The sequence below is a fragment of the Anaerobacillus sp. CMMVII genome, from assembly GCF_025377685.1.
Lineage (GTDB): Bacteria > Bacillota > Bacilli > Bacillales > Anaerobacillaceae > Anaerobacillus.
On sequence record NZ_JACEHK010000013.1, the window covers coordinates 1 to 57,671 of the forward strand.

Below are 57,671 nucleotides of genomic sequence, written 5' to 3' on the forward strand. Positions count from 1 at the left end.
AGGGTATGCTTGTTCATATGGGAAATTCTCGTGAACAATATGGCAAATATAAATCTTGCAATGGTCTACTCTTTTACTGGGAATATTGAAATGGCTAAAGAAGTTCTTGAACCTAGATGGATGCTTTTGTATATTCCAGTTTATATTTATGGGGTTTGGGACAGCTACCGTACGTCCGTTGATATGAATAAAGTTTTTTTATTAGCCGAACGCGAAAATGCCGATTTCAACTCATATACCATTGGTGCTTTAGAAATTAATTATTTAGATAAAAGAAGACCGATCATGGCAATCATTTGGTCTCTTTTTACACCTGGTCTAGGTCAGCTTTATATTCATCGAGTAATTACCGCAATCTTTACAATGGCTTTTATGATTATATTTGTTTACTTTTCAGGAATTTTAGTTGCGTTCCAATATCTTTTTTTAGGGGAAATAACTCAAGCAACCCAAGTATTGGACCCACAGTGGTTGTTGTTTATCCCTTCGCATGTATGTTTCAGTATATATGATTCCTATGTAAATACTGTCGAAAATAATAAATTGTATGAGAGTGAACAACGAAAATTTTTAAAAGAAAAATATCAACAATATCGTGTTAAAATTCCCATTACAGTAGATGAGGTGAAATAAATGCAAATCTTCTCTACATTTGAGCACTCAGCGTATTTGGAGTTAGCCATCACATCTTTAGAGAAAGTAGGCGTAAAAAAAGAGAATATACTTGCTGTACCGCTCGTTAACCGCGTTGAAGAAAGGAGATTGTTCGATACTCTTCACCGAGCAGATGGTATTAGCTTGTTTGATAAAGGTGCCGCTATTGGAACAGCCTTTGCTGTAATTGGAGCAAGTGTTGGGTTTGTTTTAGAGTGGGGTCCAATATTTTGGGGGTTAATTGGCGCAGCAGTTGGTTTTTTACTAGGGTTCATTATCGACTATATTATTTTTAAGGTCGTTCATAAAAGAAAAAGGGTTGTAAAAGGAAAAAAGGCAGACGTTGTTTTAGTCGTAGAGTGTCCAAAGGATTTAGTTGAGAAAGTTGAAGAGCTTCTTTGGGAACATCTAGCATTAGGTGTTGCAAAAGTTGAAGGATAATTTCTTTCGTATTTTTTGGTTGTTATATCCTGATTAAAATTGCTTAAACGATGCACCTTAAATAACTAGAGGAGGTGCTTCAAGGGAAGTAGTTTAGCACAATTAACTGTTAATATTCAAAGAAGGGAGAATGCTTCATGAGGGGAAATAAATTCGACAAGTTATTCTTACGAGTAACGACCGTTGTTACATCTATTGGTTTGTTGTATTTACTATTTAGGAAACCTCCGATTAAGGATTGGGTTTTGGCATATTTATTTAATGCAGTTACCAATATATTTATTGACAGTTTTCTTGCATCCTACAAAATAGTAAAATATCCAGTTCGATTTTTTCCAAAAGTATTTAAAAGTCATATACTATTTGACTTATTAATTTATCCAACATTTACAATCCTATATAATCAATTTACTGAAAAAGACAAGCCTTTCGCCATTTTTTATAAACTACTTTATTTTACAATCCCTATGTTTTTTATTGAATATTGGGCAGTGAGGAAGACAAATTTAATCAAATGGAATAAAGGGTGGGAATGGTATCACACGTTCATAAGTATTACCATAAAATCTTTAGTAACAAGAGGTGTAGTTGGATTTATAGGAGTAATTGATAAAGTTCAGCAGAAGGACAAAAGTGCATGAAGCATATTGCTATGGTAATGATATTATTACTTTTAAATATAAAATTTAAGACTTGGAAGAAGCTTCTTGAAAACGCCTCCCCGATTATTTATGTAACATTAATTAATTTTTCTTATTAACTTCCGGTGGCTGGCACTTCCCGAAAAGTCTCGTTTCACAATGAGTGCTTATGAAACAAGAAAATTCGGGGCGTCACTGTGATTAATATATATAAGTTCAGTCTTCTGCAAAGGGACCTTGAAAAACTACTGTATTCCGCAGTAGACTTTTAATGTTCATCAAGAAAAGCAACCAAAGCTGGTTACTTTCAGTTTTGATAGCTTTCTGCAAAGGGGAGATTTACTATTGTGTTACGTAGTAGACTTAAGTTACTATGCAATAAACTTCCTCATTTTTAACAGAACTTTGTAAAAGAATGTACATAACTAATGAGGCAGTAATATCCAAAAAAGGTGAGCACTTAAATGCTCACCTTCTCTATGCAACGTGAAATCGAATGTACTGATTGAATATTATGTTAAAGAAGGAACTCTTACCAATGAATTTAACCGAGTGATTAAATCACTTAATAAGAATGCTATCTTAAAACCCATTTTTATTAAATATAGGGCAAGGCTAATTAGAATATTCAAAGTACATCCCTCCACATTTAATTAGAGTGTTGATATAAACACTCGGTTTAGTATTTACTTTAAGAACCTTTATATTCAAATGTGAATTTCAGAAATATATTACTGAATAAAACATTTTACTATCAAATTTAGCACATAATATTTAAAAAGAATTTGTTGAATGGAGATTTTTAGATATGAATACAGATATATCAAATTTAACATCAGCGGAGATGGGAAAACTTTGGGCAACTTATACTGGGAATACAATGGCAAAATGTGTGCTTAGTTATTATCTGAACCATGTGGATGACAAGGATATTAAAAAGTTTTGGAATATGCTTTAAATTTGGCTAAAACTTATATACAAGAAATAAGAGATATTCTTGAAAGAGCAAATTTTCCTATACCAATAGGATTTACAGAGGAAGAAGTGAATTTAGATGCACCAAGACTGTATAGTGATGAATTCTATCTTTATTATTTACACTACGCAGGAAAAGCAGGAATGAGTATTTATTCTGCTGCAATCTCCATAGTAACCAGAAAAGATATAGAAAATTTCTTTGTTAAAAGTCTTAGCGATACAGTAAAATTGATGACCGAAACAAAAGATATTTTAAAGTCAAAAGGGTTGTTAATGAATGCACCAGCAGTACCGAACCCAAATGAAGTTGATTTTGTTAAGAAACAAAATTTTTTGAATGGTTATATAGGGGATGTTAGACCACTTCATGGACTGGAAATTGGACATTTATTTGATAATATTAACAACGACATTACAAGTAAGGCACTCATTGTTGGATTTAACCAAGTAGCAAAACATAAAAAAGTAAAAAAGTTCTTAGAACGTGGAAGAAATATAAATAAAAAACATGTAGAAATGTTGTCGAAAAAACTAAATGAGGATAATCTACCTTCACCTTCATTCTTAGACCACATGGTAACTGCATCTACAATACCTCCATTTTCCGATAAACTAATGGTTGCTCATAAATTTGATATGTTCTCGATGAAAATTAGAGAATATGCAAAAGGGGCTTCACTCAATGGAAGAAGGGATGTAGGGGCATTGTATGCACGTTGTTTATTAGATGTTTCATTATATGTTGAAGACGGTGCAAATATCATGATAGAACATGGTTGGATGGAACAACCGCCAATTACGGTTAATAGAAATAAATTATTTTCAAAAGAACAATAACTAATGATATACTAATCCGAAAAAAATACTACTCTACGGGACTTATATTGAAGAAGAACAACTAACAAAACAAAGTAAAAGTCTTTACAACGATACTATTCAATAGAAATTCCACCTTTTTGGTTCAGACTTAAACTTCAAGACCTTTTATTAGAGGAAAGGATTTCCACTAGTAAATAGAGAATTCTACTATTGTAATGAAGAATCAAGGAGTGTGGGTAATGAATCATTTACAAGAAAAGCTACAGCCTCTTTTAAGAAGCTTTGTTGAAAGAGGTCCTGTTGGATGTGCATTAGCAGTTCATCGTGAAGGAGAAAGACTGTTTGAGGATTATGTCGGATATGCAGATCTTGAAACGAAAAAGGAAATTACAAGCGATACGATTTACCGTATTTATTCGATGACAAAGGTTGTTACCTGTACAGCAGCACTCATGTTATATGAGAAAGGACTGTTTTTACTCAATGATCCATTAGAAGAATATTTGCCTGAATTCAAAAATCCACTTGTGTATCGGGAAACTGAGTCAGGAGAAATTTACACCACTAAAGCATCAAGGTCAATAACGGTAAAAGATTTATTTACAATGACTTCAGGGTTAACGTATCCTGGAGAAGGGAATGAAACCGAACGTCATGTGGCGAGAGTTCTAATGGAAATAGACCAAAGAGGGGAAAAAAGGACAACTCGTCAATTATCTCAGACTTTAGCTAGCATCCCATTAGCCTTTGATCCCGGAACGAGATGGCATTATGGATTAAGTCATGATGTGCTAGGAGCGTTAATTGAGGTGCTAACCGGTAAAAGATTTGGGGAATTTTTAAAGGAAGAGATTTTTGAACCTTTGAAAATGGAGGATACCTTTTTCCGCATTCCAGAATCAAAAAAGGATCGTCTTTGCTCCTTCTATAATCGTGATGATCAAGCGAAATTTATAAAGAACACAACAATGGATAGTAATATTCAAGCCGATGCGAAATTTGAGAGTGGCGGTGGTGGTTTACTGTCTACACTTCATGATTACAGTCGCTTTGCTCAAATGCTGGCAAATGGCGGGACACTTGATGGTGAGCGAATCATTGGAAGAAAGACAATCGATTTAATGGCAACGGATCATCTTCGCCCAGAAAATCGTGAAAACTATAATTGGAATTATCTCTCAGGGTACGGCTATGGCTTAGGTATAAGAGTCATGGTTGATCAGGCATTAGGCGGGGCGAATAGTTCACTTGGAGAATTTGGTTGGTCAGGTTTGTTAGGTACATGGGTGTCTATTGACCCAAAAGAAAAAGTCTCAGCTGTCTATATGCAGCAAATGTTACCTAACCTAGAAGGCTATCACCAACCGAGATTGCGTTCTGTCATCTATGGTGCACTTTAACATTTTTTAATGAAACTGATTAGTCGTTTTTTGGGACAAAACTGACTTCATATTGTCGTTCTTCCGGCACTCCCCGAAAAATCTTGTTCCACACCTATGTTTGACAATCATAACTATTTTTAGGAGGCGTTGGCAATATAACGCCTCTTTTAAATGTATAGGTAGTGATGCCCTTATCTAATAACTGATTTCTCTTTAACCACTACCTATACAACCAATGCCTCGTATTCAACTTATGCTCTACAATAATTTTCCTATTCTCCACCGCCAACATTCCAACACAATTCCGTAGTAATACTGAATAAAACCAGAGTTGATCTTGTTTCGTTTCCACTGGTAAACAGCCTCTTTAAAACCTTAATGATCGACGGCAAGAATCGTTCGATAGGGTCACTTAACCTTTGGCTTCGATAAGCAAACAATGCCCGAATCCACAACTGGCAAATATCCTTTGCTCGATCAAAAAATGGTTTGACCACTTTTACAAAGCTTTCTGGAACATAGCTTGGTACGTATGTATAGTCTAAATCTTCTAGTGTTATAGGACGAAGATCTTTTATTCTTTTTGTATTTGTTTCAAAAGAATTAGCTTCAGTAGGAATTTCTTGGCTTTGAACCGTTGGAGCTGTAGAGTTTGTCGGCTCTTCACGCTCTTTCAATTTTTCCATTTGTGCTCCGTCAAAACGGTGAGATATAGATGCTGTGAGAGAAGGCGCCTTTTTCAAGAGTTGTATGGTGGATGGAGAGGATCCGGAGTTGTTTTGTATTTCACAGCATTCTCTCAAAAGTAGAGCGGGAGATCCCGCCGTTTTTGTCCTGTGTTGCTTCAACTAATTTGCAAATTTGTAAGTTGCATTATTTTGACACTAAGACAAGTGTAATCAGTGCTTGAGTACTTTGAAAATGGAGAGGTAGAACCAGGGGAACTTTATAAAGTAGAGCCTTTAGTGAAGAACAGACGACAGTGGAATTTTGGGTGCAGCCATTAACTTCTTTAAAGGATGACAAGTGTATGGGGGAGGTTGTTGATCAGATTTTGGGGAAGTGTTGAAAAGCTTTATAGGACTCAGTTCTCAATAATTTTAGGGCTCTACACGGTGGGGAGGTCCAAGTGGAAATTTCAATAACACTAGTTTGTAATATCATTATCAAGTAAGTTCAAAAAAGGAAAAAGTGAACTTATTCTTAGTTCTTTTTAGAAGCTCGTCAAAAAAATACACAAATTTATTAGGTTAAATATACTTTACGATCGAACATACGTTTCGTATAATATAAGATAGGAAAAGCTGATTTGTAGGGGGAACTTTAATGTCGGATATTGAAAAATATAATAATGAAACGTTTGAATATTGGAAACAAATAAATGAGTTTGGTGACGACTTTTGGTATGCAAGAGATATACAAAAGATATTACAATATAAGGAATGGAGAAACTTTATAAAAGTTATAGAGAAAGCACAAGAAGCATGTGATGGCAGTGGGAATGATGTTTCTGATCATTTTGTTGAAGTCAACAAAATGATCGATTTGGGCAAAGGAGCAAAACGTGAGGTTAATGATATCATGTTATCTCGTTATGCTTGTTATCTAATCGTACAAAATGCTGATCCTAAGAAAGAGGTAATAGCGATAGGACAGACGTACTTTGCTGTACAAACACGTAAACAAGAATTACAAGAGCAATTCGAAACAATGAATGAAACTAAAAAACGTCTTGCAATTAGAAATGAGCTAAAAGAACACAATAAATCATTAGCAGAAGCGGCCAAAAGTGCAGGAGTAAATACACCAATAGATTATGCGGTTTTTCAAAATCACGGTTATAAAGGCCTTTATGGCGGGTTAGGTGCTAAGGAAATTCATGAGAGAAAAGAATTAAAGAAAAATCAACAAATTTTGGATCATATGGGGAGTACAGAGCTTGCAGCTAATCTTTTTCGAGCTACTCAAACGGATGAAAAATTGCGTAGGGATAACATAAAAGGAAAAATAAATGCTAACCAAACTCATTTTGAAGTTGGTGCAAAAGTGAGGCAGACAATACATGAACTTGGTGGGACGATGCCAGAAGATTTGCCAACACCTGAGAAAAGCATAAAACAAATTGAAAAGTTGGAACGAAAAACCAAGATAAGTGAAAAAGACTAATTTTGGAAAGAACTTCACTAACACTCCCCGAAAAGTCTTGTTTCACACGTAGGTTTCACAAACCTATCATATAGATATTTTTTCAAGAGGCGGCTTATTAATTTTTTCCGATTGGAGTATTGAAGCCATGATCAGAGGAGTCAATAGTTCTATGTATTCATTTGCGATTGATCTTTCCGTCGCCGTGATTGGAATTTGGATTCCGATTTTGAAAGAATAATTATATCTCTGAGCTGTTAGCAGTTCGGTTAAGCAGCCAACCTAAGACTACAAAGTTCGCGAAATAAAGGTGATACTGTATATAAAAAAGAGAAGAGTAGTATTTTACGTCAAAACGTTAAATACTACTCTTCTCATATATTGAATGTCAGGATCGTTCAATTAAAAATGCTTCAGCTTATGACTTATAGATAGGCCTTAATAAAATTTAATACATTGAAAAAAGAAGATATTATGGTACCTTTATATAGGTGTATATTATAGGGTGGTTAATTAAACTATATTACCCCTATTATAATTATATATTATAGTTGGTGCATTAGTCAACCCTTTTATCAAAAGTTTATGTAAGGAGTGTTTGGATGAATTCGGAACTTCAGCAGGAGCAAAAACGAGTAGACCGTGTAATGGAGACAATTACGGAGGAAATACACAGATTGGAAGACGAAACTGCCAAGAGTAAGAACGAAGTGGTTCAGATCCGCAAGCACTTTTGGGATGAAGTCAAGGTGAGTACGGATACCTTTGATGATTACCTTGAGACTATTATCGGCTTACGGCAAGAGGCACAAGCTCTGTCGGTTAGCCAAAGCACTCATAGGCATGCCTCAAAGCGTTTATCCACGCTGCGCCGAATGCAAGAGGTTCCCTATTTTGGAAGGATTGATTTTGTCGAAGAAGGAAATGCAACTGATGAAAAATTCTATATTGGTATCTCTTCCCTTCAGGATATTAATGGAGAAGATTTCCTGATCTACGACTGGAGGGCTCCTGTCTCAAGCGTCTACTACGATTACCAGCCTGGTCCGGCCAAATATGAAACACCTGGAGGCACAATTGAAGGTGTCTTGGAGAAAAAGTGGCAATACCTTATTCGTAGAGGTGTTCTTCAATCGCTGTTTGATACGAGTCTCACCATTGGAGACGAGATTTTACAACAGGTTTTGGGTAAAGGTACCGACAAACAAATGCACAATATCGTAGCGACCATTCAACAAGAGCAAAACCAGATCATCCGTCATGACCGCGGGAGGCTATTGATTGTACAAGGTGCAGCAGGAAGTGGGAAAACATCGGCTGCGATGCAGCGAATTGCTTATTTGCTCTACAAATATCGAGATCATCTGAATGCTGACCAAATCATTCTGTTTTCTCCTAATTCCTTGTTTAGTAGTTACGTGTCCAATGTACTGCCAGAACTTGGTGAAGAGAATATGCAACAGGTCACATTTCAGGAATACTTGAATCATCGTCTGGGTGAAGAGTTTCAAGTTGAAAATCCTTACGAGCAATTGGAATATGTTTTAACTGCGACGACTACGCCTTCGTACAGGTCAAGGCTTATCAGTATCCGATTTAAAGCATCTACTCGATTTTTTGAGGCGATCCAATCCTATAGACAGTCACTAGAATTATCAGGAATGCAATTTAAGGACATTACCTTCAGAGGGAAGCCGATTGTTACTGCACAACAAATAGCAGAACGTTTTTACAGTCATGATACCTTTCTCCGCTTTCATAATCGACTTGAAAAATTGAAGGATTGGCTACTTGGAAAAATAAGAGAAGTCCAAAAGGTGGAAAAAAATAAGTCATGGGTACAGGATGAAATCGAGCTGCTTAGCAACGAAGAATACCATAAGGCACATCGTTACTTAGCGGAAAAACGAGGCTTTAAACGAGAGGCGATTGCAGACTATGAGATGGAACCAACGGCGCTTGCCCAATTGATTGTTCGCCAAAAATTGAAGCCGTTACAAAAACGCGTCCGAGCATTTCGTTTCATTGATTTTAAGGGGATGTATAAGCAGCTCTTTTTTGATCCGCTCGAGATCGAACGTTTGATCGGGGAAACACCAGCAAGGTGGACGGAAATTTGTCAAACGACGCTAGAAATGCTAGATGAAGATAAACTATTTTACGAGGACGCTACGCCGTTTTTACTTTTGAAAGAGCTGATCCAAGGATTTCAAACGAACAGTTCGATCAAACACATTGTTGTTGATGAGGCCCAGGATTATTCCCCGTTTCAATTTGAGTTTTTAAGGCGTTTGTTTCCAGCGGCAAAGATGACAGTGCTTGGCGACTTTAATCAGGCGATATTCGCCCATGCTAATGAAATGGTCGATTTCAACACACTTAGCAGCCTTTACGGATTGGATGAAACGAAATTGATCAATATTACAAGAAGTTACCGATCTACCAAACCAATCATTGAATTTACACGAAGACTTGTTCCTAATGGAGATAAGATTGTTCCTTTTGAACGTGAAGGCGAGAAACCCGTGCTTAACCAAGTCGCCGATCACGTAGAATTGCACAGCAGCATTGCTTCCAAAGTCGCGGAATTACAAAATCTTGGGCTAAATAGTATTGCGATCATATGCAAATCTGCGGAGGAAAGTATGACTGCCTATGAAGCTTTGTCTGGCATTGATGAAATAAAACTCTTAAAGAGCAACTCGAGTGAATATGAGCAAGGAGTTGTAGTAGTACCAACGTATTTGTCCAAGGGGATCGAATTCGATGCCGTCATCATTTATGATGCATCTAAGCTTGCATACGGTGATGAGAGCTTACGCAGAGTTTTCTACACTGCCTGCACTAGAGCTATGCATTATTTGTTTCTTTACAGCGTAGGAGAACCGAGCCCATTTTTACAAAAGGGATTGCAGGAAGGTTTCATCAAAGCTTGACTTCCGGTGCCTGGCACTCCTCGAAAGATCTTGTTTCACACCTATGTTTCACAAAACAACCAAATTCAACAATAACTATTTCTTTAAGAGGCGATTTATTTTAACGCCTCTTAATTTTTATCCTACGAAGTTATTGGAGTAATTAGCAGCCAAACCAAAGCGAGCAAAGTGAAACAGACAAAGGAAAAGAGTAGAAGTAAAGAATTGGATAAATTCATCTTTTTAGCTAATATAGTTTATATTAAATGGATGGAGGGTGATAAATATGACCAATGAATACCAAACTTTACTCAATGGAATGTTTATATGCGGCTTAAAATCTGTAGAGTCTGTAATTGAAAATGAAGAAATAGACATTGTTTTGGATTTACGTGCAGAGGCTCAAGGAGATAGTGATTACGGTTCTGTCAAAAGACTTAGAGTTCCATTAGAAGACGGTATTTCGAACCAAACTCAACTTTTACAACAAGGAATACAACATGCAGTGAATGCTTATACAGAAGGGAAGAAAGTTGTCCTTCATTGAAAGGGTGGGAAAAGTCGCACAGGTAGTGTGGCAGTAGGCGTTTTAATAGAACTTGGTATCGCAAAAAATATAGAAGAAGCTATTAATATGGTTAAGAAGATCAGACCTGAGGTTGAAATTCATCCGCTTTTAATCAGTGATTTAAGGGAACTTTATCCGGACTACAGTTAAGGGAAAGCTGAATATCAAACGTTATTGTTGCTCGCGTTTATGAGCAACTTTAATGATGCTCTTTCCTCTTGTTTTTCAGGTTTCTTCGTACGGGGCTTTCAAGACATGAAGAAGTTTACTATGTAATTAAAAAACTATAGAGGATTGCAGGACATTCTTCATGGCTCTTCCTTGTATTGCTATACTAAAAAGAGTAGAAATGGATTTTATGCTTTTTGCAATCCAATAAGTTAGTCTACTGTAAAAGTAAGCTTTACGGACTGGAAATATAGATTAATAGAAACGGAGACAATGATGATGATCAGACAAGGGCTAAATCCTTACCTTCCTTCATGGGAGTATATCCCAGACGGAGAACCACATGTTTTTAACGACAGAGTCTATGTTTATGGCTCACATGACCGATTTAATGGTCATGTATATTGCTTAAATGATTATGTATGTTGGTCTGCACCTGTTGATGATTTGTCTGACTGGAAGTATGAAGGTGTCATTTATTTGAAAACAGATGATCCATTAAATCAGACTGGACATATGTGCTTGTATGCTCCTGATGTTACACTTGGTCCAGATGGAAGATATTACTTGTACTATGTATTAGACAAAGTATCAATTGTTTCAGTGGCCGTTTGTGATACGCCAGCAGGAAAGTATCAATTTTATGGATACGTAAAATATGCTGATGGTACTCGTCTAGGGGAAAGAGAGGGTGATGAACCACAGTTTGATCCTGGAGTATTGACTGAAGGGGAAAAAACATATCTATATACTGGATTTTGTGCGATTGGAGACCAGTCGAGAAAAGGGACTATGGCAACAGTACTTGGCCCGGATATGCTTACAATTCTAGAAGAGCCGGTGTTTATTGCTCCGAGTGAACCTTATAGTGAGGGAAGTAGTTTTGAAGGGCATGAGTTCTTTGAAGCGCCTTCTATGAGGAAGATCGGCGATACCTATTATTTTATTTATTCCTCTATCGTTTTCCATGAACTTTGTTATGCTACGAGCAAAAGCCCTACGGAAGGTTTTGTATATAAGGGGGTCATTGTGAGCAATAATGATCTTCACATTGACACATATAAACCTGCCGACAAACCGATGTTTTACGGCGGAAATAACCATGGTAGTATCGTCGAAATAAATAATAAATGGTATATCTTTTATCATCGACATACTAATGGATCTAACTTCTGCCGCCAAGGATGTATGGAACCAATTGAAATATTAAACGATGGGACAATTCCACAAGTAGAGATGACTTCATGTGGTCCGAACGGCGGAGCACTAATAGGCCGTGGAGAGTATCCAGCCTACCTGGCATGCAATTTGTTCTACCGTGTAGAGGAAAAGTACTCAGGAGATGTATGGATGGATAGTCATTTCCCTAAGATTACTCAGGATGGAAAAGATGGGGATGAGGAAATAGGCTATATTGCCAATATGCTAGATTCTGCTACAGTTGGATTTAAGTATTTCGACTGTAAGGATATAAAGACGATTAAAATTAAAGTTAGAGGATATTGCAATGGTGCTTTTGAGGTAAAGACTTCATGGGATGGTCAAGCACTGGCTAAAATCCCGGTTGAATTTACAAATGTATGGACGGAATATACTTCTGTGATTACAATTCCAGATGGAATACATGCTTTGTATTTTACGTATACCGGAAACGGTAGAGCTAGTTTAGCTTCTTTTTCATTGGAATAAATCGCTTGTGGTGCCAGTGCGTTGCGACCTCTAATGTAGACAAAATAAATTCGGAAATGAAGAAGGCGACTAGGGCTACTGAGCCCTGGTTCCCTTCTTCTTATCGTACTGAAGCTTTCTCCCAGAACGTCCTGTTGTGAATGCCAAAGGAAAAGAAATAAAAATCCGCTTTAATTACATAATTTAAGAAATATCGTTTATCTCTAACTATAGATTACAACATTATATTAAGTGGCAATCCATGGATTTAGTAACTGCAATAGCAATATTTACTAAAAAGAAAATAGATGTTACGGGTATCTTTCATTTTGATGAGACAGGAAAGTTTATTCGTCTTGAAACGGATGATTGTTACTATAATGAAAAAGGCTCACTTCCCCTTGTGTGAAATGAGCCTTCTATTATCAACCTAACAAAATAGCGATGAAACCAATGGTCGAAACGGCATTACATAGACAGTGAACTACGATGGCAATGTAAATATTCTTCTTTTTCCAAGCTAAATAGAATGCAGGGAAAAATGCAATAATCCTAAACAAATTATTAAAGGGAAGCCATAAATGGTACAAAGAAAACAATACTGTTACGATCAATGGTGTATAGTTTTTGAATCTACTCATTTTTGATGTAAGATAACCTCGAAAAAATAACTCTTCGACGATTGGGCCAATAAAGACATTTAGGATGAAAATAATAACACAAGTAAGCAGCAAAATGTTCCTTGAATAGTTTTGTCCATAATCGATATTTACCCAGTCAAAATACGGTGGTAAGATGTTGAACATTTGCTCTGAAATCGGCGCAAAAAGCATAACTTCCAATGGGGCAATGGTGACGCTCATAAGACCTGCAAACCCCCAAAGGAAAGAAGCGTATAGTAAGACCTTCCACCATTTTAGTTTTTGGTGATTGGAGAATGCGCTTTTTAATGAATAACTTCCATACTCTTTCTTACTTGACTGTACGACAACAAAAAGCTGGATGGGAAAGAGAATGATCATCGCTAAGAGTAGAAATATTAAAATGGTTGGAAGCGTATCGCCCATTACATGACCTACCAATAAATAAACTATAGTTAATATTGAAGTTGGTAGAAAAATAAGCAGAAGTACCTTGCGCATGCTTAATTGATCACGAACGTTATGACTTTCTGATTCTATTTGGCGTTGTACGGAACTATCCTGATGCTTCATATTTTCACCCAGTTGGAGCTGGATTCTAGTGTTGTTAAATCCACCACTTGTGTGTATTTGTATGTTTTTGGCCAGCTACAGAAGATTGATTTTTCTTTAAACAAAAGTTTTGTGAAAGGGGAATCAGGTTTCGGCTTCCATCCTCCATTAGGGAATAATTCAATAGTGACACGATTTTCATCACGTTTTACAGAGTAATCACCTGATACAACCCCCATCTCAATCTCTCCACTGATCTCAAAGGTATCCTTGTATACTTTATCTTCTGAAACACTCCGTACATCTGGAAAACCGTTGGTAAAAACTACCGTTAGAGGGTGATTTCCTTGGTTAAGAGCAATTTTATTCAAGCAGCCGCATTCAGAAAAATCATATTCCAAACCGTCGTCACGAACGACCTTTCCGTTATCATTGGGGATAAATTCCTCAAGAACACCAATTGTCTCATTCGCAAATTCAATGATTTGACAGTCATCACTGTAACGAGTATAAGAACGCCATTGAAAATCCTTAGGCATTGGTACAGGAAAATTAGCTGCCTTTATGGTATTTCCGTCAATGTGGATTTGAAAAGTTGTGTTATACTTTCGGACAAAATCAAAATTATATAGAAAGAATAAAGGTAAATAAGAAGGATTTTTCGTGCTTGAACCTACGGGAGCTAATAGATTCAACCCTTTTGTTTTTTTCGTTGAGTTCTCGACGATAGACACGTCAATGCTTCTTCTATACTTATCTGTAAACTGAAAGGAAATAAACACGCGGTTATCTACCTTTTCAAAACGAGTATTTTTAATCTCTACTTTAACCCGTTCACATAAGCCTTTGCCGGTTACATCAAAACTGTCGTCTTTATTATCATTCAAGCTCATATCGTCGTAAACATCGACATAGCCATCGTTACGATACGCAATCACCCTGTAGCCTTTGCCAATCACCTTGTCATCCAAGTACTGTGGTTCAAGACCAAGGTACTTGCTATCAGCGTTTTTCTTGAAGTTAATAAGGGCCAATTTTTTTAACGGGATATGAGTAAAACTAAAAGGAATGACCACAGTTTGTTTTTGAGAGCTGACTAACACTTGCTTTTCAACGGTTTCCATATCTTCCACTCCTTATTTTTAAAAGCAAAAATAAAACATCAGTAGTTCTGTAAGTGGGTACACATTGCCGAAAGTTAGCTGTATATTTTAATGTCAAATTTAGGATAAATTAATAAAGGCAGTCAAAGGTATAAGAAGTTTGACAATGTTGTGAATTAATGAAAACTTTGATTTATTTAGTTTTATTTAAGATTATCTATTAAGTTAATGTGTATCGAGAAAGGGGGTAACATTTAAAGAGCGTGAAGAAATGGTTTGTGGAAAAAGGTGTGTATGACCGCAGAAAATACGAAAGCCATAATGAAGGATTAGAATATAGAATCTGTTATGTGATCACACAATATTTTCATATAACACGATCAAAATTAGCGTTTGATAAACTTGGTTTTAAAAATGTATATTCAGCATATGCAGAAATCTTTGAGTATTGAGATTTTGAGTCGATAATCGGGAATTTCCTGCTTATTATAAATAAATCTTTAATTAACGCTCTTTTCTAAAACATTGTTGCTATTAGCTTTTAGGCCGTAACTAAGCCAAGCCATAGGGAGAAATATTTTCCCAAAAGCTTATGTATTCTCAAAAGACGACCTAAGAGCAACAAAGTTTGCGAAATAGCCTTACTGTTTTCAACGAGGCTTAGTTATTTCGGGAAGAGAACAACTAACTTATTGTGTTAGTTGTTCCGTCTAAGTTTTTTTACCGAAAAATGCCATTACACTTAAACCATTTGCTCAAATTAATTAGTTTGCTGGATGGTCATAAACTTTTTCAGTCGGACGCTTCCTACTAAGTACAGTGATCGTAACCAGGATGAGCACCATTCCAAGAAGTTGAATGATAGTCAAATGATCTCCGAGAAGCAGAACGCCAAATAATGAAGCTGTCACAGGCTCTACCATAGCAACCATCGAAGCAGTTGTCGGGGGAGTCCATCGAATGCCAATCATATAAAATATAAATGAAACTCCAGCACCCACGATCCCTAATAGAAGAAACCATCCTATGTCGCTTGACGTCACCACACTAGCTACTTCATCATTGTCAGTAAAAAGAAATAGGATGAGACAAAGTGATAAAAAAGCGATAGTTAAGGTGGTCTGCGGCTTTCCGATAGAAGAGGCATTTTTAAACCCGAATATAAATAAAGCGTAGGAAAGTCCAGAAGCAAGCCCCGTTGCCATCCCTAGAAAACTCACTGTAATCGAATCGGTATTGTAGGCACCTGTAAGCAGGAGAATCCCCATAAGTACACTGGAAATGCAGCCCCATTTAAACCAAGTCGAACGTTCTATTCGTAATAAAAAGGATATTAAAAGGACGAACAAAGGTGCGGTGTACATTAAAGTGGCGGCAACAGCAATGCTTGAGGCTTGGATACTTACAAAATAAAAAGTGAAATTTCCAGCAACACCAAGACCCGCCAATAGGGACCATATGTATAAACGAGTAGAGAAGATCCAATTTTCTCTAAAGCGAAAGAGAAACCACGCGAAAAAACATATAAATCCAACAGCCCCTCGGTAAAGTGAAATCACAATAGGATCCCAGCCCTTGTTCATTAAAATAGCGGCAATTCCACCACTAATGCCCCAGCAAATCGCGGCCAGCATAACTAACCCTACCCCAGAAAATCTCATCGTGTACCTCCTAAAGATAAGTAATGGTACGAATTCTTGATTACGCTATTTCAGACCTAACGTGGTCTTAGTAACGTAAATTCAAGAACCAAACAATCTTCTTTAAACATTAGTAAACGAACAGCATCGATTTAATTGTAATTATATATATGGTTTTATATTGGATACTTTATTTCAGTAATTAGGGGTTTATGAGTAATCATCGCTTGCGGTGCCCAGCAATTCTCGAAAAATCTTGTTTCACAAAACAACAATAACTATTTCTACAAGAGGCGGTTGATTTCTAAACGCCTCTAAGTTTTTTTTCTCCGAATTTTTTGAAGACACACTAAAATAATTACGGTAACTATTTTCATATGATTTCGAGATGAAAAAAAAGCCTGTAAGATAGTATAATTTGTCCATAGAGGAGGTGAATGAAATGATCGAACAAAGATTAGATAAAATTGAAAATATGCTCTCTCAATTGATTGGAATGGTGGGAAAGTTAAGTGTAGAACAACAAGAAATGAAGAAAGAACAACTAGAATTTAAGTCACAGTTAAATGAGGTTGAACAAAAAAATGAAAATAGGCATGAACAACTCATTGACCGTTTCCAAAGCTTTGAAAGAGATAAAGATTTCATTTGGGAAAAGACCGCTCGTAATGAAAGAGAAATTGGAAATTTAAAAAGACTCTTCTAGAATACCTCGCAAAAACTATATCAAACCCTCACAAATGATGTAAATTCATTCAGTGACCAGTATTAGGTCAAACCTCTTTACTGGTCATTTAATATTACCCACAGAACCTTCGTAGATTTCTAAAGAATACCTTTCCCTAGAATGTTAAAGTAAGTGTCAATTACGAGTTCCATTACTTTTTCTACTCTCTATGAAAACCTTCTTATGTTTTTCGTTAAAAAAGAGCTGAATATAAAGCATAATGGGTGAAGTGTGTTTTCCCTTTGGTGAAATGATTGAAAACTCTCTTTGACATTCCTCTGTAAACGGTAGTTTAAATAATAGGTTATGTTTTAATTCTATGCGGACTGTTGTAGATGAAAGATAGCCAATTCCGTTGTTATTTAAAATAGCTTGTTTTATTGCCTCATTTGTACTTAATTCAAAAATGTTACTCGGAGTAAATTGTATCTTATTAAAATATTCTTCCACACACTCTCTAGTATGTGATCCATGTTCTCTAAAGAGAAGCGTTTCATTTTCTAACTGTGTAATAGAAGTTATTTCCTTATATTTTTCTTTTTGCTCTATTGAACAATAGGCGCTTATTTTATCTTGAAATAGTGGTTGATAGTTAAACTTTGAGAGATTCATCTTTTTAGAGATGAAGGCAAAGTCAATTTTATTATCTAGTAGTTTCTCAAGTATATTTGCTGTATTGTCTATCATTAACTTTATTTTTATATTTGGATTTTTTTTTGAAAGTCTATAACAAGATTTGAAATAACGAAAGTACCAATCGTAGTCCCGCAACCTACAGATAGCTCACCACTTTCTAAATTCGTAAGTGAAGATAGTGCCTTTTCGGCTTGATTAGCTAATGAGATGATCTGTATGGCATAGTTAAGAAGCTGTCTGCCAGCATCCGTTAACTCAACTTTTTTCTTCGTCCGATAAAATAAAGGTAACTTAAAGTGTTTTTCTAAGGCTTCGATTTGACGTGAAACAGCAAAACCAGCTCCAAAGACAGCCTTAAAATATTGGTGGCTAAAGTATGCAGCTCTAGAGTACTTTGAAAATGGAGAGTTAGAGCTAGGTAAACTTAATAAAGTAGTGCCCTTTAGTGAAGACCAGACGATAGTGGAATTTTGGGTACAGCCATTAACTTCTTTAGAGGATGACAAGAGTGTGGGAGAGGTTGTTGAAAAATCTTGTTTCACACCTGTGTTTCTCAAGCACAATAACAAACAGTATAGCTACTTCTACAGAAGCGATTTAATCTTTGTTTTACCCTCAGTGTAATAGAAATAAAAAAATCAGCGATTTGGTCATTACTTTAATCCTTCGTTTGCTATTCCTAGTCTTTTCATTCAAGTAACTAAACTACTAAATAATTCCTTTTATATGGTATGATTAAGCTTACTACAAGGAAATGAGGTACTATTCTTGGAAAGTCTACTTATTAATATCCTTTTTGTTCTATTACCAATCTTAATTTTCCAAATCTTTTACATCAATATAGACTCAAAGTACAAAAACATCATCCTAGCTACCGTTTTTAGTTTCTCAATTATCATATGTATGAATTTCCCAATTTCAAACTATCAAGGCCATTTATTTGATCTAAGGTACATTCCATTTGTATTAGGAGCCCTTTATGGAGGAAAAAAGGTTGCTATTTTCCTTTATGTTGTATTCTTAGTTTACCGATTTTATTTAGGCGGCGCAGGTATTTATATTGCCTTCTTTGATAGTACTTTATTATTGATTATTCTACTATTTTTATTAATACCAAAATATCATACATATTCTCTCAGAACAAAAATTAGCGGTACGATGGCTTTGCTTGGACTAGTTGCTATTATTAGCTTAATTACTTGTCAGACATTATTTGGTTTTATCTTTCACGCTCCATTTATTTTTTTATCTACCTTTGTTGTAGCACAAACTTTAACAATGGGACTTTCTGTTTATTTTCTTGAGTACTTAATTACAATTGACACAATGAAAAAGCAACTATATCATAATGAAAAATTAAAAAGCCTTAGTGAAATGGCGGCTAGCATCTCTCACGAAGTTCGAAATCCGTTAACAGTTACAAGAGGATTTATCCAACTACTCAAGAGTCCAGGAATTGATGATGAGAAGAAAAATTCCTATTTAGACTTGTCCCTTCAAGAATTGGACCGTGCAGAATCGATCATTTCAGATTATCTTACTTTTGCAAAACCGCATGAGAATATTGAACTTGAATTATTAAATGTTACCGATGAAGTGAACTATGTTGTGAATGTGATGCAGCCCTATGCATTAATGCAAAATGTCTCTATTAAAAAAGAATTGTTCAGTAATGAGAGCTATATCTTAGGAAACAAAAGACAACTCCATCAATGCTTAATTAATTTGTCAAAAAATGCTATTGAGGCCATTCAAAACGGTGGAAAGCTAGAGTTTAAAGTAAACAAAGAAAATGAAAAAGTACTTATACAGCTGACAGATACTGGAGTAGGAATGTCTTCGGAGCAAATTGCCCGTTTAGGAGTTCCTTTTTTCACAAATAAAGAAAAAGGTACTGGTTTAGGAACCATGGTCGCTTTTAGTATTGTGAAAGCAATGAAAGGAGAAATAAAGGTAAATAGCAAAATGAACGAAGGAACGACATTCACTATTTCGATCCCAGAAGACAAGGGGACGAGTACAGTGTTCTAATGGAGTTTGCATGCCATGCATTGAGATGAAAGTCAGTTGTGTACAAAAAACATCGAAAGTGTGATACCTCTAGAACTGTTTAGAGGCAGAGCAGACAGAAAAAAGGGAGGAATTTGCCCTCCCTTACTCTTCATATTCTCTACTTTATAATGTCGTCAATAATCCCGTATTCCTTTGCTTCATTGGCACTCATGAAGAAATCTCGGTCTGTATCAACGGCCACTTTTTCCACAGACCGACCGGTTCTTTCTGCAATAATGTTATTTAGATGCTCTCGAAGTTTTAAAATCCGCTTTGCAGAAATCTCCAAATCCGTCGCTTGGCCACGGGCTCCCCCTAGTGGTTGATGGATCATGATTTCACTATTCGGAAGAGCATACCGCTTCCCCTTTGTTCCTGCTAGTAACAGCATTGCCCCAAATGATGCCGCCATTCCCGTACAAATCGTTGTAATCTCTGCTTTTACATGTTGCATTGTATCAAAAATCGCAAAACCTGCCGTAGTCGAACCACCCGGACTATTAATATAGAGCGAAATTCCCTTATCCGGATTATCGGCAGCTAAAAATAAGAGCTGGGCGACAATACTGTTTGCCAAAGGATCGTCGATTTCACCACTGACCATAATAATTCGGTCCTTTAGTAATCGGGAATAAATATCATAGGAACGTTCACCACGGCTAGTCTGTTCAATCACATAAGGAATAGTAGTCATTTATTTAAATTCCTCCCATACATTTAATTATGCTGCTAGTGAGAGGCAAGTTGGAGGAGTGGAAGTCGTACGCACATGTTTGGTCTGTAGTTGCATTTTCGGCTTTGAAAAAGTTGCAGGCGTTTGTGAGAAAACGATCGGAACCACCTTCAATAGCAACTCAGGATCCTGAACCGTGATTGAATGGTAAAGCGCATTTGCCACTTGCCTTTTTAGTTGTTCTGTCCAAGTGATCGATATATCCAATGCGTTCTCTTCCTTGGAAAGTTTTTTCAACCTAGCCCTCAAACGATGTAGTGTTGCTTTTACAGCCGTCTCTGAACTTTGGATTAAGTCAGCAATTTCAGTGATTTTATATTGAAATGCATCACGCAATGTCAAAATAACCAACTGTTTAGGCGTCAACTTCGAAACAAGCTCTTCAATGACATCACAGGTGATCTCATTTAATCCTGGTTCTCCTTCTAAGTTTTCTAGTTCCGCAGTGATTGTTTCTTTACTGTTTTTACGTAGCATATCCATCCATGAATTATAGGCGATTTTTTTCAGTAAACGAGGATTTAGTTCCGTTTTCTGTTCATAATGCTTAATTGCTTTATAAAATGCTTCTTGGGCTAAATCTTCGCCATCCCATTTGTTTCGGGTTAAGAACTGACAATACTTGCTCAAATTTGTATATAACTCTTCAAACTGAGCATCGTCAAGACCGCTTCTTCCGGCATTTTCTAGCCTGTTGTATTTTGGTGTTACATGCATTAACTTCACTCCTTTGTGCCTCTCATATCTTAAACGTATAAAGAGGTAAATAAGATACGGGTAAAAAAATTTTTTTATAAGTTTTCGTTTACCATCATTTATGAAAAATATGCGATTTTCGTTACATTGAAATTTTTTAGAGTTACTAGTTATCTTAACATAGGCTATGAAGAACTTCTTTCCTTAAGAATTGCTCCTAGTGGATTTTTTATCATTTTTGGCCAGAAGCCCCCCCACTTCAAGGAGTTTACGAGTAAGTGGGGGATGAATGGCTATTTTTTTCACAAAAAAAGAACGTACGATCGTGTTTTGTGGTATAATATGGTTAGAGAGTGAGGTGAAAATATGGTTGTAAAGAAAGCCTATAAATTTCGTATCTACCCAACAAAGTCACAACTAGAGCTCATCAATAAGACCATTGGATGTGCGCGTTTCGTGTTTAACTTCTTCCTTGCCAAGCAAAAACAGAAAGATGCCTATTGGTACATCGTGGAAGAAATGAAGCAATCCGGGCAGCTTCCTACAAATGCTTGGAAAGGTGAATTCTTTAAAAAATACGACTCGGTAAAAGGGGTTCGTTTGTTAAAGAAACAGTACCCATTTCTAAAAAAAGTTGATAGTATTTCTCTCCAAAAATCCGTAGAAAACTTAAATAATGCTTATACTCGCTACTACAAAAAACAAGCCAACGCTCCTCGGTTTAAGTCAAAGAAGAACAAGGTTCAGTCGTACACCACAAAACAAACCAATGGGAACATCATGGTTTTGGATCGTTACATCAAGTTACCAAAACTCGGACTCGTTCGTTTTGCGAAAAGTCGAGAAGTCAATGGTCGTATTATGAACGCGACGATTAGACGTAATCCAAGCGGTAAATACTTCGTTAGTATTTTAGTAGAAGCAAAGGTCGAAAAACTGCCTGAAACCCATTCATCTGTCGGTGTCGATGTCGGTCTTAAAGCTTTTGCGACTCTTTCGGATGGTACTGTCTATCAAAATCCAAGATGGTTTCATTCGCTTGAACAAAAGTTAGTAAAGGCACAACAAATCCTTTCCAGACGAAACACCGGTTCATCCAACTGGTACAAACAACGAAAAAAGGTTGCTCTGATTCATGAAAAGATTACGAACGCTCGTACAGACTTCCTACACAAACTATCAACCAATCTTGTCAAAAACCACGACATCATTGGAATGGAAAATCTTTCGGTTCAAAACATGGCAAAGAATAAGAACATTGCTAAGGCCATTAGTGAAGCTTCATGGTATCAATTTCGTCAAATGCTTGAATATAAAGCAAGGTGGTATGGCAAACAAGTAGTAATAGTCGCTAAAAACTTTCCAAGTAGTCAGCTGTGTTCGTGTTGTGGCTACAAGAATAAAGACGTGAAACATCTGGCGTTGCGTGAATGGGAATGTCCATCATGTAAGAGCTATCACCAAAGAGATGTAAACGCAGGAATGAATCTTCGTAATGAAGCATTGCGATTAACTGTCGGGACGACAGGGATCGCCTAATCAACTAGATACCAATAGGTGTCTTTACTTAGGAAGCCCCCACTTCAAATTTTCGTTAGAAAATTAAGTGGCGGGTAGTTCACACTTTTAAATGGCGCTACCTTTAAAAAAGGTAACGCCATAAATTTTTTTTGGATTTTTTTTTACTTAGGACGACTTATTGCATGCTTAGACTCCATAATAATAAGGTTGCAATAAAATTAAGAAAGAAGGGTTTTTCACTTTTTAAAGTGAACCCTTCTTTTAGATATTATAGTGTATTTTGTACGATTGGTACGGTTTACTTCAGGTTAATTAACGTGAACTTGAGCCCCTTTATTATACAATCCAAATATACAAACCGAACTAACAATGGATACCATGAATACAATAAAGAAAGTTTGATAGGTTAATTGCTCTGAAATACCTTGTTAATTCACTGTGACAACCGAATATCCTTGTTGTACTTACATGTTTCACAGAAGTGCAATAGCGCTACTCATGAAACAAACAAGAAAATGCAGGTGGTCACAGTCGATCATTTGTTATGCTTTCAATTTCAAAGGTTTATTCAATTCATCAGTTGAGGAATTTCCTTGTAGGACCATTGCTAGCTTGTTAAAGGATTCATTCAATAGATCGAGCTTCGTCTCAATTCGATAGAGAAGATAGAGCGTGATCATTACTGGAAATCCGTATTCGCTAATGAGTGGGATCCACATTTCCATTTGTATGCTCCTTTCTAAGTAATATTGTAAATCAAAGTAGTTACAGAATGACCCCCGGCACTTTGAAGCTTTAACGTGCCGGGGGTCAGACCCCTATTTACAATTTAGATTTGAATGTCAGATACGTTTCGTTCGACGATTCTTGCTGCATGTTTGCTAACTAGTGCGCCACCAGATGAGATAAATGCGTTTTCTGCAATCACTTGTTCCATTACTTGCGCAACTAATGCTGGGTTTACTGGTTCAAAAGGGTTGTCCAAAGATAGGACGACGTTTTTTCCTGCTTCATTTTTGAAGATAAGTTCGATTTTTTTCGCCATTACTAATCACCTCCGTTCAAGGGCTTATTTTTTATAGATTAGTTGAAGATATCGTACTGGTTGTTTCTTGTGATTGTTTCTAAGGTGTATTGTTGTAGTGAAGCTAACGCTTGAGCAGCTCGCTTCAATTGTTCACTACTAGCTGTGTTGTCAACATTCGGGAAGGTTTTTGTTTTAAAGATTTCTTTACCTTCACCATCAACACCACCGTAAAAATGAAGTGTTAACCTTGTTTGCAATATGTTTTCCATGCTTATCACCTCCTTCACTTAATAAATACATCGAAAGTGGGAAAAGGGGGACAAGGGTACAAAAATTATATACATATAAAGAGGGGTTTCACCTAGGTGCGTAGCTGTACTACCGATAGCGGGGTAATTAAGATATAATGGAAAGAAAAGGAAGTGTTAGTAGAGGTGAAATTTATGGAAAGAAGCAAAGCAAAAACAATTCAGATCTTTCTCCCTGATGGAAATCCTAGGGGTGTTAAAATAGCGGGGGTTACAAATAGGACTGTACAAGCCATCTTAATTCCGCGAAATTTGTTAAAAAGTGTGAAAGAACGACCTGAGGTAAATAATGTGGCTTTATATTTCCTGTTCGGAAACAATGATGAAGAAACTCGAACTGAGGCTTATATAGGGGAAGCAGAGGTCGGATATGAGAGATTGAAGCAACACAATAGTAGTAAAGACTTTTGGGAAGTAGCTGTACTGGTTGTCACAAATAATATCCAAAATCAATTTACAAAGGCCGATGTTAAGTTCTTAGAACATTTCGCTTATCAAGAAGCCGTCAGTGCAGGCCGATATGTAATTAACCAAACGCTACCAACAAATCCATTTATCCCAGAGTGGCGAAAGGAGGACTTACTAGATATTTTCGAAACAATAGGCCTATTACTAGGCACACTTGGTTACCCAATATTTGAAAGCTTTAGGGGTAATAATGAGGAAGTAATTGATGAAGAAGAAAATGAGATGTTCTATTGCACTCGTAGGGATGCTGAAGCGTTTGGCAAGTGGACAGACGATGGCTTTGTGGTTTACAAAAATTCTAAAATGGCGAGTAGCCCACTGCCAGGATTTGAAAGGCAATTAGAGAGACATAATGAAAAGTTACATAATTTTATTCAAGAAGAAATATTGGGGATAGAGGATGGAAGGTACATCTTTTTGAAGGACCAACCATTTCCCACCCCTTCAGCAGCATCAACATTCGTCCTTCAAAGTGCTAGTAACGGTTGGACAGATTGGAAGGATAGGAGTGGTAGGACCTTAGATGAAATAAAGAGGAAGCAGTTATAGAGAAAAACAGTGACGGTGCTTTATGATTGTTCTACGGGATTGAATCACGAGAATTGACCTATTACAGGAGCTAGTACGAAAAACGCGTATCTGTTCCTATTTTGCTTTTTAAAAATTACTTAAGTCGAAAAGTAAACAAACGTTCTTCATATGATATCGTGAGAAAAAAATGGTTGTAATAGGGATGTAGTAAGAAATATGTGGGAAGCGGTTATATAGTAAATCGAAGGATACGCAAGAACCGTCCCCATGCTTCAAAATGTCCTAATAAATCGAAGCGTGTTGATGGGCATGCAGTTTTGTGAAAATTCCATTCTCATTAGCAAGCAGTTCTGCGTGTGTGCCATCTTCAGCGATTCCTTCTTCGTTAACAACGAGGATTCTGTCTGCATTACGGATCGTTGCTAATCGATGCGCGATGATTAGTGTCGTACGATCTTTTGCAAGTTCAGTTAATGCTTCTTGAATGTTTGCCTCTGTTTCTGTATCTAAGGCTGATGTTGCTTCATCTAAAATTAGGATGCGTGGATTTTTCAGGAACATACGGGCAATGGACAAGCGTTGCTTTTGTCCGCCAGATAGCTTCAGTCCTCGTTCTCCAATTTGGGTATTGTACCCGTCTGGTAAGGAGGCAATGAGGTCAGAAAGGTGAGCACGTCTTGTTGCCTCTTCAATTTCTTCATCTGTTGCATCTAATTTTCCATAGGCAATGTTTTCTCTTAATGTACCAGTAAAAAGGAACACATCTTGTTGGACAATTCCGATATTCGAACGAAGCGATTCCTTTGTCATATTACGTATGTCAATTCCATCTATGGTAACAGAACCTTTGACAACGTCATAAAAACGAGGGATCAGCGAGCAAATCGTCGTTTTTCCAGCCCCTGATGGACCAACAAATGCGACAGTTTGCCCAGCTTGAATGGAAAAGCTTAGGTCATCAAGAATGCGCCTATTTTCTTCATAGCCAAAAGTTACATTATGAAAGGCGATATTTCCGTTTAGTTCTGCCACTTCGACCGCGTCAGGACGGTTTTTGATATCTGGTTCTTGATCCATCAGCTCAGTAAATCGTTTAAATCCAGCCATTCCTTTTGGATACAACTCAAGTAAGGCACTAATTTTATCAATTGGTTTAAATAACACGTTTACATATAAAATAAAGGCTACTAACTCTCCATAAGACAACTCACCGGTGAAGCTTAACCATGCCCCGTACACTAAAATAACCAATGTCATCATTCGAGTCGTGATATAAATTCCAGATAAGTTCCAACTCATAACTTTATAGGCTTTTAGTTTCGAAGAGCGGAAAAATTGATTGTTTGTGTTAAAGCGTTCTCTCTCAAAAGATTCATTTGTAAAAGATTGAACAACGCGAGCACCTGATACGCTATCCTCAACCCTTGCGTTTACATCCGCGATATTTCCATACATGGCAGTCCAAGCTCTGTTCATTTTAATATTGGAGTAAGAAATCAACCAAATGAGAAACGGTACGACGATAATCGCAACGAGTGCAAGTTTCACATTGATCGTCAGCATAATCCAGAATGCTCCGATAAAGGTCATGATCGCAATAAATAAATCCTCTGGACCGTGGTGTGCAAGCTCGCCAATATCCATTAAGTCATTTGTTACTCGGCTCATGATGTGTCCAGTTTTCGTATTATCGAAGAACTTGAACGACTGTCTATGAACATGATTGAACAATTCTCTTCTCATATCTGTTTCAATATTAATCCCTAGTTTATGCCCCCAGTAGTTTACGACAAACTGCATACTAGAACTTAATAGATAAAGAGTAAGTAATCCGGCACTGACAGCGGTTATGGTACTCCAGTTTCCTTCTGGTAGCAAACTGTCTATGAACCAAGCAACTGCCAGAGGAAACCCAAGCTCTAATAAACCAACGAAAACTGCGCACACAAAATCTATGATAAATAACTTTTTATGCGGCTTATAATAACTGAAAAAACGTCTAATCATACGTACAACCCTCCTACACGATTATTACATTTTAATTGAACTGATAGGGATTATCAATAACAAATTTTGAAAATATAGGAAGCGCGGGGACGGTTCTGTTGCTTCCTAAGGAAGCAGTAGAACCGTCCCCGCGCTTCCTCCAGTAAATAATATAAGATAGAATTTGGACAATCGTCGTTAAATATATATATAAGAAGAAGGCAAAAAAGGAGGGGAAACATGGCAAATCCGATTGTTGCACGGTCATTAGATGAAATAAAATTTTGGTCAAGAATTATGAAAGAACATGCTTTATTTTTAAGTTTAGGCTTTACACATGAGCAAAAACAATTAATAAATGAAGCACAGCAGTTTATCACTCTTTTTGAAAGAATTGAGGAAAGGTTAAGTAGGTTTACAGTAAACTCTGACTTAGGCCAAATTCAATCATTTAATAATGAGGTTTATCAAGCGGCAGCAGCGATATGGAATTATAAGAGGAAGGTGTTAGATTTAACTTTACGATGTGAAATTCGTTCTAATAATTACCCATTATTGGTTGATCATATTAGCAGAGAGGCAGCTTACTTTGCTAATCGATTACAAGAACTTAATCAAGGCGTACTAGCGCCAAAACCAGAGGCTATTATTGAAGAGAATGTTTTCTTTCTTAAAATCATGGCAGACCATGCTAAGTTTATTGGTCATCTTTTAGACCCTTCAGAAAGAAAATTGGTTGAACAGGCTAGAGAATTTAGTCATGACTTTGACCAATTAGTTTTTCAGGCTATAGATTTAGACTCAATGCGACCGCATTCTGAAACAAAGCCAATACTTAGTCAATTTTTAAATCAAAATAAAGTATCAGTTGCTTCATTGAGAGATTTTAAGAAAACAGCTAGAGAGTTAATAGAAGCGTGTCGTATCAAAAGTAACATTCATCCCCTTTTGGCTGACCATACATTTAGAGAAGCTGAGAGATTTTTAGAAATTATAGATTTATATGAAGCTAGTTTGAAACGAGCATAATTCAATCGCAGGAAGCGCGGGGACGGTTCTCGTGCTTCCTTAGGAAGCATCAGAACCGTCCCCATGCTTGTTCGTTTCTTAGGATTTCCGCAATATTTTCTCTAGTGATTTTCCCTTTGCTAACTCATCGATCAGCTTGTCCAAATAACGAATTTCCCTCATTGTTGGTTCTTCGACGTCTTCTACTCGGACACCGCAGACAACACCTTTGATCAAGGACCTGGAAGGATTCAGTTGGGTAGCTTCCGTAAAGAAGGTCTCAAAGTCTGTCTGTTTTTCCAGTTTTGCTTCTAACTCTTCCTGGCTATACCCTGTTAACCAACGAATAATTTCATCGACTTCTGTTTTCGTACGTCCTTTTTTCTCCGCCTTGGAAACATAATGGGGATAAACACTTGCAACACTCGTTGTATAGATTCTATGTTTGGCCATACTACATCCTCCCTTATATGATTTTCTTTATTATAGTACGAAAAATAGTCGGGTACAAACGAAGTAATTAATTGTTTTGCTTGGTGTAAAGATGAATGGCAAACGTCATAGTAAACAGTGAACAATAGAAGCACCACGTTCGTTAATAGTAGTTTTGTTCGAAACAAATTTTAGCTAACTCCTTCCTAAAAGAAGGATAGTTAAACGTTCATTATTTTAGGTTCCTGTGACGTTTGTTATCAGTTTTTTTGTTAACAATATATATTAGGTTAATTTCAAAAAAATTAAAGAAGACGGAGGGAAGGTTATCGTGAAAAAAGAAGAACAGAAAAACCCATGTGAAAAATGCGGGACGGGTAAAAAAGAACCAGTAAGCTGGGTGTGTGATGATTGCAGAGTGTAAACAAGTGTAATAGTAAAGCTTACTTTACAAAGTGGGATAAACGAATAAGAGCAGGTATCGGATTTTTCAAATCTGGAAACATGCTCTTTTTTGTAAGGTGTCTATCCTGGAAAGGTGTCTGACACCCTTCGTGGACAATTCTCTTGAAAAGTCCTTGTGGAAAGGACATTAATCTTTAATTGGATAATGATATTCTACATAGTTACATCTATTAATAGCCCTCAACCATGACTTATGATTATTTCTTCTACTTTTTATATTACAACATTCAACAAATAGGGATTATTTTGACTCAAGGCTTTTGGCAAGGAAATAAGTACTAGCTTTATAGTCTTTAAGTCAGAATGATTGTTTCTATGGTGGAATAAATTGTATGGTAAACACCATTTTTGGGGAGGGATTGGATGATTTGTTCTGTGATCAATTATAAAGGTGGGGTGGGAAAAACAACTGTCACAGCTAATATAGCTGCTCAATTGGCTAGAGAGGGGAATAAGGTACTGCTAGTTGACCTTGATCCACAAACGAATTTGACTTTTTCGTTTATCAGAGTTGACGAGTGGAAGCGAGATTACCAGGATCGAACAATTAAAAGGTGGTATGATTCTTTCATTGATAGTGACCAAGAGTTACATTTACAGGATCTCGTGATTCGACCGTTTCGGGTAAATGAACGATTAAGGGAAATGAATTCGTCTGGTAGCATTGATTTAATTTCGTCTCACTTAGGTCTTATAAACGTTGATTTAGAGCTTAGTGCAAAACTTTGGGGTGGAAGCGAGCGATCTAACCGTAGAAATTTCCTATTTGTGTACTCTCGGTTAAAAGAAGGGCTTAAGCAATTAGAAGCTCAAAATTATGATTACATTTTCATTGATTGCCCTCCAAATTTTAATGTCGTCACAAAAACAGCTATAGTTGCAAGTGATACGTTATTAATCCCAGCAAGGCCTGACTACTTATCAACCATTGGTATCGAGCAGCTTCAAAGACATGCAAAAGAGCTAGTGTTCGAGTACAACAATAAATTGGAAAAAGATGATCTAGGAACCGAATTCGAACGAATTGCTCCAACATTAGCAGGCGTTGTTTTTACGATGGTAGAAAAAAGAAGGGGAGAACCAATTTCTGCGTTAAGACAATATATTGAACAAGTCATAAATCAAGAAATTCCTGCATTTGAAACCGTTGTTCGGGAAAATAAAACCGTTTTTTCAGATGCTCCTGAACTAGGTGTACCAGTCGTACTCCAACGTCTAAGTGGTGACACCTATCGAAGTATTCAAACTGAATTAAAAGAGTTAACAGAGGAATTTGAAGAACGACTAAGTAATGGAGGGAGCTTATGAAAGCAGAAGTTCTAAAAACCATCCAGCTAGTTACTAAAATAATTGGAAGTTTATCAGAGTCCCAACTGGAAAAATTACTAAACGGCGAGGCGAAGTTAGTCTTCAGTGAGAGAGAGGTTGTTCAAAAGGTAGAAAAAAAACAAGTTGCGTCAAATCATCCAGTTTTTGAACAATTAAGAGAGTTTAACAATCGCGAAGAAGCGACGAAATTATTATCTCAAAAATCAATTCTCAAAAAAGACTTAATCGAGATTGCTTCTACATTTAAGGTACATATTAACAAAAATGATACCAAAGCAAAGCTCGTTGAAAAAATTGTTGAAGCGACTGTCGGTGTCGCATTACGCTCACAAGCCATTAAGGAAACAGCTGTGAATAGGTGAGGCGAAGCGTTCTTTTACTTTGAAGGAGTGGTTTGTAAAGTTTGATAGCATTTAAGGAGCATGTACGTGATTACGTATCTGCTCCTTATTTTGCGACCTAATCTTTGCTGCATCTACTTGGTGATTTGGAAGCAGGAGAACCGTCCCCACGCTTCCTTAGAAAAACAGAAAAAGAGATTGAAAACAGAACGAATGTTTGGCATGATTTCCTTGTAAGTAACATGTTAAAATAAAATCTGGAGAAATGTTATGGAGGGTTAAAAGTGAACGAGGAATTAAAAGAATTATTGCGTTCGGTGTTAAAAGAGGAACTAAAGCCAATCCATCAACAGCTAGATAAATTCGACCTTAGATTTGATGAAGTTGACAATCGTTTCAAGAAAATCGACGAGAGATTTGATGAAGTTGACAATCGTTTTAAGAAAATCGACGAGAGATTTGATGAAGTTGACAATCGTTTCAAGAAAATCGACCATAGATTTGACGTAGTTGATCATCGTTTACTGACAATTGAAGGTGATGTGAAGGGTCTAAAAGACAATATAATTAATGGACTTGGACCTTATTTTGAACAAATTACAGACCATATTGATGAAGTATTAGAAATAACTAACAAGCAGCAAATAGTTATTGATACATTATCAGTGCGGTCAATTAAACATGAGAGTGAGATTAATGAGATAAAAGAATACTAAAAAATCAGTAAAGGCTATTAAAGGCCTTTTTTCTTTTGAAGCGCGGGTACGGTTCATTAGGATGTCTTTGGTGTCAGACACCGCAAAAAGACAAAAGTACCAAAAATGTCCTTCGTAGAAGGACATTTTTGCTGTTAGTCAATAAAACAGGAGATCAAACAAAGAAGGTTTTCTGTGTTTTGACACGGCTCAACATGAAAGAGAGAGAACTCCCCACGCTTCAATAAAGTTTCTAACAAATCAATTGGAATTTTGTGGTATGATTTTAATGATGAAAGTAGATGAAAAGAGAGGATAAGTGAACTCAATGGGTAAGAAAATAGGTTTTGCTATCATTCTGTTGTTATCGTTTGTTTTAGCAATTTCTGCAATTGTTCGCTATTTTTTATTAGATCCGGTTGAGGTTAATGCTATTCTTATAAGAGAAGGAATGGAAATGTTTAGAATGAATAATCAATTATGGAATATAGCTTTGTATGCTCATATCATTACAGCTGCTATCCCATTGGTTATTGGTCCATTTTTGTTTATTAATAAACTGCGGAATCAATCTTTACAACTTCATCGCAATTTTGGAAAATGTTATGTAGTAATGATTGTTTTTAGCTCTATAGTAGGGGTCTACTTAGCTTTTTATGCCCATGGTGGAGTTTTAGCGATCCTTGGATTTTTATGCTTATCTTTTGCTTGGCTGTATACGACATTTAAAGCTTATATGTATATTCGCAAGAAGCAACTCGTCCTCCATGAAGAATGGATGTACCGAAGCTACGCGGTAACATTTGCGGCCCTCACATTTCGAATGTGGTCTGCCATTGTAGGGTATTCATTAGATAACTTTACAGCAGGGTATGTAGCAGCTATTTGGTTAAGTTGGGTTGGAAATCTAGTGGCCATTGAACTATGGATCCGATTTAAATTACGTAAAGACACAAAAATCAAAAGAGAGATTATTACAAAAGGGGTTTAGAAGAGGAGCGTAGGGAACAATTTGTTGATACTTTCTATCGATTGATAAAGGAAAAGCAGAAAGATCAATATCAAGTTTGTGTTTTCTATGGTGTTGGTGGCGTGGGGAAATCTAGCTTAAGAAAAAAGTTAGGACAAATTGTAGACGTAGAGTATGATCATGCGATTTGGACGATTCTCGATTTTGAGATTGCCAATTATAGATCACCGGAAACCGCTCTTTATTTATTACGAAAGCAATTAAGTAAAAAGTATGCGATCGATTTTCCTCTGTTTGATATTGCATATTCAATCTATTGGAAAAAAGTCCATCCTGATAAAGTAATGAATAAACAAACATTCCCACTTCTTGAAGAAAGCCATATAATCAGTGATTTATTAGCGGCTGTCGGGGAGGCGCCACTGATTGGAATTGTGCCGAAATTGTTTAAATCGTTCATGAAGGGGAAAGAAAGCATCGTACACTATTTACAAGGAATCAAACACGAATTATTTAATCTTGAAAATTATGAACCTAGTGATATAGCAGAACGTTTACCAATGTATTTTGCGAGTGATTTAAAAAATTATTTAACAAAAAAGGACTCGGTACTCCCCATCATATTTTTTGATACATACGAGGCACTTTGGGAAAGCAACCGTACAGAAGCCAATTATTTAACACAAGATGACTGGGTGAGAGAGTTAGTTGGACATTTACCTGAAGTCCTTTGGATCTTCTGTGGGCGTGAAAAGCTTAGGTGGGCTGAAAAGGATTCGGACTGGGATAGGTATTTAGAACAGCATTTAATTGGAAAGTTATCTGATTTTGACTCGAGGAGTTTCCTTAATTCTTGTGGTATTTTAGACAACGAGGTCAAAGATACGATCATTCAGACTAGTGATGGTCTTCCGTATTATTTGGATTTAGCTGTTGATACTTATGAAAATATTCGTAAAAACCATTTTAGAAATCCTGTGAAAGAAGATTTCGCCGAAACTACGAAAGATGTGTTTTCTCGTTTCATGAAATATTTAGATCAACATGAAATTGAGACGTTAAAGGTCCTTTCCGTGCCACGTTTTTTTGACTTTCAATTGTATAAAAGTCTAGTTCAGAACTTTCAAACAGGTTATCCAATTACGTCCTTTGATGAACTGTGCCGTTTTTCATTTATGAATGAGACTGAGAGTCCAGACCTCTGGTATATTCATCAATTAATGCGTAATAGTCTTCAGGAATGTCAATCTACTGTCCTTCTTCAGGATGTACACACGTTTGTGTATAAATACTATAGTGAAAAAATAAAAGAAGAGTTGATTATCAAACAATTTGATCAAGAAGAAAAAATGGTTCTAATTGAAGCTGTATACCATGCAAAAAAGGTTTTAAATGAGGATGATCTAGTTTTATGGATCGAGAAAGTTACTGAACCTTATATAAAAATGAGTAAATATACTTTTATTGCACCTATTTATGAAGATATGATCAGTTTTATCGAATCTAAAACTAGTAATCCAAGCACTATTTATAGGTTAGTCCTCACATTAGCCAAAGTGAGATGTGCAGGTAGAAAATATAAGGATGCGAAGCCAACAATTGAAAAAGCGTTATCGTTAACTAAATTATGCCTTGGGAATGATCACCCAATCGTTGCCGAAATTTTTGTACTCTTTGCAGAGTATTTCTATCGATACGAAAACGACATGAAAAAAGCTGAGGATTACTACAAACAGGCATTGGAGATCCAAGAACGATATATTGGAGAAGATCTAGAAACTGCTGTTACTTATAACTCGTTAGCTATTTTTTATACATTTATTGGCCAGTACAATCTTTCTGAGCAATTTTATAGAAAGGCATATGCGATTAGGAAAGCTCGTTTAGGTGAACCTCACTATCTCACTTCTGCTTCTATTAATAATATTGGTTGTGTAAAGCTGAGAAAGAATCAACCGGAAGAGGGGTTACCTTATTTAGAGCGTGCATTACAAATGATTAAAGATACTGTTGGTGAAAATACGAGGCGGTATGTAAATACATATCACAGTATCGGAAATGCTCATTTCATGCTTGGAAATTTTGATAAAGCGGAAGAAATATTTAATCAACTAATTGAGATGAAAGTAAAAGTGTATCCACCTAGTCATCTCGAAGTTGCTAGGCTAAGCCGTGATTTTGGCAAATTATATCGTGATACGAATAGATGGAAAAAAGCAATTCCTCACTTTGAAGCGGCAATTACAGTTATGGAGAATGAGTTTGGAGAAGATAACATGCACCACGCCGATATTTATCATGAATTCGGTAAATTGTATGCCATGATGGGCGAAAACGACTTAGCGAAAACATTGTATTCAAAAGCAATTACGATCCACCAACGAGTGTTAGGAGCGAACCATGACTCAATTAAAGCTATAGAGCTTGATTTGAATAAATTATCCTAATGAAGCGCGGGGACGGTTCTCCTGCTTCATCCACTAGACGGTAAATGTTATTACTTTACAGTAATTATATTATGTTAACTAAAGAAGGCTTAGAGTTAATTTCTAGTACTTTGATAAATACTTACTTGGGGTTTCGAACACTTAAAACGCGAGAACCTTCCCATTTGTTTCTTGAAAATTAGCTAATTGTGGATTATGATAAATTTAATTAAATAGTTATCAAGAGTGGTCGAGAGAACTGGCTCAACGACACCACAGCAACCTGCTAAAAGTAAGGTGCTAATACCAGCAAAGTATAGTGCTTTGGATGATAAATCGGACGAAAACCCCTTTTGCCATTCTAGGCAAAAGGGGTTTTTACATTGAAAAGGAGGTATTTTAGTGTTAAGAAATGTAATTGTTGTTGTTGATAGTGAAGATGGAATTGAGGCTGCAAAAAGGAAATTTTGCGAGCAAGAACGAAAGGGTATGAGGTAGCGCTAGATTATACGAGAGTTAAAGATGCAGTTCGCAAAAGAGAGCTATTAAAGATGTTTATAAAGTTTTAGGTTTAGTTGAAAGCGCGGGGACAGTTCTTCTGCTTCATCTACACGATGTTGGAAGCACGAGAACCGTCCCCGAGCTTCCTATTTCTCGATATTACGAGCTATAAGAGTACCCACTAACAAGGCCCAGACCGGGGCACTTATACTAGCGATGGTGATACCGGACAATGCAATGATAAAGGCAAATGTTGTACTCATTTTTAGGGATTGCCTAGAAAAGCTCTGATTTAAATTATTACCAAATACACCAAAAAGTGAAAAACCAACCATGATCGCAATAAATTCTTTTGGCAGTGCCTGGATAAATGGCACAAGTTTCCACGCAAATATTCCGAATACTAGAAGAAGTATGCCTGCAACGACAGAGCCCATGTACCGCTTTTCTTTCGGGCCAGCTTCATCATCCGAACAGATGACCGTTGCCATTCCAGCAATATTCGCTGATTGCCCTCCAAAGAAACTCGCGAAAATGGAAAACACTCCGCTAGAGGAGACGATTTTATCAACTGGGACTTTATATTTGTTTTGTTCTAATGCTCCTAGTGCAACCGCAGTGTCATTACTTAAAATGAGTAGGGCGAGAGGAAGCGAGACAGAAATGAAGCTTAATAGATTGAACTCTGGTAGATGAGGCTGTGGGAGTACCATCGTTAATGCCGAGTCCGCACTATCTAATGGATAGCTTAGGAACAATACAATAAATCCAATCACGATCGCCGCAATGACAGGTGGTATTTTTGTTTTCCATTTACTAAAAATAAAAAAGGTCGCCATGGAAATAACCCCAACCGTAACAAGCTGATTAACGGAAACAATAAAGTCGACCATATACTTTGTGATCATCCCTGCTAGCATGGCAGAAATTACTTCTTTAGGGATAATCTTGATTAGTTTTGAGAAAAAGCCTACGACACCTATCAACAACATGAGAATTCCAGAAACTATGAACGCTCCTAATAATTCATGGTAGGAAAATTGGGAGGTAGTCGTTGCTAAAAATGCAACGCCAGTCAGCGTATGTCCACCAGTTATAGGTATTCGATAATATAATGGAAGAAAAATTCCAAATAAGCCTCCAAAAACATAAACTGCAAAAACCCACAGAACTGTTTGTGTTACATCAAAATTACCATTCGATGAAGCCTCTAAGATAAGTGCAGTGGGGCCCGTAATGACAAAAATTCCTGCGATTAACCCTGCCGCAATATTTTGATGAGTTAAATCTTTGAACGGAAAAAATAGATTTCCCCACCTTATTTGTTCTTTTTGACGAATATTCAACCTCAAATCTCCTTCCAAAGACAAGACAATTCATATCTAGTAATACACTATTATAATACGAATAAATAGAATGAACCATCTAATAGAAAAATATTTTACCTCTCGGTGCCCTCTTCGAGAAGAAATTCAAAGAGTGTTACTTTTATTTTCATGGAAAATAAGATAAGATTTTGAGATAAACATTTATAGGGGAAAATCTAATGAAGAAAAGGTTACAATTTTGGTTGTTAATACTTAGTCTAACTGCTGTATTTGGTATTTTATTTAGTACGCTTTTTGCTTCGTATCTTGTTACGAAAGATACTATAATCCAGAACACTCTTAACGTTAATGAGGTTTATTCTCATAAATTAGCGCAAATAACCGACGATAGTTTTAAAGCGATGGAATTAAATTTAGAGGCTAGAAGTGTCGATTTTATCCCAGGTGTAGATAGCAGGGAGGATTTATTGAGTAGATTAGACCGGATGATTAACAGTAGTAAATACTTTAATCTATTAGCTGTTATAGATAAGGAGGGGATATTACAAGCAGTTTCACCTAGAACAGAATTTCTAGGACAAAGACTAGATACGTTAGGTGTTATTGAAGCCCTTGAGAAGAAGAGACCGTTAATATCAGAACCCTACATTGCGAGCACAGGTCATATGACTGTTCTTATTTCTGTTCCGTTATGGGGAGATTCTGGAGAATACTTAGGTTTCTTAGGTGGAACTATTTTTTTACATGAAGACAACATCGTAAAAACAACCCTTGGAGATCACTTTTCAAATGACGGATCATATGTGTATGTTGTTGATCGTGGTGGAAAATTAATCTATCATCCTGAAGCAAGTCGAATAGGTGAAAAAGTAAACGAAAATGTTGTTGTCGAGAAGGTTTTGTCGGGGATAAACGGAAGGCAAAGGGTAACGAATACAAAAGGGGTAGATATGCTTGCTGGCTACTCCTATGTGCCTACAAGTGGATGGGGGATTGTTTCACAAACTCCATACAATTCAATAGAAAATCCTCTGCAGGAAAAAATTGGTTTGATTATCCTATACACACTACCGTTTCTATTTGAGTTTGTAATACTTATGCCTAACACCAAAGGGGAAGAAGCATTAATTGCAGCTGAGCGTCTTCGTAACGTTGTTCAAAGTACTCCTTGCCTAAAAGAAGAGTATATTACGATCTCTTTAGGAGTAGGTTCTTATAAACGTGGTGAAGGACTAGAGGAATTCTTCAATCGTGTGGACGCCGCCTTATATCGAGGAAAAAATGAAGGAAGAAATAGGAGTATTTTAGCTAATTGAATAAGCGCGGGGAACTGTCACCACGCATAAGGCTTTCAAATAATAAAGGCTACTCTAAGTTGTAAACTTTTGAGTAGCCTTTTTCTTAGAAGCATGGGAGGAAGCATGGGGACGGTTCTCGTGCTTCATCGATTCGATAACTTGGAAGCACGAGAACCGTCCCCACGCTTTCTTTTGGAAGCGCACACACTTTTTACCAGTATTACTACTATCAAAATAGTAGTAATACTTTTAATCTATTGAAAATAATGTTAAACTGTTATTAGTTTATCATTGTTTCAGAAAAGATGTGTGACGAGGTCTTTCCTTGGTTGATTGTTTTTAAAAGGAACGCGTACGTTTCTACAAATCTTAGCGTATAAGGACGGTTACTATGACTAACAGAGCAACTAAAACAGATGTTATTTTAATTGGCGCAGGAATCATGAGTGCGACTTTAGGGGCACTCTTGAAAGAACTAGTACCTGAATGGGAAATTACAGTGTTTGAAAAGCTCGATAATCCGGGCGAGGAAAGCTCTAACGAATGGAATAATGCAGGAACGGGGCATGCGGCACTATGTGAACTGAACTACACGGTCGAAAAAAAGGATGGTTCTGTTGATATTAGTAAAGCAATTCAAATAAATCAACAGTTTCAGGTCTCATTGCAGTTTTGGTCTTACCTAGTAAACAAGAAGCTTATTAAACAACCACATGACTTTATCAGGCCGTTGCCTCACATGAGTCTAGTCCAAGGGGAACAAGATGTTACGTTTTTAAAAAATCGTTTTAAAGCGCTGTCAAACAACCCTCTATTTCGAGGAATGGAATTTTCTGAGGATCCAAACAAGCTGAAAGAATGGATTCCCCTAGTTATGCAAGACCGCGCCTTAAACGAGCCAATCGCGGCAACAAAAATTGACTCGGGTACGGATGTCAACTTTGGCGCTTTAACGCGGATGTTGTTTAATCATTTAAAGACTACGAACGTTGACATAAGGTATAGGCATAGTGTTGAGGATTTTAAACGTACTAACGATGGTTTGTGGGAATTAAAAGTGTGGAATATGGATACAGGAGAAATCGAACGCCATAGAGCAAAATTCGTCTTTATTGGTGCAGGTGGAGGAAGCTTACACTTACTACAAAAGACTGGTATTCCTGAAGGAAAACATATTGGTGGCTTCCCTGTAAGTGGACTATTTATGGTTTGTAATAATCCATTTGTCGTCGAGCGGCATCATGGAAAACTCTACGGTAAGGCAAAGGTTGGTGCTCCACCAATGTCTGTTCCGCACCTTGACACAAGATATATTGATAATAAAAAATCGTTGCTATTTGGACCATTTGCTGGTTTCTCACCAAAATTTTTGAAAACAGGTTCGAATTTAGATTTAATCACTTCTGTCAAACCGAATAATCTTCTGACAATGTTGGCAGCAGGGGCAAAAGAGATGTCTTTGACAAAATACCTAATTCAGCAAGTGATGTTAACAAAAGAACAGCGTATGGAAGAGTTACGTGAGTTTATTCCGAATGCGAAAAGTGAGGACTGGGATTTAGTAGTCGCTGGGCAGCGTGTACAAGTGATTAAAGATACAGAAGCTGGTGGCAAAGGAACGCTTCAATTCGGCACGGAAGTAATTACTGCTTCTGACGGGTCGATCGCAGCATTGCTCGGCGCTTCACCAGGTGCTTCGACAGCTGTTCAGGTCATGCTTGAAGTCATAACAAAATGCTTCCCAGACCATGTGAGTGAGTGGGAACCGAAACTAAAGGAGTTAATCCCTTCTTACGGTGTTTCACTCATGGATAATCCAACGCTACTAGAAGAAATTCAAACTTCAACAGCAAAAGCGCTGGGCTTAGCTCCAAATAAACAAACAACAACGAAAAAAGAAACTCGTGTATTACAAGAAGCATAAATTGCCGTTCAGGCAAATTTATGCTTTTCTTTTAGGAAGCGCGGGGACGGTTCTCCTGCTTCCTTAGTAGTTAAAATACGAAGCAGCAGAACCGTGCCTGTGCTTTCTGAGGGAGGAATTATGGACTATTTTGCAGTACTACCGATAAAGAAATACTCAGCGAAGCCAATTGAGATAAAGGATGTCACAGGGGCTAACGTAGGCTATGTGAAACGCGAGTATAAGAATACATATGAAAAAATTAAAAATCTGCTATCTTTTTTAGAAACTAGAAATCTCGTTGGTGAGTTCGATGGCTGTTTATTGGAAATAAAAGAACAATCTTTTAGGTCTAATCTATTTAAGTTGAAATGGGATGTTTATCTATCTGATCATGAATCAAACAATAGAATGCTTTTTTTATTAGAAGACAATACGAAAGTTTCTACAGATCGTTCGTTTCTATATCATAAAAATAACAATCACTATCTTTTTCAAAAAGATTTTCTTAGTCGCACTTGTTTGATTTATTGTAACGATAACAATCAACCATTTGCAGAAATAAAAATAGAAAAATTACTACCAGCAGCAGTAAAGATAACCATCCATGAGAAAGATTTATCAGTTGTTGAGATTTTAGGAATTTTCTATCTGTTAAACTTGGTTTATTAATGAAGGTATTCTGATGTGAACGATCAGCACAACTACCCTAGTTGCGATAAATCTTTCTTTATGAAATTATTAAAGGAAGTAGGAAGCGCGGGGACGGTTCTGCTGCTTCCTCTTGATTGGCGAGAAAGCAGCAGAACCGTCCCCATGCTTCATTAGAAGGAGGTATTTTAGTTGAGTATTCGTTTTGAAGTGAGAAGACAGACAAGTGTATCAAAGCAAAAAGCTTATCATGGTTTAATTGATCTTAATTCTGCTAGGACCTGGATGCAAGGGTTTGTGGGCATAGAAAGATTAGATGAAGGTCCTATGAAAGTAGGAAGTGAGTGGATGGAAACTAGAAAGATGTTTGGAAAAGAGGCTTCTGAACATTTTGAAGTAGTTGAACTTATTGAACCCGATAAAATTGTTCTACGCTGCGATGGAACGAAAGGAACAACTGGCAAAGGTGAATTTGTGTTTAGCTACATACTTGCAACTTCAAATGATCATACAGAGATTACCTTAAACGGTGAAATCAACGGACTTACTGGTTTTTCAAAGTTACTCGGAAAATTGATGGCAGGAACTTTTAAAAAAGCTTGCGCCAAAGATATGGATGCGCTAATAAGGTATTTGGAAAAATAAAGCACAGGGACGGTTCTGCTGCTTCCTCTTGATTAGAGAGGAAGCACGAGAACCGTCCCTGTGCTTCTTCATGATAAAAAAGTATAGGTAATATTAAAAGAGTGCTACTTGTTAGCGCTTACACCTCTCTATTGGCGTAATATAATCATCTTGTAAGTGAAATGTGTCATAAAAGAAGGGGGATTTGTTTAATGAAGAAAGCTTGGAAATTATTTACTTTATTACTTGTTTCAACATTGTTTATTGGAATGCTTGCGGCTTGTAACAGTAACACTGGTGTAGGTGGAGACGGAAGCGGAGTAAGTATTGGTATCGTTTTACCTACAAAAGATGAGCCGAGATGGGTTCAGGACGAACAGAGGTTTAAAGATGCTTTAGCAAATTCTAATTACACAACAGAAATTTTGTTCAGCCAGGGTTCTTCTGCGAGAGAAAAAGAAAATGTTGAGGCGTTAATTAGTAAAGGGATTAAAGTTCTTATTATTGCGCCACATGATGGTGCAGCAGCAGGGTCAGCTGTAGAGGCTGCGAAAAAAGAAGGCATCACAGTGATTTCTTACGACCGCTTAATTACTGAAACAGATGCGGTTGATTATTACGTAACATTCGATAGTATCGCAGTAGGTGCTGCTCAAGGCCAATATTTAATTGATAATGCCCAAGGTACGAATGTTCCATTATACTTGTATGCTGGTGCTTCTTCTGATAACAATGCATTCTTATTTTTCGAGGGAGCTTGGAGTGTCCTTCAACCTAAGATTGCTGATGGTACATTTGTAATCGCTAACTCAAGTGAAGCAGTTGCAATGCAAGGTAAAGCAGTGCTAACTCGTGATGAGATGGGGAAAATTCTTGGTCAGGTAACAACGAGCTGGGATCCAAACGAAGCGAAAAATAAAGCACAAACACATTTGACTGCTGCTAGTTCAGCGTTAAAAGGTGATGTTGCTATACTTGCACCGAACGATGGAACAGCTCGTTCAATTGCTGATGTATTTGCTACTGATGGTGAAGTGACCAGTTTTCTTGTAACAGGGCAAGATGCAGAAAAGGCTTCTATTCAATATGTGATCGATGGAAAACAATCCATGACAGTTTTTAAGGATGTACGTACTCTTGTTAAGGATGCAATGGGAATGGCTGTTGATATTTTAGATGACAAAACACCAGGAACTACTGGATCTTACAATAATGGGAAAATTGATGTAAAAGCAAAACAAACGGATGTTATTGTTGTCGAACAAGGAAATGTGAAAACTGAACTAATTGATTCTGATTATTATCAAGCCAACGATTTTACGGGCTTATAAAAAAAGTTGAACCGCGAAATAGTGGTAGATTCGTTCTATCACTATTTCCCACTTATAACCGCTGTTTTTTGTTTGGGGGGATAATGATGAGCGAATATATATTGGAAATGCACAAAATATCAAAAGAATTTACTGGGGTCAAAGCTCTTAGCAATGTTAACTTCAAAGTGAAAAAAGGTGAAATTCACTGCTTAGTAGGTGAGAACGGAGCAGGAAAGTCTACTTTAATGAAAGTTCTTAGTGGTGTTTATCCCTTTGGAACCTATGAAGGGGATATTGTATTTGAGGGCAATGTTCAACAGTTCCATAAAATCAATGACAGCGTAAAAACTGGAATTGCAATCATTTATCAAGAGCTGGCTTTGTTCCCGGACCTTACAGTCTATGAAAATATTTTTGCTGGCAACGAAATAAAAAAGGGTGGAGTCATCGATTGGAATAGAACAATTGTTGAAGCCACAAATATGCTCAAAAAGGTAAAGCTGGACGTTAATCCTGAAACGCTGGTGAGGGATTTAGGAGTAGGGAAAAGACAATTGATTGAAATTGCCAAAGCCTTAAGTAAAGATGTAAAGTTGTTAATTTTAGACGAACCGACGGCTGCTTTAAATGAGGATGATAGTGAAAATTTATTAAAACTTCTTGGTGATTTAAAAAATCAAGGGATTACATCAATCATGATCTCACACAAATTGAAAGAAGTTATTTCAATTGCTGATAGTGCGACGGTTCTCCGCGATGGTCAAACGATTTGTACTCTTGACTCTTCAAAGGGTGAAATAACAGAAAGCACCATTATTAAAAATATGGTTGGTCGTGAAATTGATGATATCTATCCAAAAAGAGAAAACAAAACCTTTGGAGAAAAGGTTCTTGAGATAAATAATTGGTCGGCCTATGATCCTAATCAGGGACGACAAGTCATAAAAGATGCAAATCTTTACGTAAGAAAAGGTGAAATTATTGGTTTAGCGGGCCTAATGGGAGCTGGACGGACAGAGCTTGCATTGAGTATTTTTGGTAATGCCAAGTCCTATAAAATCAAGGGCGATTTAATTGTAGATGGTGAATTACAGATATTTAAGCATCCAAGTGATGCTATAAAATCTGGGATTGCCTATGTTACTGAGGATCGAAAGGGTGACGGCTTGTTTTTAACTCAGGATATTAAAACGAATATATCCGCAGCTAATCTAAAGGGAATTTCTAAAAACGGGGTGCTTAACCAAAACGAGGAAATTAAAATATCAGCTGAATATAAAAACTCACTAACTATTAAAGCATCTTCTTTGGAACAAGTAGTTGGCAATTTAAGTGGAGGTAACCAACAAAAGGTTTCATTGGGAAAATGGCTTTATGTCGGCCCGAAACTTCTGATTTTAGATGAACCTACCAGGGGCATTGATGTCGGGGCAAAATTTGAAATTTATAGTGTGATGAACAAGTTGATCGAACAAGGCTTAAGTATTATTATGATTTCCTCAGAGCTCGGCGAAGTGCTAGGGATGAGCGACCGTGTCTATGTAATGGCTCAAGGAGAAATTAAAGGTGAGCTGCAAATTGAAGACGCAGACCAAGAAAAAATCATGCAGCTTGCGACGCAATAGGAGGTTAAACCAATGAATTTATTTACCGAGGCAAAAACGATCATTAGTGAAAATATTCGTGAGTATGGAATGTATATTGCGTTAATTTTTATTATCCTAATCTTTTCAATCATGACAGATGGACTTTTCATCTCTTCACGGAATATTAGCAATCTACTAGATTCGGCAGGGTATATTGCTGTATTGGCGGTAGGTGTCATGCTTGTCATCGTTATTCGACATATTGATTTATCGATCGGCTTTTTAGCTGGCTTCCTAGGTGCGATTGCCGCAATCTTGCTAATGCGAGTGGGATTACCGGTAACTATGGTCATTCCTATTATTCTTCTTTTAGGAATAGTAGCTGGATTGATTACTGGTTTTTTAGTAGCGAAAGTCGGGATCCCTGCTTTTGTCGCTACATTAGCTGGGTGGTTAATTTATCGCGGTGCACTTCTTCAGGTAACAGAGAAGAGCGGAACAATCAGTGTGCAAAACGATAGCTTTAATGCAATTGGGAACGGATTTATTCCGTCTATCATGCAAGTTGGTGGCCTTCACTTACTTTCACTAATTCTAGGTGGGTTGGGTATCGTATTTTATATTTATAGTGCGGTAGCGAATCGGAGAAACAAAATCAAGTATAGCTTTGACGTCGTTTCTAAACAAATTTTTGTTCTACAATTAGTTTTTGTTTCGTCTATCATTGCCTATATTACTTGGATTTTGGCAGGATATAATGGTTTTTCCTGGACGGTCATGATTATGCTGCTAGTTGTTCTTGTCTACCACTTCATCACAACTAAGACTGTTTTAGGCAGACATATTTATGCAGTTGGCAGTAACCCAGAAGCTGCACACCTTAGTGGTATAAATGTTAGTAAAATTACGTTTATCGTATTTGGTTCGATGGGTCTCCTTTCCGCTTTGTCTGGTATTCTATTCACCGCTCGTTTACAATCAGCTACAACAACTGCTGGTACATTATTTGAGCTTGACGCAATCGCCGCGGCCTACGTAGGTGGGGTATCCGCAGCAGGTGGTGTAGGTAAAGTGACTGGAGCAATTATCGGGGCAATTGTTATGGCTTCGCTCACAAGTGGGATGAATTTGCTTGGTGTAGGGATTTCCTATCAATATATCATTAAAGGTGGCGTCTTGGCGCTCGCAGTTATTTTTGATGTAATGACAAGAAGAAAAAGATAGTTATAAATTGGAGGAACTTACCCTAGTTCCTCCAATTTATTTACGACCAAGTAGTGAAAAGGATTGATCATTTTAAGACAGGTGCTATGATAATAGTAGATTAGAAGAGGTGCTAGAGTGACCTTTTTTGTACACTGTCTTGAAATACATTTTTTCTAATAACGGGAACAAATATCTGTTTATGGCCGAATTTATGTTAACAGCCACAATATATACGAAAAGAGACTTTAAATTATACAGCTAGGTGAAGGGAGTGTTATGTTTGCGTGGTATAGGCATTTTGATGTTAACTGCTATTTTTTTTAGTCTTTGCTATCTTACATTTGTTTCTGCCGATAAAGTATTTCGCAATGATTGGCAACTTCCGACCGCGATTGAACAAAGTCAATTTCAATATCGGTTAGTACTAATTACTCGTGATATGGAGACCCCTTTTTGGAACAAAGTAGGCAAAGGTGCCATGGAGGAAGCCGGGAGGTTGGGGGCAAGCCTCGAGATATGGGGTAGCTATGATGGTAACCAAGAAGATTTCTTAAAAAAAATAGATATTGCTCTTCATTCAAAGGTCGACGGTATTATTGTTCAAGGACTAGATACGGAAGAGTTTAAGTCATTGACGAAGGTGAAGGCCTCCTCTTATGGGATACCGATTATCACCGTAGCTAACGATGTTCCAATTGAGGAGAGTCTCAGGAGAACCTATGTTGGTTCTAATCAATATAGGGCAGGTAAGTTGATTGCTAAGCAGTTACTTGACGATATGGGTGATGTTGGAACGGTTGTTCTCATGTATAACAATGGAAAAGAATATTTTCAGATGCAACGGCTACAAGGAATTGAAAGCATTCTTCATCTCTATCCGAATATTCAAATTGTCTACGGGGAAACCGAAGCAACGCGGGAGGAGATTATTTCTAACACAAAGGAGATCCTCAATAAAAATCCTGAGGTAGATGCTTTTATCGCCGTAGATGCCAATATTACAGGTACAATGATCCAAGAAATTAATAAGCGTTTTCAGGTGGAACCGTATTATATTTACACGTTAGATGATGGTCCAGATTCTTTGTCGCTACTTACTGAAGGAAAATTAGACGGTTTACTTCAGCAATCTCCAAAATGATGGGAGAAATAAGTGTCAAGCTGATTATTGATTGGCTTAATGGCGACGCAGTTCCTCTAGATTTTAATGGCTACTATACCGACATTTTTATAGTAAAGGCGAATGACGTGGAATGAACAGAATACAAAAAAGATCTTACTTTTAACCACTATTGTTGTTGTCACTATGTCATCTATTTGGATAGCCCTTACATTTTACAATCAAAAAACCTTAAATCAATATAATGAAATTTTACAACGGTATTTAAATATGAACGAGGTAACGAGCGCAAGTCAGTTAGTCATTGCAAATCTTAACAACTACATGCTTAATCCTACAGAAACTACGTTGGAGCAGCTTGATCGTAGTAAAGAGAAAATTGAAAAGGCCAAAAAAGAGATCATGCCTTTAAGGAATGAAGAAAATGATTTTGCGGTCACAAACTATATTAACTTGATTGATAGCTTTATTGAAACCACAGACCGGTTTATTTTGTTTTACTCAGAGAATGATACAGAAGCGTCGGCAAAGGAATTTTCGGAAGCAACACGAATATCGACCTATATTTCTGAGATGACCTTAACATTGTTGGACAAGGAATTAAAGACGTATGATCGGTTTTATCGGGGGATCATCGAGCAATCTAAGGAACTGATTAAACTAGGTATTTGGGTGCTAATGCTAATCACCTTCATCCTTCTTCTGATTGCCTATCGGATTTCCTTAAGTATTACTAGGCCTGTGGAGAAGTTAACAAAGGCAGCAAATGAGTTCTCTAAGGGGAATTTCGAGAATCAAATTAAGGTTGAGACCAATGATGAAATCGCCTTTCTTGCGAAGACCTTTGACCGGATGCGAATAAATATAAATAACTTGATTTTGGAAATAAAAAGCAAAGCACAGCTTGAGCATGAACTACAGCAAAACAAATTACTTCTTCAGGAAAGCCAGTTTCGTAGTCTTCAAAGTCAGATAAATCCGCATTTTTTATTTAATACACTTAATACTATTTCTAAAAAAGCTTACTTGGAAGGATCTAATGAAACAGGCGATTTGCTTGTTAGTGTAGCAGGTTTGTTGCGTTACAACTTAAAACGATTAGATAGATCGGTGACATTACAAGATGAAGTGAATGTTCTCAAACAATATATGGACATTCAGAAAGCGAGATTTACTGATCGATTACGATTGTATTTGGAAATAGATAAATCATGCTTGGATGTAGAGGTTCCTTCTCTTACATTACAACCAATTATCGAGAATGCTGTCATTCATGCTGTTGAACCATCAGAGGATGGTGGGGACATCTGGTTCCGGATCATCGATGGCAAGGAGACAGTCATCGTAGAAATTGCGGATAATGGTAAGGGAATGGACGAATGGAAGATTAAACAAATTTTAGAAGAAAGTCCTATTCAAAGTGAAGGGCACTCTACTGGTATTGGTTTTAGTAACGTGGTTAAACGTCTGCGTCTATTTTATGGGGTAGAAGACGTGATTACCATTGACAGTGTTCCGGGGCAAGGAACAAAAGTGACCTTAAAAATACAAAAGCAAAGGAGACGGAATGTATGTTAAGCTCCTCATTGTGGATGATGAACAGATTGAAAGAGAAGGAATGGAAGCGATCTTACAGAAAGCCTTTGCGAATGTAGAGATAAAGCAGGCGAAAAACGGAAGATTAGCTGTTGAAATGGCTGGAGAATTTCAACCTGACCTAATTTTAATGGACATTAAGATGCCAGGGATGACAGGTCTTGAGGCAATACAGTTGATTAGGGAACAATTTACACAAATTAAATTTATTATGGTTACAGCATTTGATACCTTCGAATTCGCAAGGCAAGCGATTAAGCTCGGTGTAAAGGACTATTTGCTTAAACCGAGTAAAGCGACGGAGATTGTTGATACGGTTGGGAGAGTACTAAAGGAAATTGAAGCAGAACAGCATGCATTTGTTTTACAAAATGTTCAACAAAATGCATTGAAGAAAACCTTAAGTGTCGTTGAAACCGATGTGGTGACACAGCTTTTGTTCGATCATGTCCATGAAATTCATCTTGATATGCTCGTTGAAATGTTAGAAATACCAATGACCAAAGAAATGTTTGTGATCATTGTTTTGCTTCCTACAGGGTCAGAAAAAAATTATCGTGAAATCAAAAATATCGTCAGGGATACTAGGACTGGGTGGGTAGGTCCGATGTATGGAAACCAACTACCAATCATTGTCTTTCGCGATTTCAAAAAATCGTTTCGCTCGCAAGCTATCAATCTCGCACGTCAAATTCTGTCTTCTGCTAAATTCGACATTGGGGCAGAAGGTTTTATCGGAATTGGAAGCGTTTGCTCTGCCTTAGATCAACTTAAACAATCTTATCAAGACGCCCTAATAGCCACGATGGACACAACGATGTCTAGTAGGTATCGGTTTTATTCAGATATAGCGCTTCAGGATGAATTGTATAATGAATATTTTGTTAAGCACCGTCAAAAGGAGTTTTCAGATCATATTCGGATTGGCCATTGGAACCAAGTTCGTTTGGACGTAATAAATTTAATTCAATATAGTGAAAGTGAGGGCAAAGATCTTGTTCAAACGCAACAACAGGTGCTTGAAGCCCTATGGATTGCTTCTAGAGTCTTAAACGAATTAGGTATAGAAATCGAAATTCCTCTCTATTTTTCCAAGGTGAACGATTACAGACAGCTACGTTTTGAGGCGGGCAAACTTTTGGACCAGATGATAAAAGCCTACTTAGATCATTACGATCGAATAGAAGCTGATACGATACATCAAATAAAACAATATATTTTTGACCATTCCAATCAGGAAATTTCCTTAGAAGCTTTAGGGAGAAAAGTTGGGCTTAGTCCGATTTACATTAGTAAAATGTTTAAAGAAAAACTTGGGATCAATTATATTGATTTTTTAACCGAGTGTAGGATTGAAAAGGCAAAGCGGCTCATGAGTGATCCTCAAAAAAGTATTAAAGAAATCACCTTTGAAGTGGGTTATCATGAACCAAACTATTTTAGTAAAGTGTTCAAAAAAATGTGTCATGTGTCACCAAAAGAATACCGCAAGACGCTGCTAGGAAAAAAAGACGAATGGGTAACGAGAGACCTGAAAAAATAGGAGGAAAACCAATGGAGTGGAGGATTACCTGCTTTTTATTAGCTGTGTTTACACTGTCACTTCTAGTTACTACAGCCTGCGAGCGTAAGAGCGAGCCTATTGGAAAACATGAAAACTCTGAAACTCTAGAATCTTTGGAAGTCGAAGAAGCTCACGATTCCAAAATCAAGATTGGATTTTCAATGGATACATTAGAAGAAGAACGATGGCTCAAGGATCGTGATATGTTCAAGCAGGCTGTGGAATCTCTAGGTGCCGAAGTGGTAATCATGACTGCCAATGGAGATGCTGCTAGGCAAGTGCACCAAGCTGAGACATTAATCAGCGAAGGGATTGATCTACTTGTTGTAGTGCCAAACAATGCTGAAGCAGCTGCTGCTATCGCCAATAAAGCGCAATTGTCAGGGATTAAAGTTATTTCCTACGATCGTTTAGTTAAAAACGCAAATATTGATCTATATATATCGTTCGATAATGAACTTGTTGGAGAAATGCAAGCAAGGGCGATTACACAATTGGTCCCAAAAGGTAAGTATGTCTATATCGGAGGTGCCTCGACTGACAATAACGCGCACTTATTTAGAAAAGGAGTATTTAATGTTCTAAAGCCTTTTATTGATAGAGGGGACATTACAGTTGTTTATGATCAGTGGACAATAGACTGGTTGCCTTCTTATGCGTATGCAAACATGGAAGCCGCATTACTCGCCAACAATAATCAAATTGATGCAGTTATTGCTGCCAATGATGCAACGGCTGGTGGTGTCATTGAAGCACTTGCCGCTTTAGGTTTAGCAGGGAAAATACCGGTTGCTGGACAGGACGCAGACCTTGCAGCTGCTAAACGTATCGTAGAAGGGACTCAAACGATGACCGTCTACAAGCCTATCGGAAGATTAACGGAGGTTGCAGCAAAGCTTGCGGTCCAACTTGCCAAAGGTGAAACCATTGAGGAAGCAAGAAAAATCAATAACGGAAAAATAGAAGTTCCTTCTGTTCTGCTCACACCAATTCCAGTAGATAAGTTTAATATTGACGAAACAATCATTTCAGATGGCTTCCATTCCCGCGAGGACGTCTATAACTAGAAAGCATGGGGACGGTTCTGGTGCTTCCTAATAGGAAGCACCAGAACCGTTTCTTTGCTTCATTTCAAGATACCTAGTATTATGAAATTGGAAGAAACAGCAAGATACTAGATTTTTATGGAGTAGTTCTAATGTGCAGTGAAGAATTTCGATGCTAACTAATAGGAGGAATTTAGTTTTATGAATATTCTTATAGGGGTTAGTGCTGTGATATGTGTCTTTGCACTTGTCGCAACCATACTTATTGGAATCAAGCCAAATGATAATAATTATGAAAAAACAACGAAAAAACGGCTGACAAGACTTACTTGGATTTATATTATTACTTTTGTTCCAGCATTCATTTTTGTCTTTTACTACTTTAGCAAACTTTAAAATCAAAGGGACGGTCTCATGCTTCCTTCGTAGTTGAAATGGAAGCATGAGAACCGTCTCTAAGCTTCTTTCGTGTACTATTTCTTGTGTAATTTTAATAGAATAGTAAGCAAAGAACTAGTGATTTTACAGTGAAGGTGAGGGATAAAATGGACGACAATCTAATTTTTGATCACTTTGGAGAAGTTGAAGCGTGGGTTATAAACGGCAAAAGTTACTTTTGGAACGGTGGGTTTCATGTACCAATTCACGAACTTAGAAAGTTGTCTGTTGATCAACTTCCATTAAATGAAAAAATCCAACCAATTGAAAAAGAAGTAGAAGACTATATCATTCCTTCATATCCAGACCTTTACTTAATCCGAACAGCCCAAGGGATTGTAGTAAACGTAGAGAGTGTTTTTTACTCAGAGTTTTGGACTCACCCAGGTGTACCAATGCAGCTCTTTATAGACTGTTTGGTCGAGGAAATCCGCAGTAATAAAGAATTCGTGTTAAATGACCTTCATAATGAGGATTTTGACATTGTAGTGATTGAATACGAGACAAAGCTCATTGATGTCCAAAGTATTCACGAGGCCATTAATTCGGCTGTTCATTCAATGAAGTCACTTGAAAAACGAGTCAATTGGAGACTTGAGGAAAAATTGGGATAGAACGCCGGGACGGTTCTCCTGCTTCTTAAATAAGGAAGCAGGAGAACCGTCCCGCTGTTTTTAAAATTATTTAAAAAATTATTGTAACGAAATATGAACTCGTGGTACTACATAGATGAAACCAAATAAATTTGTATGTTTGTGATCACAGACAAAAGGGAGGGGCAGGACATGGAGTTGGAACAATTGTATAAAGACATTCAACCGAATATCTTTGCCTTTTTCTATGTAAAAACATTAAATAAAGAGGTTTCGGAGGACTTAACGCAGGAAGTATTTTACCAAGCACTCAAAAATTACGGTACATTTAGTGGACATTCTAACGTAAAAACCTGGGTTTTTGCTATTGCCAAAAATGTTCTAAAAAAACACTATCGGTCCAAAGATATCGCAATGAGCTATCGGTACGGCTCCAGGATCAATCTATGACTATTGAATCGACTGAAGATAGTTTCCTAAAAAAAGAGGAGAAGCTCCAACTCATTCTTCTCATCCAGGAGCTAGATGAAATCACGAAGGAGATCGTTACCTTACGAGTGTACGGAGAGCTCTCATTTAAGGAAATTGGAGAGTTGGTAGAAAAAACAGAAAACTATGCTCGAATAACGTTTCATCGGGCAAAGCTGAAAATGCAAAAGGAGTTGAGTAGTGATGAAGGCTAAAACCCTCAAGCATATTATTGAAGACTTGCTCCCTCTTTACGAGGAAGGCTTGCTTAGTGAAGAAACAACAGCCTGGCTAGAAGAGCAGGCGAGAACGAATGATGAATATGCAAAGCTTTTACAATTGTCAGCTCAATCCCTACCCAAGGGAGAGATCGAATCACCAGTAGACTCAAAAAAATGTTTCAACAAATTAACCGAAAGTTGTCTTTGTATCAAATTATTTTTGTAGCACTCTCGTTTTTATTAGCTATTAACGCTTCGATACTAAATGAGAGTTTCGGATTTATTTTATGGTATGCCGTGTTAGGCTGTGTGACGTTTCTTTTTTACAAAGATCTAAAAATTGTTTTTTACATTGCATTTTGCCTATTTTCCTTTGGTCAATTGGTAGCAACGCAATTGACTATTCTAATGGACATATTATTCCAGGAACGACATTTTTAGAGTTTTTTACAAGTAGTGTCCTTGGTTCAGCTTTGGTATCGATCATCCATTTCTTGTTTGCGATTATCGGTAGTGTGATTGCATGGCTTATTTTAAAGTTAAAGGAAGGGAAATGAGATCTATGTGGAAAAAAATTATATTGTGGGCTTCCCTAGTGATCCTTGTTAGTTTTGTATTATTTGTATACAACGAATTTAATGGTAATCCAGTTAGTAAATATCGTTCCGAGAAAGCATTACAGAGCTATTTAACATCGATGTACTCAGACAATGATTATAGAATCCACGAAGGATTTTATGACTTTAAATTTAAAGAATATTATTTTAAGGTAACAGAAATCGGCAGTGGTACAGTAGTGGCTGAGGAAGTTGGTCCAGAAACGAAAACCCCTACGGTTCAGGACTATAGCTTTACCGTTCATGGGTTCGTCTCGCCAAAGGTACGGATCGATGGAATCAGGGTTTCTCGGTTAGACCACCCTTTGATGGAGCGTTTAGGGAAAGAGGCTGGTAAGGACATCTATCAAGAGCTTCAACAGACCGTGGGATCACTTCATAAAGTAGAAGTGACTCTCGAAGCATTAAAAGAGCAGTTCGACGCTAATGTAAGCTGGGATCGAACGTTACCGCTAGATCGACCGTATCATATTTTTATCGTCTTGGATGCCAGCGATTTTAGCGCTGATGATGTATATGAGGCAGCGACGGAAATTCAAAGTGAGTTAGATGAACTTGGATATAAATATGAGAGAGTAACGATCAATGCCAATATCATCAGCGAAGCAGCCGTGAAGGATGGGGCTGAAAATGGTTATGTTAAATATGGGATTGGATTTGATAAAGGGGAACGAATGAATAGAAAAGACGTGAAAGAGTTTTAGCACTATAGGGGACGGTTCTCGTGTTTCATCTGTCTGATGGACAGGAAGCAGGAGAACCGTCCCCACGCTTCTTTTCAATAGTGCTAGCAAGTGCTAGCACTTTGATATCATACCTCTTCATCAAGCGAGCATTAGTGATTTAGGTAAGGGGAGGAAGTATTGTGGACTATTTTATGGGGGATCTTTATATGGTGCGTTAAAGCTTTAACGCGCCGGGGGTCAGACCCCCCTAACATACCTCCCCATCATTGTGTCGAAATGATGAAATGTATGGGCTTGAACTTTAAAATGCTAGGAAGTTCCTATATGATAAATTTATAGACAGAAATAACGAAGCATAAGTTGGAGGGTTATCTATGAGTTGTGGATGTTCAAGTTTAGAGGATGGCATGGCGATTGTTGATCATGTGAGAAGTAAAGGGAAAGAAAATCAACCACCCAAAAAGGCGCTCGAAATACCTTGTACATGTGGTGAAGTATTTACGTTAGAAAAAGTGATTATGAATTGTCCTACATGTGGAATGACTTACGGAGTGACACCATGTGGTTCAGATGACCTAAAGAAAGTATTGCCAGCTGGGATAAACTACGCGTAGGGAATAAATTGCATAAAAAGCGTATCTTTCATTTTTGAAGGGTACGTTTTTTTATGGATTTTTTGAAATTTTAATCCCGATAGAAAAAAACAATAAAAAAAGCGTCACCTTCATGTTTATACTCTTGAAGGAACCGCTTTTTATGTTTTGTATCATGCTTTCTTATTTTTTCTAGTTTTGTTTTCGTTTTTCTTTCATGGGTACTAAAATCGACTGTTGTACCTCGCGAACTTGTCACATCACGCTTTTTATTCCGTAATTGATGCTCTCGCTGTTTTCTTGCTTTTGTTTTAGCCATGTAAAATCACTCCTTTACATACAGTGTACTATATTTTGGAAATACTGTCTTCTCAAAGATTGTAGCTACTAATATAGCTAGTAAGGACCAGATACTCCGAGACATCTTTTCTACATAATTGTCTACGCAGAAATGGATAAATTTTTCTAAAAAGCTGTTTTCGCATAGATTGTTGTTTTTCAATTATGTAGAAAGGGCATTGCATCAAGTTTGTCTGGCATCTTTTCTAACTTATTTATTATCTCGGGTAAATAAGGTAAATGTTCTGATGTACCATATAAGTTTGGAAATAGCAACAAAGTTTACGATAAGAGCCTTATGAAAAGAAAAACGCCAAAAGAGGCGTTTGTTTTATAAGATAAGAATTTTTAATTATCTTAGGTGATGCCTAGCGCAAGCAGCCTAGCCCCTCGAGGTCAAATAACCTTCCAACCCAAAGTGAAAAAAAGAGCCACTTTTGGTTGGAAGAACATTTGCTTGTCGGGGCTAAACGAGGCGTTTGCGCTTTTCTTATTGATTGTTATCTTTGTTACGATTTACGTTTTTTACAGCATTTGCAGTTGCATCAACAGCATTCATAGCAGCGTCTTCAGTGACTTCTAAACCTCTGTGTACTGCATGGAATGCAGCTCCAGCGGTATTTTTAATTCCTTCTGCTACGTTATTTTCATTGTTGTTTTGATTTTTTTCGTTAGCCATAGTTTTCACCTCCTAAAACAGAGGTAGTGTTTGCATTTTTTTGAAAATATACCCCTTCCAAAAATTTTATGCGAAAATTTCGATATATAATGAAACTATTCAAACTAGAAACCGTAATTATAGTTAGAACAGCTTAAAGGAGCGTGGACAAAATGAATTATTTTAAAGTTTTTGTAATCGCTATACTAATGGTCAGTTTAATAATAAATGCTCGCTTATTAGTAAGAGTGAGTGATCTTGATAATCGCATCGATTCAATGTCATACTCTCAAATGGAAATCAGGAACAGAGTGGAAAATCAAACGAGTAGTATGCAATATGTATTAGAAGAATTTAAAAATGAGCAAAGCTGGATTAGCGGGATCCAAATGGAAGTAGATCCTTTTAACATAGCAAATGGAAAGACAACGCTGAATTTTAACTGGCAAATAAAAGAACTTTTTAATGACTCGGAGGTAGTGTTTCATTACAAGTATGGAAAAGATCAACAATTTCGTTCAGTTCCAGCGAATGAAGCGGGGAATGGTATATTTAAAGCAAATGTTTCTCTAGATATAGCGCTCGAGCCAGAGTGGTATACAGGATTTAGTATACCCGTTGGTAACGATTATTCAGAAGTCGAAGAGCGAGCGTATGAAGATAATTATTCAGAAAAAATGAATAAACACGAGTTTTCATACTATGTGACAGTTTCAAATGATAATTTGCTTCGGAGTAGCGAAATTCATTTTAGCAATTTTGCCCATCTGGGGACGGACTATTATGGCATTTTAGACCTTTTTGTTGATATTCATGACAAGGGATACCATATTTCGGTGATGAGGCCAGACTACTATACTGAGAATGGTGTTTATTTAGATGAGGTTTATGTAAAGAAATTTAAGAATGGCGTTCTGATAGATGAAGAGAAGTTAGTCTCAAATAGTAACGAAGCAAGGACGCAACCATATGAATTTCCACTTGTCTTTCAAAATCAAACGAAAAATGAACCATTTGAATTTTCAAGTTTAGTAATAAGAGTTGTTTATAATAATGGTCAAACCTTCGAAAAAGAAGTGCCTTTTAATTAATTGTACTTGCGGCTTGATACGTAAAAAACAGTTACTTGATGTAGCTGTTTTTTTAAAAGATAAGGACCTGAGCGCCCTCTGCCAACAGTGAATAAGTCAAACTCACTAATCTAACAATTAGGTGTATTTTTCCAAATAGTGGTGTCTATCTATAGAGAAACAGGTATAATTTAATTGAAATAGGAGGGATCAAACAAAATGAAAAAGTTTGCGATGATTGTTTTCCTTATTTGTGTAGCTCTTATCACTACCAGCTGTAACAGTACAAAAGTGTTTTATTACGGGTCGAATTTTGGTAACGAAATTAAAGCGACCTACACATATTTTACAGGAACTGAAAAAAAGAATATTGGGCTTAAAGAAGGCGATGTTTTAAGAATGGAGTATGAATCGGTGGTAAATGAAGGAACATTAACATTGAGTCTTTTGATCCAAACGATGAGGTAGTAACTGAATTTGAAGCAGATCAAACTGGCTCATTTGAGCTTGTTACAAAAACACCTGGGAGCTATCAGTTAATCATCATTGGCGATAGTACGAAAGGAAGCTTTCATTTTTCCTGGAAAATCGAGAAGTAGGTGAGAGAAATAGATAAAAATCATGTTGTAATTGTGACGGGTGCAAATTCAGGAATGGGAAAGGCAACATCATTGGCACTAGCTAAGACAGGAGCGACGGTCGTGATGCTTTGTCGGAGGAAGCTAGAGGGAGAGACAGCTGTTAGGGAAGTACGAACTATAAGTAAAAATATGTCTGTAGAGCTGATGCTATGTGACTTAGGTTCGCAAAAGAGCATTCGAGAGTTTTGTATAGAGTTTCAGAAAAAATATCACAGGCTCGACGTACTGGTGAATAACGCAGGTGTCATTCTTCCGGGCCGGCATGAAACGGTGGATGGATTTGAATTACAGTTCGGTGTAAATCACCTAGGGCATTTTTTGCTAACGAATCTTCTGCTTGAGCAGATTATTGCCAGTGCGCCGGCTAGAATTATTAATGTATCATCTGGGGCCCATAAAGCTGGAAAAATCCATTTTGACGACATTAATCTAAAGAAAAATTATCGTGTGTTTCGAGCATATGCTCAATCGAAGCTTGCAAATATTCTTTTTACATATGAATTAGCCCAAAGGCTAAAAGGTACAGACGTCACCGTAAATTGCCTACACCCAGGAGCCGTAGCCACAAATATGGGAATTAACAGGGAGACAGGGTTTGGAACATTGATTACGAGATTGCTAAAACCTTTCTTTCAAACCTCAGAACAAGGAGCCGAGACAGCCATCTATCTTGCGACATCAGCAGAAATAGAAGGCATAACTGGACAATATTACTATCGCAAAAAATCAATTCGATCCTCAAAAAGGTCCTATGACAACGCCCTGGCAAAGAAACTATGGGATGTTAGTGAGGAAATGACGGGGATGAAAAAGTAGGTGTCTGTGGCCATGTCGCAAGGCACCTATTTTTATGTTTGGTAAAGTGCTCACCGTTGTAGCATTTTCAGACGATCAATTATAAGCAGATCAAGATCTCTAAATTGTAAACCATCGTAAATATTCTTC

Annotated in this window: 59 protein-coding genes, 1 pseudogene and 1 riboswitch; of the genes and pseudogenes, 44 read left to right on the top strand and 16 right to left on the bottom strand. The window is 37.1% G+C overall.

Annotated elements, in window-relative coordinates:
• The first annotated feature begins 9 nt into the window (after positions 1-9).
• The 6 genes and pseudogenes from H1D32_RS16570 (at position 10) to H1D32_RS16590 (ending at position 4,933) form a co-directional block, all read left to right on the top strand.
• Entirely contained in the window at positions 10-633 is a 624-nt protein-coding gene (locus H1D32_RS16570; protein ID WP_261179491.1) for a hypothetical protein, read from the top strand.
• Entirely contained in the window at positions 634-1,095 is a 462-nt protein-coding gene (locus H1D32_RS16575) for a hypothetical protein (RefSeq protein WP_261179391.1), read from the top strand. It begins immediately after the preceding gene.
• A 137-nt stretch (positions 1,096-1,232) separates the two neighbouring features.
• The gene (locus H1D32_RS16580) at positions 1,233-1,736 is read left to right on the top strand and encodes a CBO0543 family protein (protein ID WP_261179392.1); all 504 of its coding nucleotides are present in this window, start codon (positions 1,233-1,235) and stop codon (positions 1,734-1,736) included.
• A gap of 844 nt (positions 1,737-2,580) precedes the next feature.
• Positions 2,581-2,963: pseudogene (locus H1D32_RS25060) on the top strand (DUF3231 family protein); the annotation flags it as partial.
• A 24-nt stretch (positions 2,964-2,987) separates the two neighbouring features.
• Entirely contained in the window at positions 2,988-3,551 is a 564-nt protein-coding gene (locus tag H1D32_RS25065; protein WP_314733440.1) for a DUF3231 family protein, read from the top strand.
• A 221-nt stretch (positions 3,552-3,772) separates the two neighbouring features.
• Positions 3,773-4,933, top strand: coding sequence for a serine hydrolase domain-containing protein (locus H1D32_RS16590; RefSeq protein WP_261179393.1), 1,161 nt, complete (start codon positions 3,773-3,775; stop codon positions 4,931-4,933).
• A gap of 254 nt (positions 4,934-5,187) precedes the next feature.
• Here the strand turns inward: H1D32_RS16590 and H1D32_RS16595 are convergent, their stop codons facing one another.
• Complete coding sequence (locus H1D32_RS16595) at positions 5,188-5,601, bottom strand: hypothetical protein (protein WP_261179394.1); 414 nt, start codon at positions 5,599-5,601, stop codon at positions 5,188-5,190.
• A 640-nt stretch (positions 5,602-6,241) separates the two neighbouring features.
• On the opposite strand from H1D32_RS16595, the gene dinD reads away from it, so the two are divergent.
• The 6 genes from dinD to H1D32_RS16625 all read left to right on the top strand — a co-directional run bounded on the left by dinD (position 6,242) and on the right by H1D32_RS16625 (position 12,788).
• Positions 6,242-7,081 (top strand): DNA damage-inducible protein D, encoded by an 840-nt coding sequence (gene dinD, locus H1D32_RS16600; RefSeq protein ID WP_261179395.1) that lies wholly within the window; start codon positions 6,242-6,244, stop codon positions 7,079-7,081.
• Between the two features lie 581 nt (positions 7,082-7,662).
• The gene (helD, locus tag H1D32_RS16605) at positions 7,663-9,996 is read left to right on the top strand and encodes an RNA polymerase recycling motor HelD (protein ID WP_261179396.1); all 2,334 of its coding nucleotides are present in this window, start codon (positions 7,663-7,665) and stop codon (positions 9,994-9,996) included.
• A gap of 265 nt (positions 9,997-10,261) precedes the next feature.
• Positions 10,262-10,522, top strand: a complete 261-nt coding sequence (locus H1D32_RS16610; protein WP_261179397.1) for a hypothetical protein — start codon at positions 10,262-10,264, stop codon at positions 10,520-10,522.
• 27 nt (positions 10,523-10,549) lie between these two features.
• Positions 10,550-10,693, top strand: a complete 144-nt coding sequence (locus tag H1D32_RS16615) for a hypothetical protein (RefSeq protein ID WP_261179398.1) — start codon at positions 10,550-10,552, stop codon at positions 10,691-10,693.
• A 297-nt stretch (positions 10,694-10,990) separates the two neighbouring features.
• Positions 10,991-12,400, top strand: coding sequence for a family 43 glycosylhydrolase (locus H1D32_RS16620; protein WP_261179492.1), 1,410 nt, complete (start codon positions 10,991-10,993; stop codon positions 12,398-12,400).
• 199 nt (positions 12,401-12,599) lie between these two features.
• Positions 12,600-12,788: a DUF6544 family protein gene (locus H1D32_RS16625; RefSeq protein WP_396126230.1), complete on the top strand. Its 189-nt coding sequence runs from the start codon at positions 12,600-12,602 to the stop codon at positions 12,786-12,788.
• A gap of 16 nt (positions 12,789-12,804) precedes the next feature.
• Here the strand turns inward: H1D32_RS16625 and H1D32_RS16630 are convergent, their stop codons facing one another.
• From H1D32_RS16630 to H1D32_RS16640, 3 genes are all read right to left on the bottom strand, one after another.
• Positions 12,805-13,593 carry a CPBP family intramembrane glutamic endopeptidase gene (locus H1D32_RS16630; RefSeq protein WP_261179400.1) on the bottom strand — a complete coding sequence of 263 codons (789 nt, stop codon included), beginning with the start codon at positions 13,591-13,593 and terminating at the stop codon, positions 12,805-12,807.
• Positions 13,590-14,696: a hypothetical protein gene (locus tag H1D32_RS16635; RefSeq protein ID WP_261179401.1), complete on the bottom strand. Its 1,107-nt coding sequence runs from the start codon at positions 14,694-14,696 to the stop codon at positions 13,590-13,592. Before H1D32_RS16635 ends, H1D32_RS16630 begins: the two co-directional genes overlap by 4 nt.
• A 743-nt stretch (positions 14,697-15,439) precedes the next feature.
• On the bottom strand, positions 15,440-16,336 hold the full coding sequence (locus H1D32_RS16640; RefSeq protein ID WP_261179402.1) for a DMT family transporter: 897 nt from the start codon (positions 16,334-16,336) through the stop codon (positions 15,440-15,442).
• Between the two features lie 421 nt (positions 16,337-16,757).
• Here H1D32_RS16640 and H1D32_RS16645 point away from each other — a divergent pair, with 421 nt between their 5' ends.
• Entirely contained in the window at positions 16,758-17,021 is a 264-nt protein-coding gene (locus H1D32_RS16645) for a hypothetical protein (protein WP_261179403.1), read from the top strand.
• Between the two features lie 156 nt (positions 17,022-17,177).
• On the opposite strand, the gene H1D32_RS16650 is transcribed toward H1D32_RS16645, so the two are convergent.
• On the bottom strand, positions 17,178-17,729 hold the full coding sequence (locus H1D32_RS16650; protein WP_261179404.1) for a LysR substrate-binding domain-containing protein: 552 nt from the start codon (positions 17,727-17,729) through the stop codon (positions 17,178-17,180).
• A gap of 11 nt (positions 17,730-17,740) precedes the next feature.
• Positions 17,741-18,220, bottom strand: a complete 480-nt coding sequence (locus tag H1D32_RS16655; RefSeq protein ID WP_261179405.1) for a LysR family transcriptional regulator — start codon at positions 18,218-18,220, stop codon at positions 17,741-17,743.
• A gap of 226 nt (positions 18,221-18,446) precedes the next feature.
• On the opposite strand from H1D32_RS16655, the gene H1D32_RS16660 reads away from it, so the two are divergent.
• Positions 18,447-19,709 carry an ATP-binding protein gene (locus H1D32_RS16660; protein WP_261179406.1) on the top strand — a complete coding sequence of 421 codons (1,263 nt, stop codon included), beginning with the start codon at positions 18,447-18,449 and terminating at the stop codon, positions 19,707-19,709.
• A gap of 139 nt (positions 19,710-19,848) precedes the next feature.
• Here H1D32_RS16660 and clpP read toward each other — a convergent pair whose 3' ends face one another.
• Both clpP and H1D32_RS16670 read right to left on the bottom strand, forming a co-directional pair.
• On the bottom strand, positions 19,849-20,424 hold the full coding sequence (gene clpP / locus H1D32_RS16665) for an ATP-dependent Clp endopeptidase proteolytic subunit ClpP (protein WP_261179407.1): 576 nt from the start codon (positions 20,422-20,424) through the stop codon (positions 19,849-19,851).
• A 27-nt stretch (positions 20,425-20,451) separates the two neighbouring features.
• Positions 20,452-21,180: a sigma-70 family RNA polymerase sigma factor gene (locus H1D32_RS16670; protein ID WP_261179408.1), complete on the bottom strand. Its 729-nt coding sequence runs from the start codon at positions 21,178-21,180 to the stop codon at positions 20,452-20,454.
• A gap of 345 nt (positions 21,181-21,525) precedes the next feature.
• Between H1D32_RS16670 and tnpB the strand changes: the two genes are divergently transcribed.
• The gene (gene tnpB, locus H1D32_RS16675) at positions 21,526-22,698 is read left to right on the top strand and encodes an IS200/IS605 family element RNA-guided endonuclease TnpB (protein ID WP_261179409.1); all 1,173 of its coding nucleotides are present in this window, start codon (positions 21,526-21,528) and stop codon (positions 22,696-22,698) included.
• A gap of 524 nt (positions 22,699-23,222) precedes the next feature.
• Here tnpB and H1D32_RS16680 read toward each other — a convergent pair.
• From H1D32_RS16680 to H1D32_RS16690, 3 genes are all read right to left on the bottom strand, one after another.
• Positions 23,223-23,405, bottom strand: coding sequence for a YvrJ family protein (locus tag H1D32_RS16680; protein WP_261179410.1), 183 nt, complete (start codon positions 23,403-23,405; stop codon positions 23,223-23,225).
• Positions 23,406-23,509: 104 nt separating this feature from the next.
• Positions 23,510-23,725: a DUF2922 domain-containing protein gene (locus H1D32_RS16685; protein WP_261177633.1), complete on the bottom strand. Its 216-nt coding sequence runs from the start codon at positions 23,723-23,725 to the stop codon at positions 23,510-23,512.
• A 38-nt stretch (positions 23,726-23,763) separates the two neighbouring features.
• The gene (locus H1D32_RS16690) at positions 23,764-23,976 is read right to left on the bottom strand and encodes a DUF1659 domain-containing protein (RefSeq protein WP_261179411.1); all 213 of its coding nucleotides are present in this window, start codon (positions 23,974-23,976) and stop codon (positions 23,764-23,766) included.
• A 174-nt stretch (positions 23,977-24,150) separates the two neighbouring features.
• Between H1D32_RS16690 and H1D32_RS16695 the strand changes: the two genes are divergently transcribed.
• The gene (locus H1D32_RS16695) at positions 24,151-25,032 is read left to right on the top strand and encodes a GIY-YIG nuclease family protein (RefSeq protein ID WP_261179412.1); all 882 of its coding nucleotides are present in this window, start codon (positions 24,151-24,153) and stop codon (positions 25,030-25,032) included.
• Between the two features lie 264 nt (positions 25,033-25,296).
• On the opposite strand, the gene H1D32_RS16700 is transcribed toward H1D32_RS16695, so the two are convergent.
• Positions 25,297-27,021, bottom strand: coding sequence for an ABC transporter ATP-binding protein (locus H1D32_RS16700; RefSeq protein ID WP_261179413.1), 1,725 nt, complete (start codon positions 27,019-27,021; stop codon positions 25,297-25,299).
• Positions 27,022-27,240: 219 nt separating this feature from the next.
• Between H1D32_RS16700 and H1D32_RS16705 the strand changes: the two genes are divergently transcribed.
• Positions 27,241-28,029 carry a DUF2935 domain-containing protein gene (locus H1D32_RS16705; protein ID WP_261179414.1) on the top strand — a complete coding sequence of 263 codons (789 nt, stop codon included), beginning with the start codon at positions 27,241-27,243 and terminating at the stop codon, positions 28,027-28,029.
• 78 nt (positions 28,030-28,107) lie between these two features.
• Here the strand turns inward: H1D32_RS16705 and H1D32_RS16710 are convergent, their stop codons facing one another.
• Entirely contained in the window at positions 28,108-28,461 is a 354-nt protein-coding gene (locus H1D32_RS16710) for a DUF2200 domain-containing protein (protein ID WP_261179415.1), read from the bottom strand.
• Between the two features lie 807 nt (positions 28,462-29,268).
• Here H1D32_RS16710 and H1D32_RS16715 point away from each other — a divergent pair.
• The 5 genes from H1D32_RS16715 to H1D32_RS16735 all read left to right on the top strand — a co-directional run bounded on the left by H1D32_RS16715 (position 29,269) and on the right by H1D32_RS16735 (position 34,687).
• A complete protein-coding gene (locus H1D32_RS16715; RefSeq protein WP_261179416.1) occupies positions 29,269-30,213 on the top strand; it encodes a ParA family protein in 945 nt (314 codons plus the stop codon).
• On the top strand, positions 30,210-30,596 hold the full coding sequence (locus H1D32_RS16720) for a hypothetical protein (protein WP_261179417.1): 387 nt from the start codon (positions 30,210-30,212) through the stop codon (positions 30,594-30,596). Before H1D32_RS16715 ends, H1D32_RS16720 begins: the two co-directional genes overlap by 4 nt.
• Positions 30,597-30,859: 263 nt before the next feature.
• Entirely contained in the window at positions 30,860-31,291 is a 432-nt protein-coding gene (locus tag H1D32_RS16725; protein ID WP_261179418.1) for a hypothetical protein, read from the top strand.
• 307 nt (positions 31,292-31,598) lie between these two features.
• Positions 31,599-32,261 (top strand): DUF2306 domain-containing protein, encoded by a 663-nt coding sequence (locus tag H1D32_RS16730; protein WP_261179419.1) that lies wholly within the window; start codon positions 31,599-31,601, stop codon positions 32,259-32,261.
• A gap of 101 nt (positions 32,262-32,362) precedes the next feature.
• Positions 32,363-34,687, top strand: coding sequence for a tetratricopeptide repeat protein (locus H1D32_RS16735; RefSeq protein ID WP_261179420.1), 2,325 nt, complete (start codon positions 32,363-32,365; stop codon positions 34,685-34,687).
• Between the two features lie 213 nt (positions 34,688-34,900).
• Positions 34,901-35,004, top strand: a riboswitch (SAM riboswitch).
• Positions 35,005-35,313: 309 nt separating this feature from the next.
• Here H1D32_RS16735 and H1D32_RS16740 read toward each other — a convergent pair.
• Positions 35,314-36,513, bottom strand: a complete 1,200-nt coding sequence (locus H1D32_RS16740) for a benzoate/H(+) symporter BenE family transporter (protein WP_261179421.1) — start codon at positions 36,511-36,513, stop codon at positions 35,314-35,316.
• Positions 36,514-36,713: 200 nt separating this feature from the next.
• On the opposite strand from H1D32_RS16740, the gene H1D32_RS16745 reads away from it, so the two are divergent.
• The 19 genes from H1D32_RS16745 to H1D32_RS16835 all read left to right on the top strand — a co-directional run bounded on the left by H1D32_RS16745 (position 36,714) and on the right by H1D32_RS16835 (position 54,039).
• Entirely contained in the window at positions 36,714-37,811 is a 1,098-nt protein-coding gene (locus H1D32_RS16745) for a sensor domain-containing diguanylate cyclase (protein WP_261179422.1), read from the top strand.
• 373 nt (positions 37,812-38,184) lie between these two features.
• Positions 38,185-39,717, top strand: a complete 1,533-nt coding sequence (locus H1D32_RS16750) for a malate:quinone oxidoreductase (RefSeq protein WP_261179423.1) — start codon at positions 38,185-38,187, stop codon at positions 39,715-39,717.
• A 120-nt stretch (positions 39,718-39,837) separates the two neighbouring features.
• Complete coding sequence (locus H1D32_RS16755; protein WP_261179424.1) at positions 39,838-40,368, top strand: tubby C-terminal domain-like protein; 531 nt, start codon at positions 39,838-39,840, stop codon at positions 40,366-40,368.
• Between the two features lie 171 nt (positions 40,369-40,539).
• Positions 40,540-40,992, top strand: a complete 453-nt coding sequence (locus H1D32_RS16760) for an SRPBCC family protein (RefSeq protein WP_261179425.1) — start codon at positions 40,540-40,542, stop codon at positions 40,990-40,992.
• Positions 40,993-41,183: 191 nt separating this feature from the next.
• Positions 41,184-42,302, top strand: coding sequence for a sugar ABC transporter substrate-binding protein (locus tag H1D32_RS16765; protein WP_261179426.1), 1,119 nt, complete (start codon positions 41,184-41,186; stop codon positions 42,300-42,302).
• An 86-nt stretch (positions 42,303-42,388) separates the two neighbouring features.
• Positions 42,389-43,909 (top strand): sugar ABC transporter ATP-binding protein, encoded by a 1,521-nt coding sequence (locus H1D32_RS16770; protein ID WP_261179493.1) that lies wholly within the window; start codon positions 42,389-42,391, stop codon positions 43,907-43,909.
• Between the two features lie 12 nt (positions 43,910-43,921).
• Complete coding sequence (locus H1D32_RS16775; protein WP_261179427.1) at positions 43,922-45,094, top strand: sugar ABC transporter permease; 1,173 nt, start codon at positions 43,922-43,924, stop codon at positions 45,092-45,094.
• 262 nt (positions 45,095-45,356) lie between these two features.
• A complete protein-coding gene (locus H1D32_RS16780) occupies positions 45,357-46,217 on the top strand; it encodes a substrate-binding domain-containing protein (protein WP_314733436.1) in 861 nt (286 codons plus the stop codon).
• A 102-nt stretch (positions 46,218-46,319) separates the two neighbouring features.
• Positions 46,320-47,774 carry a sensor histidine kinase gene (locus H1D32_RS16785; protein ID WP_261179428.1) on the top strand — a complete coding sequence of 485 codons (1,455 nt, stop codon included), beginning with the start codon at positions 46,320-46,322 and terminating at the stop codon, positions 47,772-47,774.
• Positions 47,764-49,335 (top strand): response regulator, encoded by a 1,572-nt coding sequence (locus H1D32_RS16790; RefSeq protein ID WP_261179429.1) that lies wholly within the window; start codon positions 47,764-47,766, stop codon positions 49,333-49,335. The genes H1D32_RS16785 and H1D32_RS16790 overlap by 11 nt, the downstream gene beginning before the upstream one ends.
• An 11-nt stretch (positions 49,336-49,346) precedes the next feature.
• Positions 49,347-50,423 carry a D-xylose ABC transporter substrate-binding protein gene (gene xylF / locus H1D32_RS16795; RefSeq protein WP_261179430.1) on the top strand — a complete coding sequence of 359 codons (1,077 nt, stop codon included), beginning with the start codon at positions 49,347-49,349 and terminating at the stop codon, positions 50,421-50,423.
• Positions 50,424-50,603: 180 nt separating this feature from the next.
• The gene (locus H1D32_RS16800) at positions 50,604-50,798 is read left to right on the top strand and encodes a hypothetical protein (protein ID WP_261179431.1); all 195 of its coding nucleotides are present in this window, start codon (positions 50,604-50,606) and stop codon (positions 50,796-50,798) included.
• Between the two features lie 149 nt (positions 50,799-50,947).
• Positions 50,948-51,454, top strand: coding sequence for a hypothetical protein (locus tag H1D32_RS16805; RefSeq protein ID WP_261179432.1), 507 nt, complete (start codon positions 50,948-50,950; stop codon positions 51,452-51,454).
• A 171-nt stretch (positions 51,455-51,625) separates the two neighbouring features.
• Positions 51,626-51,883 (top strand): RNA polymerase sigma factor, encoded by a 258-nt coding sequence (locus H1D32_RS16810; RefSeq protein ID WP_261179433.1) that lies wholly within the window; start codon positions 51,626-51,628, stop codon positions 51,881-51,883.
• On the top strand, positions 51,880-52,116 hold the full coding sequence (locus H1D32_RS16815) for a sigma factor-like helix-turn-helix DNA-binding protein (protein ID WP_261179434.1): 237 nt from the start codon (positions 51,880-51,882) through the stop codon (positions 52,114-52,116). Before H1D32_RS16810 ends, H1D32_RS16815 begins: the two co-directional genes overlap by 4 nt.
• Positions 52,103-52,348: a hypothetical protein gene (locus tag H1D32_RS16820; protein WP_261179435.1), complete on the top strand. Its 246-nt coding sequence runs from the start codon at positions 52,103-52,105 to the stop codon at positions 52,346-52,348. Before H1D32_RS16815 ends, H1D32_RS16820 begins: the two co-directional genes overlap by 14 nt.
• Positions 52,349-52,481: 133 nt before the next feature.
• A complete protein-coding gene (locus H1D32_RS16825) occupies positions 52,482-52,679 on the top strand; it encodes a hypothetical protein (RefSeq protein WP_261179436.1) in 198 nt (65 codons plus the stop codon).
• Positions 52,680-52,684: 5 nt separating this feature from the next.
• The gene (locus tag H1D32_RS16830) at positions 52,685-53,443 is read left to right on the top strand and encodes a DUF3139 domain-containing protein (RefSeq protein WP_261179437.1); all 759 of its coding nucleotides are present in this window, start codon (positions 52,685-52,687) and stop codon (positions 53,441-53,443) included.
• Positions 53,444-53,799: 356 nt separating this feature from the next.
• Positions 53,800-54,039: a hypothetical protein gene (locus H1D32_RS16835; protein ID WP_261179438.1), complete on the top strand. Its 240-nt coding sequence runs from the start codon at positions 53,800-53,802 to the stop codon at positions 54,037-54,039.
• A 70-nt stretch (positions 54,040-54,109) separates the two neighbouring features.
• Here the strand turns inward: H1D32_RS16835 and H1D32_RS16840 are convergent, their stop codons facing one another.
• Positions 54,110-54,337, bottom strand: coding sequence for a hypothetical protein (locus H1D32_RS16840; RefSeq protein ID WP_261179439.1), 228 nt, complete (start codon positions 54,335-54,337; stop codon positions 54,110-54,112).
• 510 nt (positions 54,338-54,847) lie between these two features.
• A complete protein-coding gene (locus tag H1D32_RS16845) occupies positions 54,848-55,036 on the bottom strand; it encodes a hypothetical protein (protein WP_261179440.1) in 189 nt (62 codons plus the stop codon).
• 152 nt (positions 55,037-55,188) lie between these two features.
• Here H1D32_RS16845 and H1D32_RS16850 point away from each other — a divergent pair, with 152 nt between their 5' ends.
• The 3 genes from H1D32_RS16850 to H1D32_RS16860 all read left to right on the top strand — a co-directional run bounded on the left by H1D32_RS16850 (position 55,189) and on the right by H1D32_RS16860 (position 57,542).
• Complete coding sequence (locus H1D32_RS16850; protein WP_261179441.1) at positions 55,189-56,106, top strand: hypothetical protein; 918 nt, start codon at positions 55,189-55,191, stop codon at positions 56,104-56,106.
• A gap of 198 nt (positions 56,107-56,304) precedes the next feature.
• Complete coding sequence (locus tag H1D32_RS16855; RefSeq protein ID WP_261179442.1) at positions 56,305-56,553, top strand: hypothetical protein; 249 nt, start codon at positions 56,305-56,307, stop codon at positions 56,551-56,553.
• A 131-nt stretch (positions 56,554-56,684) separates the two neighbouring features.
• On the top strand, positions 56,685-57,542 hold the full coding sequence (locus H1D32_RS16860) for an SDR family oxidoreductase (RefSeq protein WP_261179443.1): 858 nt from the start codon (positions 56,685-56,687) through the stop codon (positions 57,540-57,542).
• Positions 57,543-57,671: the final 129 nt, after the last annotated feature.

Coding starts and splice junctions, on each gene's coding strand:
- H1D32_RS16575 (WP_261179391.1), top strand. CDS start 634: ATGCAAATCTTCTCTACATTTGAGCACTCAGCGTATTTGGAGTTAGCC.
- H1D32_RS16580 (WP_261179392.1), top strand. CDS start 1,233: ATGAGGGGAAATAAATTCGACAAGTTATTCTTACGAGTAACGACCGTT.
- H1D32_RS25065 (WP_314733440.1), top strand. CDS start 2,988: ATGAATGCACCAGCAGTACCGAACCCAAATGAAGTTGATTTTGTTAAG.
- H1D32_RS16590 (WP_261179393.1), top strand. CDS start 3,773: ATGAATCATTTACAAGAAAAGCTACAGCCTCTTTTAAGAAGCTTTGTT.
- H1D32_RS16595 (WP_261179394.1), bottom strand. CDS start 5,601: ATGGAAAAATTGAAAGAGCGTGAAGAGCCGACAAACTCTACAGCTCCA.
- dinD (WP_261179395.1), top strand. CDS start 6,242: ATGTCGGATATTGAAAAATATAATAATGAAACGTTTGAATATTGGAAA.
- helD (WP_261179396.1), top strand. CDS start 7,663: ATGAATTCGGAACTTCAGCAGGAGCAAAAACGAGTAGACCGTGTAATG.
- H1D32_RS16610 (WP_261179397.1), top strand. CDS start 10,262: ATGACCAATGAATACCAAACTTTACTCAATGGAATGTTTATATGCGGC.
- H1D32_RS16620 (WP_261179492.1), top strand. CDS start 10,991: ATGATCAGACAAGGGCTAAATCCTTACCTTCCTTCATGGGAGTATATC.
- H1D32_RS16630 (WP_261179400.1), bottom strand. CDS start 13,593: ATGAAGCATCAGGATAGTTCCGTACAACGCCAAATAGAATCAGAAAGT.
- H1D32_RS16635 (WP_261179401.1), bottom strand. CDS start 14,696: ATGGAAACCGTTGAAAAGCAAGTGTTAGTCAGCTCTCAAAAACAAACT.
- H1D32_RS16640 (WP_261179402.1), bottom strand. CDS start 16,336: ATGAGATTTTCTGGGGTAGGGTTAGTTATGCTGGCCGCGATTTGCTGG.
- H1D32_RS16645 (WP_261179403.1), top strand. CDS start 16,758: ATGATCGAACAAAGATTAGATAAAATTGAAAATATGCTCTCTCAATTG.
- H1D32_RS16650 (WP_261179404.1), bottom strand. CDS start 17,729: ATGATAGACAATACAGCAAATATACTTGAGAAACTACTAGATAATAAA.
- clpP (WP_261179407.1), bottom strand. CDS start 20,424: ATGACTACTATTCCTTATGTGATTGAACAGACTAGCCGTGGTGAACGT.
- H1D32_RS16670 (WP_261179408.1), bottom strand. CDS start 21,180: ATGCATGTAACACCAAAATACAACAGGCTAGAAAATGCCGGAAGAAGC.
- tnpB (WP_261179409.1), top strand. CDS start 21,526: ATGGTTGTAAAGAAAGCCTATAAATTTCGTATCTACCCAACAAAGTCA.
- H1D32_RS16680 (WP_261179410.1), bottom strand. CDS start 23,405: ATGGAAATGTGGATCCCACTCATTAGCGAATACGGATTTCCAGTAATG.
- H1D32_RS16685 (WP_261177633.1), bottom strand. CDS start 23,725: ATGGCGAAAAAAATCGAACTTATCTTCAAAAATGAAGCAGGAAAAAAC.
- H1D32_RS16690 (WP_261179411.1), bottom strand. CDS start 23,976: ATGGAAAACATATTGCAAACAAGGTTAACACTTCATTTTTACGGTGGT.
- H1D32_RS16695 (WP_261179412.1), top strand. CDS start 24,151: ATGGAAAGAAGCAAAGCAAAAACAATTCAGATCTTTCTCCCTGATGGA.
- H1D32_RS16700 (WP_261179413.1), bottom strand. CDS start 27,021: ATGATTAGACGTTTTTTCAGTTATTATAAGCCGCATAAAAAGTTATTT.
- H1D32_RS16705 (WP_261179414.1), top strand. CDS start 27,241: ATGGCAAATCCGATTGTTGCACGGTCATTAGATGAAATAAAATTTTGG.
- H1D32_RS16710 (WP_261179415.1), bottom strand. CDS start 28,461: ATGGCCAAACATAGAATCTATACAACGAGTGTTGCAAGTGTTTATCCC.
- H1D32_RS16715 (WP_261179416.1), top strand. CDS start 29,269: ATGATTTGTTCTGTGATCAATTATAAAGGTGGGGTGGGAAAAACAACT.
- H1D32_RS16720 (WP_261179417.1), top strand. CDS start 30,210: ATGAAAGCAGAAGTTCTAAAAACCATCCAGCTAGTTACTAAAATAATT.
- H1D32_RS16730 (WP_261179419.1), top strand. CDS start 31,599: ATGGGTAAGAAAATAGGTTTTGCTATCATTCTGTTGTTATCGTTTGTT.
- H1D32_RS16745 (WP_261179422.1), top strand. CDS start 36,714: ATGAAGAAAAGGTTACAATTTTGGTTGTTAATACTTAGTCTAACTGCT.
- H1D32_RS16750 (WP_261179423.1), top strand. CDS start 38,185: ATGACTAACAGAGCAACTAAAACAGATGTTATTTTAATTGGCGCAGGA.
- H1D32_RS16755 (WP_261179424.1), top strand. CDS start 39,838: ATGGACTATTTTGCAGTACTACCGATAAAGAAATACTCAGCGAAGCCA.
- H1D32_RS16765 (WP_261179426.1), top strand. CDS start 41,184: ATGAAGAAAGCTTGGAAATTATTTACTTTATTACTTGTTTCAACATTG.
- H1D32_RS16770 (WP_261179493.1), top strand. CDS start 42,389: ATGAGCGAATATATATTGGAAATGCACAAAATATCAAAAGAATTTACT.
- H1D32_RS16775 (WP_261179427.1), top strand. CDS start 43,922: ATGAATTTATTTACCGAGGCAAAAACGATCATTAGTGAAAATATTCGT.
- H1D32_RS16785 (WP_261179428.1), top strand. CDS start 46,320: ATGACGTGGAATGAACAGAATACAAAAAAGATCTTACTTTTAACCACT.
- H1D32_RS16790 (WP_261179429.1), top strand. CDS start 47,764: ATGTATGTTAAGCTCCTCATTGTGGATGATGAACAGATTGAAAGAGAA.
- xylF (WP_261179430.1), top strand. CDS start 49,347: ATGGAGTGGAGGATTACCTGCTTTTTATTAGCTGTGTTTACACTGTCA.
- H1D32_RS16800 (WP_261179431.1), top strand. CDS start 50,604: ATGAATATTCTTATAGGGGTTAGTGCTGTGATATGTGTCTTTGCACTT.
- H1D32_RS16805 (WP_261179432.1), top strand. CDS start 50,948: ATGGACGACAATCTAATTTTTGATCACTTTGGAGAAGTTGAAGCGTGG.
- H1D32_RS16810 (WP_261179433.1), top strand. CDS start 51,626: ATGGAGTTGGAACAATTGTATAAAGACATTCAACCGAATATCTTTGCC.
- H1D32_RS16815 (WP_261179434.1), top strand. CDS start 51,880: ATGACTATTGAATCGACTGAAGATAGTTTCCTAAAAAAAGAGGAGAAG.
- H1D32_RS16830 (WP_261179437.1), top strand. CDS start 52,685: ATGTGGAAAAAAATTATATTGTGGGCTTCCCTAGTGATCCTTGTTAGT.
- H1D32_RS16835 (WP_261179438.1), top strand. CDS start 53,800: ATGAGTTGTGGATGTTCAAGTTTAGAGGATGGCATGGCGATTGTTGAT.
- H1D32_RS16840 (WP_261179439.1), bottom strand. CDS start 54,337: ATGGCTAAAACAAAAGCAAGAAAACAGCGAGAGCATCAATTACGGAAT.
- H1D32_RS16845 (WP_261179440.1), bottom strand. CDS start 55,036: ATGGCTAACGAAAAAAATCAAAACAACAATGAAAATAACGTAGCAGAA.
- H1D32_RS16850 (WP_261179441.1), top strand. CDS start 55,189: ATGAATTATTTTAAAGTTTTTGTAATCGCTATACTAATGGTCAGTTTA.
- H1D32_RS16855 (WP_261179442.1), top strand. CDS start 56,305: ATGAAAAAGTTTGCGATGATTGTTTTCCTTATTTGTGTAGCTCTTATC.